56 protein-coding genes, 1 pseudogene and 1 riboswitch (2 of these 58 cut by a window edge) are annotated in these 55,019 nt (G+C 72.1%); of the genes and pseudogenes, 33 read left to right on the forward strand and 24 right to left on the reverse strand.

Annotation, left to right across the window (positions count from 1 at the left end; genetic code table 11):
• Positions 1–255, reverse strand: partial view of a peptide deformylase gene (gene def, locus ACIQAC_RS33155; protein ID WP_402197700.1) — the 5' portion only. It extends 291 nt beyond the left edge of the window; 255 of the gene's 546 nt are visible here — the first part of the coding sequence; its start codon is at positions 253–255; the stop codon falls past the left edge of the window.
• Between the two features lie 158 nt (positions 256–413).
• Here def and ACIQAC_RS33160 point away from each other — a divergent pair, with 158 nt between their 5' ends.
• The 5 genes from ACIQAC_RS33160 (at position 414) to ACIQAC_RS33180 (ending at position 5,071) form a co-directional block, all read left to right on the forward strand.
• The gene (locus ACIQAC_RS33160; protein WP_402197702.1) at positions 414–1,652 is read left to right on the forward strand and encodes a MurT ligase domain-containing protein; all 1,239 of its coding nucleotides are present in this window, start codon (positions 414–416) and stop codon (positions 1,650–1,652) included.
• 20 nt (positions 1,653–1,672) lie between these two features.
• Positions 1,673–2,401 carry a type 1 glutamine amidotransferase gene (locus ACIQAC_RS33165; protein ID WP_402197703.1) on the forward strand — a complete coding sequence of 243 codons (729 nt, stop codon included), beginning with the start codon at positions 1,673–1,675 and terminating at the stop codon, positions 2,399–2,401.
• A gap of 184 nt (positions 2,402–2,585) precedes the next feature.
• On the forward strand, positions 2,586–3,611 hold the full coding sequence (locus tag ACIQAC_RS33170; RefSeq protein ID WP_402197705.1) for a 6-phosphofructokinase: 1,026 nt from the start codon (positions 2,586–2,588) through the stop codon (positions 3,609–3,611).
• 164 nt (positions 3,612–3,775) lie between these two features.
• Entirely contained in the window at positions 3,776–4,726 is a 951-nt protein-coding gene (locus ACIQAC_RS33175) for a cytochrome c oxidase assembly protein (protein WP_402197708.1), read from the forward strand.
• Between the two features lie 174 nt (positions 4,727–4,900).
• Entirely contained in the window at positions 4,901–5,071 is a 171-nt protein-coding gene (locus tag ACIQAC_RS33180) for a hypothetical protein (protein WP_402197711.1), read from the forward strand.
• A 4-nt stretch (positions 5,072–5,075) separates the two neighbouring features.
• Here ACIQAC_RS33180 and ACIQAC_RS33185 read toward each other — a convergent pair whose 3' ends face one another.
• From ACIQAC_RS33185 to ACIQAC_RS33200, 4 genes are read right to left on the reverse strand one after another with little or no spacing between them, the layout of a single operon-like run.
• A complete protein-coding gene (locus tag ACIQAC_RS33185; RefSeq protein WP_402197712.1) occupies positions 5,076–6,281 on the reverse strand; it encodes a sensor histidine kinase in 1,206 nt (401 codons plus the stop codon).
• On the reverse strand, positions 6,278–7,993 hold the full coding sequence (locus ACIQAC_RS33190; RefSeq protein ID WP_402197714.1) for a cation acetate symporter: 1,716 nt from the start codon (positions 7,991–7,993) through the stop codon (positions 6,278–6,280). The genes ACIQAC_RS33185 and ACIQAC_RS33190 overlap by 4 nt, the downstream gene beginning before the upstream one ends.
• Before the next feature lie 16 nt (positions 7,994–8,009).
• Entirely contained in the window at positions 8,010–8,366 is a 357-nt protein-coding gene (locus ACIQAC_RS33195; protein WP_402198015.1) for a hypothetical protein, read from the reverse strand.
• A gap of 2 nt (positions 8,367–8,368) precedes the next feature.
• Entirely contained in the window at positions 8,369–9,130 is a 762-nt protein-coding gene (locus ACIQAC_RS33200; protein WP_402197715.1) for a LytR/AlgR family response regulator transcription factor, read from the reverse strand.
• Positions 9,131–9,230: 100 nt separating this feature from the next.
• Between ACIQAC_RS33200 and ACIQAC_RS33205 the strand changes: the two genes are divergently transcribed.
• The 5 genes from ACIQAC_RS33205 (at position 9,231) to ACIQAC_RS33225 (ending at position 13,929) form a co-directional block, all read left to right on the forward strand.
• Positions 9,231–9,734, forward strand: a complete 504-nt coding sequence (locus ACIQAC_RS33205; RefSeq protein ID WP_402197717.1) for an Lrp/AsnC family transcriptional regulator — start codon at positions 9,231–9,233, stop codon at positions 9,732–9,734.
• 124 nt (positions 9,735–9,858) lie between these two features.
• Entirely contained in the window at positions 9,859–10,686 is an 828-nt protein-coding gene (gene ddaH, locus ACIQAC_RS33210) for a dimethylargininase (protein ID WP_402197720.1), read from the forward strand.
• Positions 10,686–11,906 carry an ornithine--oxo-acid transaminase gene (gene rocD / locus ACIQAC_RS33215; protein ID WP_402197722.1) on the forward strand — a complete coding sequence of 407 codons (1,221 nt, stop codon included), beginning with the start codon at positions 10,686–10,688 and terminating at the stop codon, positions 11,904–11,906. Before ddaH ends, rocD begins: the two co-directional genes overlap by 1 nt.
• A 208-nt stretch (positions 11,907–12,114) precedes the next feature.
• Positions 12,115–12,840, forward strand: a complete 726-nt coding sequence (locus ACIQAC_RS33220) for a lysophospholipid acyltransferase family protein (protein ID WP_402197723.1) — start codon at positions 12,115–12,117, stop codon at positions 12,838–12,840.
• 72 nt (positions 12,841–12,912) lie between these two features.
• Positions 12,913–13,929, forward strand: a complete 1,017-nt coding sequence (locus ACIQAC_RS33225; RefSeq protein ID WP_402198016.1) for an NAD-dependent epimerase/dehydratase family protein — start codon at positions 12,913–12,915, stop codon at positions 13,927–13,929.
• Positions 13,930–14,026: 97 nt separating this feature from the next.
• Here ACIQAC_RS33225 and ACIQAC_RS33230 read toward each other — a convergent pair whose 3' ends face one another.
• From ACIQAC_RS33230 to ACIQAC_RS33265, 8 genes are all read right to left on the reverse strand, one after another.
• Positions 14,027–15,559 (reverse strand): alpha/beta hydrolase, encoded by a 1,533-nt coding sequence (locus tag ACIQAC_RS33230; protein WP_402198018.1) that lies wholly within the window; start codon positions 15,557–15,559, stop codon positions 14,027–14,029.
• Between the two features lie 223 nt (positions 15,560–15,782).
• Complete coding sequence (locus ACIQAC_RS33235) at positions 15,783–16,574, reverse strand: urease accessory protein UreD (RefSeq protein ID WP_402197725.1); 792 nt, start codon at positions 16,572–16,574, stop codon at positions 15,783–15,785.
• Positions 16,544–17,239, reverse strand: a complete 696-nt coding sequence (ureG, locus tag ACIQAC_RS33240) for an urease accessory protein UreG (protein ID WP_402197728.1) — start codon at positions 17,237–17,239, stop codon at positions 16,544–16,546. The genes ACIQAC_RS33235 and ureG overlap by 31 nt, the downstream gene beginning before the upstream one ends.
• A gap of 175 nt (positions 17,240–17,414) precedes the next feature.
• Positions 17,415–18,089 carry an urease accessory protein UreF gene (locus tag ACIQAC_RS33245; protein WP_402197730.1) on the reverse strand — a complete coding sequence of 225 codons (675 nt, stop codon included), beginning with the start codon at positions 18,087–18,089 and terminating at the stop codon, positions 17,415–17,417.
• Positions 18,090–18,169: 80 nt separating this feature from the next.
• Entirely contained in the window at positions 18,170–19,891 is a 1,722-nt protein-coding gene (locus ACIQAC_RS33250) for an urease subunit alpha (protein ID WP_402197733.1), read from the reverse strand.
• Positions 19,884–20,195, reverse strand: coding sequence for an urease subunit beta (locus tag ACIQAC_RS33255; protein WP_402197735.1), 312 nt, complete (start codon positions 20,193–20,195; stop codon positions 19,884–19,886). The genes ACIQAC_RS33250 and ACIQAC_RS33255 overlap by 8 nt, the downstream gene beginning before the upstream one ends.
• An 11-nt stretch (positions 20,196–20,206) precedes the next feature.
• Entirely contained in the window at positions 20,207–20,509 is a 303-nt protein-coding gene (locus ACIQAC_RS33260) for an urease subunit gamma (protein WP_402197736.1), read from the reverse strand.
• Between the two features lie 130 nt (positions 20,510–20,639).
• Positions 20,640–21,269, reverse strand: a complete 630-nt coding sequence (locus ACIQAC_RS33265) for a TetR/AcrR family transcriptional regulator (RefSeq protein ID WP_402197739.1) — start codon at positions 21,267–21,269, stop codon at positions 20,640–20,642.
• 128 nt (positions 21,270–21,397) lie between these two features.
• On the opposite strand from ACIQAC_RS33265, the gene ACIQAC_RS33270 reads away from it, so the two are divergent.
• A complete protein-coding gene (locus tag ACIQAC_RS33270) occupies positions 21,398–22,399 on the forward strand; it encodes an ABC transporter permease (RefSeq protein ID WP_402197741.1) in 1,002 nt (333 codons plus the stop codon).
• Between the two features lie 451 nt (positions 22,400–22,850).
• On the opposite strand, the gene ACIQAC_RS33275 is transcribed toward ACIQAC_RS33270, so the two are convergent.
• Positions 22,851–23,129 (reverse strand): type II toxin-antitoxin system Phd/YefM family antitoxin, encoded by a 279-nt coding sequence (locus ACIQAC_RS33275; RefSeq protein WP_402197743.1) that lies wholly within the window; start codon positions 23,127–23,129, stop codon positions 22,851–22,853.
• Positions 23,130–23,249: 120 nt separating this feature from the next.
• On the opposite strand from ACIQAC_RS33275, the gene ACIQAC_RS33280 reads away from it, so the two are divergent.
• The 3 genes from ACIQAC_RS33280 to ACIQAC_RS33290 all read left to right on the forward strand — a co-directional run bounded on the left by ACIQAC_RS33280 (position 23,250) and on the right by ACIQAC_RS33290 (position 25,224).
• Entirely contained in the window at positions 23,250–23,885 is a 636-nt protein-coding gene (locus ACIQAC_RS33280) for an ATP-dependent Clp protease proteolytic subunit (RefSeq protein WP_402197745.1), read from the forward strand.
• A gap of 6 nt (positions 23,886–23,891) precedes the next feature.
• Positions 23,892–24,200, forward strand: a complete 309-nt coding sequence (locus ACIQAC_RS33285) for a hypothetical protein (RefSeq protein ID WP_402197748.1) — start codon at positions 23,892–23,894, stop codon at positions 24,198–24,200.
• A 339-nt stretch (positions 24,201–24,539) separates the two neighbouring features.
• A riboswitch (cyclic di-AMP (ydaO/yuaA leader) is annotated at positions 24,540–24,747 on the forward strand.
• A 3-nt stretch (positions 24,748–24,750) separates the two neighbouring features.
• Positions 24,751–25,224, forward strand: coding sequence for a C40 family peptidase (locus ACIQAC_RS33290; protein ID WP_402197749.1), 474 nt, complete (start codon positions 24,751–24,753; stop codon positions 25,222–25,224).
• A gap of 126 nt (positions 25,225–25,350) precedes the next feature.
• On the opposite strand, the gene ACIQAC_RS33295 is transcribed toward ACIQAC_RS33290, so the two are convergent.
• Complete coding sequence (locus ACIQAC_RS33295) at positions 25,351–25,809, reverse strand: ATP-binding protein (RefSeq protein WP_402197752.1); 459 nt, start codon at positions 25,807–25,809, stop codon at positions 25,351–25,353.
• Between the two features lie 212 nt (positions 25,810–26,021).
• Here ACIQAC_RS33295 and ACIQAC_RS33300 point away from each other — a divergent pair, with 212 nt between their 5' ends.
• Complete coding sequence (locus ACIQAC_RS33300; protein WP_402197754.1) at positions 26,022–26,879, forward strand: helix-turn-helix domain-containing protein; 858 nt, start codon at positions 26,022–26,024, stop codon at positions 26,877–26,879.
• Between the two features lie 10 nt (positions 26,880–26,889).
• Positions 26,890–27,114, forward strand: a complete 225-nt coding sequence (locus ACIQAC_RS33305; RefSeq protein ID WP_402197757.1) for a DUF397 domain-containing protein — start codon at positions 26,890–26,892, stop codon at positions 27,112–27,114.
• 172 nt (positions 27,115–27,286) lie between these two features.
• Here the strand turns inward: ACIQAC_RS33305 and ACIQAC_RS33310 are convergent, their stop codons facing one another.
• Positions 27,287–28,414, reverse strand: a complete 1,128-nt coding sequence (locus ACIQAC_RS33310; RefSeq protein ID WP_402197759.1) for an 8-amino-7-oxononanoate synthase — start codon at positions 28,412–28,414, stop codon at positions 27,287–27,289.
• 147 nt (positions 28,415–28,561) lie between these two features.
• Between ACIQAC_RS33310 and bioB the strand changes: the two genes are divergently transcribed.
• The 4 genes from bioB (at position 28,562) to ACIQAC_RS33330 (ending at position 32,847) form a co-directional block, all read left to right on the forward strand.
• Entirely contained in the window at positions 28,562–29,824 is a 1,263-nt protein-coding gene (gene bioB, locus ACIQAC_RS33315) for a biotin synthase BioB (protein WP_402197761.1), read from the forward strand.
• Positions 29,817–31,097 carry an adenosylmethionine--8-amino-7-oxononanoate transaminase gene (locus tag ACIQAC_RS33320; RefSeq protein WP_402197764.1) on the forward strand — a complete coding sequence of 427 codons (1,281 nt, stop codon included), beginning with the start codon at positions 29,817–29,819 and terminating at the stop codon, positions 31,095–31,097. Before bioB ends, ACIQAC_RS33320 begins: the two co-directional genes overlap by 8 nt.
• A 1-nt stretch (position 31,098) precedes the next feature.
• Positions 31,099–31,818, forward strand: a complete 720-nt coding sequence (gene bioD / locus ACIQAC_RS33325; RefSeq protein WP_402197767.1) for a dethiobiotin synthase — start codon at positions 31,099–31,101, stop codon at positions 31,816–31,818.
• Positions 31,819–32,151: 333 nt separating this feature from the next.
• Positions 32,152–32,847 (forward strand): class I SAM-dependent methyltransferase, encoded by a 696-nt coding sequence (locus ACIQAC_RS33330; protein ID WP_402197768.1) that lies wholly within the window; start codon positions 32,152–32,154, stop codon positions 32,845–32,847.
• A 16-nt stretch (positions 32,848–32,863) separates the two neighbouring features.
• Here ACIQAC_RS33330 and ACIQAC_RS33335 read toward each other — a convergent pair whose 3' ends face one another.
• Positions 32,864–33,238, reverse strand: coding sequence for a fic family toxin-antitoxin system, toxin component (locus ACIQAC_RS33335; protein WP_402197771.1), 375 nt, complete (start codon positions 33,236–33,238; stop codon positions 32,864–32,866).
• 4 nt (positions 33,239–33,242) lie between these two features.
• Complete coding sequence (locus ACIQAC_RS33340) at positions 33,243–33,545, reverse strand: toxin-antitoxin system HicB family antitoxin (RefSeq protein ID WP_402197772.1); 303 nt, start codon at positions 33,543–33,545, stop codon at positions 33,243–33,245.
• Positions 33,546–33,772: 227 nt separating this feature from the next.
• Here ACIQAC_RS33340 and ACIQAC_RS33345 point away from each other — a divergent pair, with 227 nt between their 5' ends.
• From ACIQAC_RS33345 to ACIQAC_RS33375, 7 genes are all read left to right on the forward strand, one after another.
• Positions 33,773–34,612, forward strand: a complete 840-nt coding sequence (locus ACIQAC_RS33345; RefSeq protein WP_402197775.1) for an ABC transporter ATP-binding protein — start codon at positions 33,773–33,775, stop codon at positions 34,610–34,612.
• A 4-nt stretch (positions 34,613–34,616) separates the two neighbouring features.
• The gene (locus ACIQAC_RS33350; RefSeq protein ID WP_402197777.1) at positions 34,617–37,184 is read left to right on the forward strand and encodes an ABC transporter permease; all 2,568 of its coding nucleotides are present in this window, start codon (positions 34,617–34,619) and stop codon (positions 37,182–37,184) included.
• Positions 37,185–37,231: 47 nt separating this feature from the next.
• Complete coding sequence (locus tag ACIQAC_RS33355) at positions 37,232–38,122, forward strand: LLM class F420-dependent oxidoreductase (RefSeq protein WP_402197779.1); 891 nt, start codon at positions 37,232–37,234, stop codon at positions 38,120–38,122.
• A gap of 58 nt (positions 38,123–38,180) precedes the next feature.
• The gene (locus tag ACIQAC_RS33360) at positions 38,181–38,606 is read left to right on the forward strand and encodes a GNAT family N-acetyltransferase (RefSeq protein WP_402197781.1); all 426 of its coding nucleotides are present in this window, start codon (positions 38,181–38,183) and stop codon (positions 38,604–38,606) included.
• A gap of 152 nt (positions 38,607–38,758) precedes the next feature.
• Positions 38,759–40,102, forward strand: a complete 1,344-nt coding sequence (locus ACIQAC_RS33365) for a hemolysin family protein (protein ID WP_402197783.1) — start codon at positions 38,759–38,761, stop codon at positions 40,100–40,102.
• The gene (locus ACIQAC_RS33370; RefSeq protein ID WP_402197785.1) at positions 40,099–41,112 is read left to right on the forward strand and encodes a hemolysin family protein; all 1,014 of its coding nucleotides are present in this window, start codon (positions 40,099–40,101) and stop codon (positions 41,110–41,112) included. Before ACIQAC_RS33365 ends, ACIQAC_RS33370 begins: the two co-directional genes overlap by 4 nt.
• Positions 41,113–41,225: 113 nt before the next feature.
• Positions 41,226–42,023, forward strand: coding sequence for an SGNH/GDSL hydrolase family protein (locus tag ACIQAC_RS33375; protein ID WP_402197786.1), 798 nt, complete (start codon positions 41,226–41,228; stop codon positions 42,021–42,023).
• A 102-nt stretch (positions 42,024–42,125) separates the two neighbouring features.
• On the opposite strand, the gene ACIQAC_RS33380 is transcribed toward ACIQAC_RS33375, so the two are convergent.
• Positions 42,126–43,958, reverse strand: a complete 1,833-nt coding sequence (locus ACIQAC_RS33380) for a glycoside hydrolase family 3 protein (protein WP_402197789.1) — start codon at positions 43,956–43,958, stop codon at positions 42,126–42,128.
• A 291-nt stretch (positions 43,959–44,249) separates the two neighbouring features.
• Between ACIQAC_RS33380 and purB the strand changes: the two genes are divergently transcribed.
• A complete protein-coding gene (purB, locus tag ACIQAC_RS33385; RefSeq protein ID WP_402197790.1) occupies positions 44,250–45,692 on the forward strand; it encodes an adenylosuccinate lyase in 1,443 nt (480 codons plus the stop codon).
• Positions 45,689–46,234, forward strand: coding sequence for a G/U mismatch-specific DNA glycosylase (gene mug / locus ACIQAC_RS33390; protein ID WP_402198021.1), 546 nt, complete (start codon positions 45,689–45,691; stop codon positions 46,232–46,234). The genes purB and mug overlap by 4 nt, the downstream gene beginning before the upstream one ends.
• Before the next feature lie 198 nt (positions 46,235–46,432).
• Here the strand turns inward: mug and ACIQAC_RS33395 are convergent, their stop codons facing one another.
• Both ACIQAC_RS33395 and ACIQAC_RS33400 read right to left on the reverse strand, forming a co-directional pair.
• Entirely contained in the window at positions 46,433–47,158 is a 726-nt protein-coding gene (locus ACIQAC_RS33395; protein WP_402197793.1) for an ABC transporter permease, read from the reverse strand.
• A 2-nt stretch (positions 47,159–47,160) separates the two neighbouring features.
• The gene (locus ACIQAC_RS33400) at positions 47,161–48,081 is read right to left on the reverse strand and encodes an ABC transporter ATP-binding protein (RefSeq protein WP_402197794.1); all 921 of its coding nucleotides are present in this window, start codon (positions 48,079–48,081) and stop codon (positions 47,161–47,163) included.
• Between the two features lie 108 nt (positions 48,082–48,189).
• Here ACIQAC_RS33400 and ACIQAC_RS33405 point away from each other — a divergent pair, with 108 nt between their 5' ends.
• From ACIQAC_RS33405 to ACIQAC_RS33415, 3 genes are all read left to right on the forward strand, one after another.
• Positions 48,190–49,344: a sensor histidine kinase gene (locus tag ACIQAC_RS33405; protein ID WP_402197796.1), complete on the forward strand. Its 1,155-nt coding sequence runs from the start codon at positions 48,190–48,192 to the stop codon at positions 49,342–49,344.
• A gap of 14 nt (positions 49,345–49,358) precedes the next feature.
• Positions 49,359–50,021 (forward strand): response regulator, encoded by a 663-nt coding sequence (locus ACIQAC_RS33410; RefSeq protein ID WP_402197798.1) that lies wholly within the window; start codon positions 49,359–49,361, stop codon positions 50,019–50,021.
• 101 nt (positions 50,022–50,122) lie between these two features.
• Positions 50,123–51,304, forward strand: coding sequence for an ROK family transcriptional regulator (locus ACIQAC_RS33415; protein WP_402197799.1), 1,182 nt, complete (start codon positions 50,123–50,125; stop codon positions 51,302–51,304).
• 108 nt (positions 51,305–51,412) lie between these two features.
• On the opposite strand, the gene ACIQAC_RS33420 is transcribed toward ACIQAC_RS33415, so the two are convergent.
• Entirely contained in the window at positions 51,413–52,174 is a 762-nt protein-coding gene (locus ACIQAC_RS33420) for a GntR family transcriptional regulator (protein ID WP_402197801.1), read from the reverse strand.
• Positions 52,175–52,424: 250 nt separating this feature from the next.
• The gene (locus ACIQAC_RS33425) at positions 52,425–53,309 is read right to left on the reverse strand and encodes an RNA polymerase sigma-70 factor (RefSeq protein WP_402197804.1); all 885 of its coding nucleotides are present in this window, start codon (positions 53,307–53,309) and stop codon (positions 52,425–52,427) included.
• A 316-nt stretch (positions 53,310–53,625) separates the two neighbouring features.
• On the opposite strand from ACIQAC_RS33425, the gene ACIQAC_RS33430 reads away from it, so the two are divergent.
• Complete coding sequence (locus ACIQAC_RS33430) at positions 53,626–54,456, forward strand: alpha/beta fold hydrolase (protein ID WP_402197805.1); 831 nt, start codon at positions 53,626–53,628, stop codon at positions 54,454–54,456.
• Positions 54,457–54,585: 129 nt separating this feature from the next.
• Here the strand turns inward: ACIQAC_RS33430 and ACIQAC_RS33435 are convergent.
• Positions 54,586–55,019 (reverse strand): annotated as a pseudogene (locus ACIQAC_RS33435) (DMT family transporter); its annotated part runs 412 nt beyond the window's last position; the annotation flags it as partial.

Below are 55,019 nucleotides of genomic sequence, written 5' to 3' on the forward strand. Positions count from 1 at the left end.
CAGATGCCCGAGGTGACGAACGTCATCGTCGTCCGGGCAGTCGTACACGAACACCCGTAGGGACTCCCCCACCTGGTTGGCGGCCAGGCCCACCCCCTGGGCGGCGTACATCGTGGCGAACAAGTCCTCCACCAGGCGGGCGAGTTCGGGGCCGAACCGGGTCACTTGTGTGCAGGGTGTGTGAAGGATCGCGTCACCGAGCAGGGTGAGCGGCCGGACACGCCCGTGGGCGCCCGGGATGGAGCCTTGTCGCATGGCCGCAAGGGTACGTTCCTCGCCTGCCCGCACACGCCGCGCGGGCAACCGTGATGGTGCCGCGATTCGGGCAGGTGGTCAGGCTCGATAGGCTGAGGCCACACCACGTGGCCGTAAGGCGGTCGGCGCGGCGCGCACGCAAGGAGGATCGAGAACTGATGGCAGGCAACTCGGACCCGCTCACGCCGCGGGCCAAGCTCGCTGTGACCGCGGGCAAAGCGGTCGCGGCGGCATCACGCGCCGCGGGGCGCGGCAGCGGTTCGGTGATCGGCGGCCGGGTGGCCCTCAAACTCGACCCCGACCTTCTGGCCCGGCTCGCCCAGAACCTGGATGTGACGCTGGTCTCGGCGACCAACGGCAAGACCACCACGACCCGGCTGATCGCCGAGGCCCTGCGCGCGGCGGGGCCGGTCGTCTCCAACGCGCTCGGCGCCAACATGCCGGCCGGCATCACGTCGGCCCTCGCGGGCGGTTCCGAGTCGAAGTTCGGGGTCATCGAGGTCGACGAGAAGTACCTCGCCGGCGTCGCCCGGGACACCGACCCCAAGTGCATCGCGCTGCTGAACCTCTCGCGCGACCAGCTGGACCGCGCCGCCGAGACCCGGATGCTCGCCGAGCACTGGCGGGAGGGGCTGGCCGGCTCCAAGGCCGTGGTCGTGGCCAACGCGGACGACCCGCTGGTGGTCTGGGCGGCCTCGTCGTCGCCCAACGTCATCTGGGTCGCGGTCGGCCAGATGTGGAAGGACGACGCCTGGTCCTGCCCGTCCTGCGGCGGTGTGATGCAGCGGCCCGGCGACGACTGGTTCTGCGGTCAGTGCGGCTTCCGCCGCCCGACGCCGAGCTGGGCGCTCTCCGGCGACCACGTGCTCGACCCGCACGGTTCGGCCTGGCCGATCCACCTCCAGCTGCCGGGCCGCGCCAACAAGGCCAACGCGGCCACGTCCGCCGCGGTCGCCGCCGTCTTCGGCGTGCCGCCGCAGGTAGCCCTGGAACGCATGTACCAGGTGCAGGCGGTGGCCGGCCGCTACGACGTGGTCAACTTCGAGGGCCGTGACCTCCGGCTGCTGCTCGCGAAGAACCCGGCCGGCTGGCTGGAGACCTTCTCGCTGATCGACCCGCCGCCGACCCCGGTGATCCTGTCGGTGAACGCGCGCGGCGCCGACGGCACGGACACCTCCTGGCTGTGGGACGTCGACTACACCCGGCTGACCGGCCACCCGATCTTCGTTCTCGGCGACCGCAAGCTCGACCTCGCGGTCCGCCTGGAGGTCGCCAACCAGCACTTCCAGGTGTGCGAGAACCTCGACCAGGCCGTGCAGATGGCACCGCCCGGCCGGATCGAGGTCATCGCGAACTACACCGCCTTCCAGGACCTGCGCCGCCGCGTCGGCAACTGAGCACGAGGGACGATCACTTCATGAGCGACAACAGCCTCCGGGTCGTCTGGATCTACCCGGACCTGCTCAGCACCTACGGCGACCAGGGCAACGTCCTCGTCGTGGAGCGCCGGGCCCGCCAGCGCGGCCTGGACGTGGCCCGTCTGGACGTGCGCAGCGACCAGCCGATCCCCACCTCCGGCGACATCTACCTGATCGGCGGCGGCGAGGACCGTCCGCAGCGGCTCGCGGCCGAGCGGCTGCGCCGGGACGGCGGTCTGCACCGGGCCGTGGCGAACGGCGCGATCGTCTTCTCGGTCTGCGCCGGCTACCAGATCCTCGGCCACGAGTTCATCAACGACCTCGGCCAGCGCGAGCCCGGCCTCGGCCTGCTCGACGTGGTCTCGACGCGCGGCGAGGGCGAGCGCTGTGTCGGCGACGTCCTCGGGGACATCGACGGCCGGCTCGGCCTGCCGCCGCTGACCGGGTTCGAGAACCACCAGGGCGTGACCCACCTGGGCCCCTCGGCCCGCCCGTTCGCGCAGGTCAGGTTCGGCAACGGCAACGGCACGGGGGACGGCACGGAGGGCGCGTACAACGACACGGTCTTCGGTACGTACATGCACGGCCCGGTGCTCGCGCGCAATCCGCTCGTCGCCGATCTGCTGCTGAAGCTCGCGCTCGACGTGAACGCGCTGCCGCCGACCGACGACCGCTGGTACGAGGCGCTGCGCACCGAGCGCATCGCGGCGGCGGAGCAGCCCGCCTGAGGCGGTTCACCCGGGGGTCGCCGACCCGTAACGAGCCCGTCTGACGGGATGTCCGCACAGGTGAGCGGGCACGTCCAGCTGTCGGACGCCCGCTACGGCCCGGCCCCCCGGTGCCGCTAGGGTGGCGGGGATCGAGCCGGACAACGTGGTCCGGACCCGGCCCACGTCGAGAAGGTTTCGGGCTATGCGCATTGGTGTCCTCACGTCCGGCGGCGACTGCCCCGGTCTGAACGCCGTCATCCGGTCCGTCGTGCACCGTGCCGTCGTCGACCACGGCGACGAGGTCATCGGCTTCCGGGACGGCTGGAAGGGCCTCCTGGAGTGTGACTACCTCAAGCTCGACCTGGACGCGGTGGGCGGCATCCTCGCCCGCGGCGGCACGATCCTCGGCTCCTCCCGGGTCCGCCCCGAGCATCTGCGGGACGGCGTGGAGCGGGCCCGCGGGCATGTCGCGGAGCTGGGCCTCGACGCGATCATCCCGATCGGCGGCGAGGGCACGCTGAAGGCGGCCCGGCTGCTCTCCGACAACGGTCTGCCCATCGTGGGTGTGCCGAAGACCATCGACAACGACATCGCCGTCACCGACGTCACCTTCGGTTTCGACACCGCGGTGACCGTCGCCACCGAGGCGCTCGACCGGCTCAAGACGACCGCCGAGTCGCACCAGCGGGTGCTGATCGTCGAGGTCATGGGCCGGCACACCGGCTGGATCGCCCTGCACTCCGGGATGGCGGCCGGCGCCCACGCCGTGGTCGTGCCCGAGCGGCCCTTCGACATAGAGGAGCTGGCCACGAAGGTCGGCGAGCGGTTCGCGGCCGGGAAGCGGTTCGCGATCGTCGTCGTCGCCGAGGGCGCCAAGCCGCGGGCCGGCTCCATGGCCTTCGACGAGGGCGGCAAGGACGTCTACGGGCACGAGCGGTTCGCCGGTGTCGCCCGGCAGCTGGCCGTCGAGCTGGAGGACCGGCTCGGCAAGGAGGCCCGGCCGGTCATCCTCGGGCATGTGCAGCGCGGGGGTACGCCCACGGCGTACGACCGGGTGCTGGCCACGCGGTTCGGGTGGCACGCGGTGGAGGCCGCGCATCGCGGGGAGTTCGGGATGATGACGGCGCTGAAGGGGACGGACATCGTGATGGTGTCCCTCGCGGAGGCCGTGGAGACGTTGAAGACGGTGCCGGAGGACCGGTACGAGGAAGCGGAGTGCGTGCTCTAGGGCTCCTTCGGTTCGTTGCCGGGTGCGGGTTGGTGGGGGTTGATCGCGCAGTTCCCCGCGCCCCTTCTCGGCAGCGGGTCACCCCCGGTGCAGTGCGCACCGGACGCGGTTCTAGTCTTGGGGCGGACGATTTCGTACAACCCCCATGAATCAGGAGCCTGCGGATGGATCACGGTGGGCATGGGATGACCATGGATCTGCCGCCCTTCACCTTGGGGCGGGGGCTTCAGTGGTCGGCCGATCCGTTCTTCCTGGTGGCCTGTCTGGTGGGGCTCGGGCTGTACGCGTGGGGTGTCGTGCGGCTGACCCGGCGTGGGGACAAGTGGCCGGTCGGGCGGACCGTGGCGTTCACCGTGGGTGTGCTGACCATCATGCTGATGATGTGCACCCGGCTGAACGACTACGGGATGGTCATGTTCAGCGTGCACATGGTGCAGCACATGGTCATCAGCATGCTGTCGCCGATCCTGATCCTGCTCGGTGCCCCGATCACCCTCGCGCTGCGCGCCCTGCCGCCGGCCGCGCGGGGCAGCAAGGGGCCGCGCGAGCTGCTGATGGCGCTGCTGCACAGCCGGTACATGCGGGTCGTCACCCACCCGGTGTTCACGATCCCGCTGTTCATCGCCAGCCTCTACGGGCTGTACTTCACCCCGCTGTTCGACTTCCTCATGGGGTCGAAGCCGGGGCACGTCGCGATGATGGTGCACTTCCTGTTCGTGGGGCTGATCTTCTTCTGGCCGATCATGGGTGTGGACCCGGGGCCGCACCGGCCCGGGCATCTGATGCGGATGCTGGAGCTGTTCGCGGGCATGCCGTTCCACGCGTTCTTCGGCATCGCGCTGATGATGGCGTCGACACCGCTGATCAAGACGTACGAGAACCCGCCCGCCTCGCTCGGTATCGACGCGCTGTCGGACCAGAACGCGGCCGGGGGTATCGCCTGGGCGTTCAGCGAGATCCCCTCGGTGCTGGTGCTGATCGCGCTGCTGTTCCAGTGGTACGCCTCCGACCAGCGGCAGGCCAAGCGCCAGGACCGGGCCGCCGACCGCGACGGCGACAAGGAACTCGAGGCGTACAACGCGTACCTGGCCTCACTGAACGCGCGCAGTCGCTGAACACGCCCGGGTGGGCGGATTCACCCGGACGGCCGATGCGGGGACGGCCCGGCGCGGCGGGGTCCTGGACGGGTCGTGGGGCGTGGGCTTCGGGAACCCATTGCGCCGTGTCCACCGTTGAACAGCAGAACGGGGGCACCATGGAGGGGAACGAACCATGAGGAGGGTGTCGCGATGCCCGGTTCCACGGACGGTTCCACAAAAACCATGGGGGTGCTCACCGTCGGCGGTCTCGTCGTGGTGACCGCCTACACGGTGGCGCTCGGTTCCAACGGCTGGCTGTGGTTCGGCTGGGTCGTGCTGGGGCTGATCACCCTCGGCATGGTCGCCACGCGCAGCGCCTGACGGGTCACTCGCCCGACAGCCGGCCCGCCGAGTGCACACCCGGCTGGTACTTCGGCAGCCGGGCGGTGATCTTCATCCCCGCTCCGACCGCGGTCTCGATCACAAGGCCGTGGTCGTCGCCGTAGACCTGGCGGAGCCGGTCGTCGACGTTGGACAGGCCGATGCCGCCCGACGGGCTGGACTCGCCGGAGAGGATGCGGCGCAGGGCGTCCGGGTCCATGCCGGCGCCGTCGTCCTCGATGACGACGAGGGCCTCGGCGCCGGTGTCCTGTGCGGTGATGCTGATCCGGCACTTGTCGGTCCGGCCTTCGAGTCCGTGCTTCACGGCGTTCTCGACGAGCGGCTGGAGGCACAGGAACGGCAGGGCGACGGGCAGCACCTCCGGGGCGATCTGGAGGGTGACGGCGAGGCGGTCGCCGAAGCGTGCCCGGACCAGGGACAAGTACTGGTCGATGGCGTGCAGTTCGTCGGCGAGGGTGGTGAAGTCGCCGTGCTTGCGGAACGAGTAGCGGGTGAAGTCGGCGAACTCCAGGAGCAGTTCGCGGGCGTGCTCGGGGTCGGTGCGGACGAACGAGGCGATCACCGCGAGCGAGTTGAAGATGAAGTGCGGTGAGATCTGGGCGCGCAGGGCCTTGATCTCGGCCTCGATGAGCCGGGTCCGGGACTGGTCGAGGTCGGCGAGTTCGAGCTGGACGGAGACCCAGCGGGCGACCTCCCCGGCGGCGCGGACCAGGACGGCGGACTCGCGGGGCGCGCAGGCGACCAGGGCGCCGTGCACCCGGTCGTCGACGGTGAGAGGGGCCACGACGGCCCAGCGGACCGGGCAGTCGGGGGCCGCGCAGACCAGCGGGAAGGCCTCGCCGCGGCCGGTCTCCAGGGGGCCGGCGAGCCGTTCCATGATCTCGGTGCGGTGGTGGGCGCCGACGCCGTCCCAGACCAGGACGCGGGTGCCGTCGGTCAGACAGAGGGCGTCCGTGCCGAGCAGCGTGCGCAGGCGGCGGGCCGACTTGCGGGCGGTCTCCTCGGTGAGCCCGGCACGCAGCGGGGGCGCGGCGAGGGACGCGGTGTGCAGGGTCTCGAAGGTGGCGTGTTCGACGGGGGTGCCGAGGCCGGCGAGGCTCTCGGGGCGTGCGGTGCGCCGGCCGATCCAGATCCCGGCGGCGAGCAGGGGCAGTACGGCGACGCACAGTCCGGCGAGGAAGCCGCTCATGCCTTCACCTCCGCGCGCAGGTCCTCGGGCAGATGGAACCGGGCCAGGATCGCCGCCGTGCCGGCCGGCACCCGCCCCGGGGTGGCCAGCGAGACCAGGATCATGGTGAGGAAGCCCAGCGGCACGGACCACAGGGCGGGCCAGGCGAGCAGGGTGTGCAGCGGGCCGCCGCCGGGGAGCCCGGCCATGGTGGCGGTGACCGCGAGGAACGCGGAGCCACCGCCGACGAGCATTCCGGCGGCGGCGCCGGGCGGGGTGAGCCGGCGCCACCAGATGCCGAGGACGAGCAGCGGGCAGAAGGACGACGCCGACACGGCGAAGGCGAGGCCGACCGCGTCGGCGACGGGGAGTCCGCCGACCAGGACGCTCGCCGCGAGCGGCGGGGCCATGGCGAGGACGGTGCCGAGCCGGAAGTGCCGTACGCCGCGGGCCGGGAGGACGTCCTGGGTGAGGACGCCGGCCACGGCCATGGTGAGGCCGGACGCGGTGGACAGGAACGCCGCGAACGCTCCTCCGGCGACCAGCGCGCCGAGCAGGTCGCCGCCGGCGCCGCCGATGACCCGTTCGGGCAGCAGGAGGACGGCGGCGTCCGCGTTGCCGGTGAGGGTGAGTTCGGGGGCGTAGATGCGGCCGAGGGCGCCGTAGACGGGCGGCAGCAGGTAGAAGCCGCCGATGAGGACGAGCACGGCGACGGTGGTGCGGCGGGCGGCGACGCCGTGCGGGCTGGTGTAGAAGCGCACGACGACGTGCGGCAGTCCCATGGTGCCGAGGAACGTGGCGAGGATCAGTCCGTACGTGGCGTACAGCGGGCGTTCCTCGCGGCCGGTGACCGGTGAGGTGGACAGGGCGCCTCCGCCGCTGTCGCGGTCGGCGGTGGGGACGGGGTCGCCGGCGTCGAAGGTGAGGCGGGTACCGCGTTCGATGCGGTGGGTGCCCGCGGGCAGGGCGACCTCGGTGTCCTGGTGGTCGCGGCCGTCGACGGTGCCGGTGACCGTGACGGTGAGGGGGCGGTCGAGCCGGAGGTCGAGGGTCTCGTCGACGCTGACGGCCCGCTGCTCGCGGAAGGCGGCGGGTTCGTCGAACGCGTGCCGGGGGGCGCCGTCGCCCTGCCAGGCGAGGACCAGGAAGAGGGCCGGGACGAGCAGCGCGGTGAGCTTCAGCCAGTACTGGAAGGCCTGCACGAAGGTGATGCTGCGCATGCCGCCGGCGGCGACGGTGGCGGTGACGACGACGGCGACGATGATGCCGCCGAGGGAGTCGGGGGCGCCGGTGAGGACGGTGAGGGTCAGTCCCGCGCTCTGGAGCTGGGGCAGCAGGTAGAGCCAGCCGACGCCGACGACGAAGGCGCCCGCGAGCCTGCGGACCCCGGAGGAGGCGAGCCGGGCCTCGGCGAAGTCGGGGAGTGTGTAGGCGCCGGAGCGGCGCAGCGGGGCGGCGACGAAGAGCAGCAGGACGAGGTATCCGGCGGTGTAGCCGACCGGGTACCAGAGCATGTCCGGGCCCTGGACGAGGACGAGCCCCGCGATGCCGAGGAAGGAGGCGGCGGAGAGGTACTCGCCGCTGATGGCGGCGGCGTTCAGCCGGGGGCCGACAGTGCGGGAGGCGACGTAGAAGTCGGAGGTGGTGCGGGATATGCGCAGGCCGAAGGCGCCGACGAGGACGGTGGCGACCACGACGAGGGCGACGGCGGTGACGGTGTAGCCGGAGTTCACGGTGGTGCCCCGCTCCTCAGCGGTCCTCGACCAGCCGGACGAAGTCCCGTTCGTTGCGCTCGGCGCGCCGGACGTACCAGCGGGCGAGCAGCACCAGCGGAACGTACACGCCGAAGCCGAGGACGGCCCATTCGAGGCGGGCGTCGGGGGCCACGGCGAAGACGAGGGGCAGGGGTCCGACGAGCAGGACGAGGACGGCGAACGCGGCGAGGGCGGCGCGCAGCTGGGAGCGCATGAGGGAGCGGACGTAGGTGTGGCCGAGGGTGGTCTGTTCGTCGATCTCGGTGCGGGGGCGGTAGTAGCCGGAGGTCTGCCGGCCCCTGCGGGGCGGTCCGGTGACGACGACGCGGCGTTCGGTGGAGTCCTGGGGCACGGTCACGGCCTCCGCATGAGCAGGTCGCGCAGTTCGCGGGCGTGGCGGCGGCTGACCTGGAGTTCCTCGGCGCCGACGACGACGCTGACGGTGCCCGCGTCCAGGCGGAGTTCGCCGATGTGGCGCAGGGCTACGAGATGGCGGCGGTGGATGCGGACGAAGCCGCGGGAGCGCCAGCGCTCCTCCAGGGTGGAGACGGGGATCCGGACCAGGTGGCTGCCCTTGGCGGTGTGCAGCCGGGCGTAGTCGCCCTGTGCCTCGACGTGGGTGATGTCGTCGACGGTGACGAAGCGGGTGACGCCGCCGAGTTCGACGGGTATCTGGTCCGGGTCGGGTTCGTGGACGGGGATGCGCGGGGCGGCCACCTTCTCCGGGCCGAGCTGTTCGGCGGCGCGGCGTACGGCCTCGGCGAGGCGTTCCTTGCGGACCGGTTTGAGGACGTAGTCGACGGCCTTCAGGTCGAAGGCCTGGACGGCGAAGCCCTCGTGCGCGGTGACGAAGACGACCAGCGGCGGCTGTGCGAAGCCGGTGAGCAGGCGGGCGAGGTCGAGTCCGTCGAGGCCGGGCATGTGGATGTCGAGGAAGACGACGTCGATGGCCTCGGGGCCGTGCGGGCCGGACTGGAGCGCGCGGTTGATGCGGCGCAGTGCCTCGGTGGCGTCGCCGGCGCCCTCGGCGCTGCTGATCCGCGGGTCCGCGTTCAGCAGGTACACCAGCTCCTCCAGGGAGGGGCGTTCGTCGTCGACAGCCAGGGCGCGCAGCATGAACGTGGAGTCTAGGAGGAATCCGTACGCCTGCACACGTGTCCGACGTGGACGTTTCCGCTGGGCAGGCAGTCCCCCGCGCGCTGGGTAGGGTGCCCGCATGAACAGCAGGCCGGCGTCCTTCGACGAGCTCGACCGGAAGATCGTCACCGCTCTGATGGCCAACGCGAGAACCAGCTTCGCCGAGATCGGCGCGGCGGTGGGGCTGTCGTCCACGGCGGTCAAGCGCCGGGTGGACCGGCTGCGCGAGACCGGTGTGATCACGGGTTTCACGGCGACGGTGGAGCCGTGGGCGCTGGGGTGGCGTACGGAGGCGTATGTCGAGGTGTACTGCGAGGGTGCGGCGCCGCCGCGGCGGCTCGCGGAGGTGGTGCGGGGGTATCCGGAGATCACCGCGGCGATGACGGTGACGGGCGGCGCGGACGCGCTGCTGCATGTGCGGGCGCGGGACGTGGAGCACTTCGAGGAGGTGCTGGAGCGGATCCGTACCGAGCCGTTCATCCGCAAGACGATCAGTGTGATGGTGCTGTCCCATCTGCTGCCCGAGTCTCCGGAGGCGGGGGCCACCCACGCGGCGCCGGAGGCACGCAGCAGTGATGCGTGAAGGCTGATCAAGACGCAGCATTCCTGCGCGGACACGCAGCTTATGTTCCTTGTCGTCCGTCTGTGTCGCTTCTTACCTTGGTGTCATCCCACCCTGACACCGCAGGAAGCGGAGGAACCCCTCTGTGTCCGACAGCCGTGTGCCGCGCAAGCGGCGATTCCTTGTCTGTGAACCCAGACATTTCGCTGTGCAGTACGCGATCAATCCCTGGATGCGCCCCGACGTCACCGTCGACGTGGAGCTGGCCCAGGAGCAGTGGCGGGAGCTGCTCCGCGCCTACCGGGTCCACGGCCACACGGTCGAGACCGTGGAGCCGGTGCCGGGCCTGCCCGACATGGTGTTCGCCGCGAACTCTGCGGTCGTCGTGGGGGGCCGGGTCTTCGGCTCCCTCTTCCACGCCCCCGAGCGCCGGCCCGAGTCCCTGCACTACGACACCTGGTTCAAGGCGGCGGGCTTCGACGTCCGGCGTCCCGAGTCGGTCTGCGAGGGCGAGGGCGATCTCGTCTTCACGGGCCGGTACGTGCTGGCGGGCTCCGGCTTCCGGACCACCCGTGCGGCCCACCACGAGGTGCAGGAGTTCTTCGGTGTGCCGGTGATCGGCCTGACGCTGGTGGACCCGTACTTCTACCACCTGGACACGGCCCTGTTCGTCCTCGACGACGGCACCCACAGCCGTGAGGAGAACATCGCCTACTACCCCGACGCGTTCTCGCCGGGCAGCCGCGAGGTGCTCGCGCGGCTCTACCCGGACGCGGTGGTCGCGACCCGCGAGGACGCCATGGCGTTCGGGCTCAACTCCGTCTCCGACGGACTCCACGTCTTCGTCGCGCCCGGCGCGACCGCCCTCGCCGACCAGCTGGACCGGCGCGGTTATGTTCCCGTCCCCGTCGACCTGTCGGAGTTCCAGAAGGCCGGCGGCGGCATCAAGTGCTGCACCCAGGAGATCCGCTGATGACCGCACCAGCACACGCCCGCAGCTCCGCCGAGCTGATCAGCGCCGAGGAGCCGGTGCTCGCGCACAACTACCACCCGCTGCCCGTGGTCGTCGCCGCGGCCGAGGGCGCCTGGGTCGAGGACGTCGAGGGCCGCCGCCTCCTCGACATGCTGGCCGGCTACTCGGCGCTGAACTTCGGGCACCGCCACCCGGCCCTGGTCGAGGCCGCGCACCGCCAGCTGGACCGGCTGACCCTCACCTCGCGCGCCTTCCACAACGACCGGCTCGCCGAGTTCGCCGAGCGGCTCACCGCCCTGCTCGGCCACGACATGATGCTGCCGATGAACACCGGCGCCGAGGCGGTGGAGAGCGGCATCAAGGTGGCCCGCAAGTGGGCCTACAAGGTGAAGGGCGTCCCCGCCGACCGGGCCACGATCGTCGTCGCGGCGGACAACTTCCACGGCCGTACGACCACGATCGTCAGCTTCTCCACCGACGAGACGGCCCGCGCCGGCTTCGGCCCCTTCACACCGGGGTTCCGGATCGTGCCGTACAACGACCTGGCCGCCCTCGAGGCCGCCGTCGACGAGACCACGGCGGCGGTGCTGATCGAGCCCATCCAGGGCGAGGCCGGGGTCCTCATCCCGGACGACGGCTATCTGGCCGGGGTGCGCGAGCTGACCCGGCGCCGGGGCTGTCTGTTCGTCGCCGACGAGATCCAGTCCGGGCTCGGCCGCACCGGGCGCACCCTCGCCGTGGACCACGAGGACGTCGTCCCGGACGTGGTGCTGCTGGGCAAGGCGCTCGGCGGTGGCATCGTGCCGGTGTCGGCGGTGGTCGGCAGCCGTGACGTGCTGGGTGTGCTCAAGCCCGGCGAGCACGGGTCGACGTTCGGCGGCAACCCGCTCGCGGCGGCGGTCGGCACGGCGGTCGTGGAGCTGCTGGAGACGGGCGAGTTCCAGCGTCGGGCGGCCGAGGCGGGCGCGGTGCTGCGGGACGGTCTGACCGAGCTGGTCGGGCGGGGTGTGCTGGGCTTCCGGGCCCGCGGGCTGTGGGCGGGCGTCGACATCGACCCGGCCATCGGCACCGGCCGCGAGATCAGCGAGCGGCTGATGGCGGAGGGCATCCTGGTCAAGGACACCCACGGCTCGACGATCCGTCTGGCACCTCCGCTGACCATCACGGACGAGGAACTCCGCTCGGCCATCGGGTCCCTGGAGAAGGTGCTGACCCGGTAGCGGCCCACACGGTACGAGCGACGGCCGGCACCGGGGACGGTGCCGGCCCAGGCAACCGGAGCGGGGGCCGGAACACCCGCACGGGGCCGTCCCGGCCGCCCCGCTGCACAATCGTGCACCCATCCGTCCCGATCACCGCGAGCGCTGTTCCCGGTGCTCCCCCGCGCGCCTACACTGATCGTTCCCCGGGGGTACACGAGGAGCCGCAGTGTTCTACTACCTGCTCAAGTACGTGCTGCTGGGGCCTTTGCTGAGACTGGTCTTCCGGCCGCGCATCGAAGGCCTCGAACACGTACCGTCGACCGGCGCGGCCATCGTCGCCGGCAACCATCTGTCCTTCTCCGACCACTTCCTGATGCCGGCCGTCCTCAAGCGGCGCATCACCTTCCTGGCGAAGGCCGAGTACTTCACCGGGCCCGGCATCAGGGGCCGGCTGGTGGCGACCTTCTTCCGCAGCGCGGGACAGATCCCGGTCGACCGCTCCGGCAAGGACGCGGGCCAGGCCGCGATCCGCGAGGGCCTCGGTGTCCTGAGCAAGGACGAACTGCTCGGCATCTACCCGGAGGGCACCCGCTCGCACGACGGTCGCCTGTACAAGGGCAAGGTCGGCGTCGCCGTCATGGCCCTCAGGGCGGGCGTTCCGGTGGTGCCCTGCGCGATGATCGGCACCTTCGAGGCGCAGCCGCCCGGCCGGAAGATCCCCAGGTTCCACCCCGTGAAAATCCGCTTCGGCAAGCCGCTCGACTTCTCCCGCTACGCCGGGATGGAGGGCGAGAAGGCCATCCTGCGCGCGATCACGGACGAGATCATGTACGCGATCCTGACGCTGTCCGAGCAGGAGTACGTCGACAGGTACGCGGCCGTGGTGAAGGCTGAGGAGGCCGAACAGGCCGCCGAACGCGAGCGCCGCTTCCCGCGGATGCCGCTGAGCTGACGGTCTGCCGTGAGCAGAAGCCCATGGCCCGGCACCCGGCGGGACGCCTAGGGTCGGCGCATGAAGCGCGCTGTGGTGATCGGAGCGACAGGCCAGATCGGGCGCCCCGCGGTGGCCGCCCTGGCACGGGACGGCTGGGACGTGACGGCCGCGTCCCGGGGCGGCGGCCGGGACGAGGGGTGGCCGTCGGAGGTACGGGCCGTGCGCCTGGACCGCGACGACGACGCGGCACTGGCCGCGCTGGTCGGCGACGGCTGTGACGTCGTGGTGGACGTCGTCGCCTACGGGGCCCGGCACGCACGGCAGTTGACCGGCCTCGCCGGACGGGTGGGGTCCGCGGTGGTGATCTCCTCGATCTCCGTCTACGAGGACGACAAGGGCCGCAACTTCGACACGCAGGAGGAGCCGGACGGCTTCCCGCAGTACCCGGTGCCACTGCCGGAGACCCAGCGCACGGTACGGCCGGGCGAGGCGACGTACAGCACCGGCAAGGCCGACCTGGAGCGTGAACTCCTCGCCGCCGGCGACACTTTGCCCACGACCCTGCTGCGGGCGGGCGCGGTCCACGGCCCGCACTGCCGTACACCGCGCGAGCTGTACTTCGTCAAACGGAACCTGGACGGACGCCGGCGCCGGATCCTCGCGTACGGCGGCTCGAGCCGCTTCCACCCGGTGAGCGTGTACACCGTGGCCGAACTGGTCCGGCTCGCCGCGGCCCGGCCGGGCTCCCGGCTGCTCAACGCCTGTGACGACGAGGCGCCGACGGTGGCTGAGATCGCCGCCGCGATCGACGAGGTGATGGGGGCGACGCCCCAGACCGTCCTGGTGGAGGGGCCGCCGCCGGGACCGGTCGTGGGCGACACCCCGTGGTCCGTCCCCTCGCCGGTGGTCTGCGACATGTCGGCGGCGGCACGGGAGCTGGGCTACCGCCCGGTGGTCTCGTACGACGAGACGCTCCCGGAGACCGTCGCCTGGATCGAGGGCCGGCTCACCGGGCGGGACTGGAAGGAGGCGTACCCGAGGATGTTCGCGAACTACGGCGACCTCTTCGACTACGCGGCCGAGGACGCCTGGCTGGAAGGCCGGTAGCAGGCCCGGCTGCCGGGTCCACGCAGCCGGGTCCACGCAGCCGGAAGGGGCGGTCCGGCGTGACGCCGGACCGCCCCTTCCCTCGTACGGCTGTCCGCTACGGCACGGGCGTGGCGTGCGGGGCGCAGGTCACGTCCTTGCTGTCGACCTTGCCGGTGAGCAGGTAGGTGTCGACCCGGTCGTTGATGCAGGTGTTGACCAGGCCGGTGACGCCGTGCGAACCGGCGTCCCGCTCGGTGATGAGGCGCGAGCCCTTGAACCGCTTGTGCAGTTCGACGGCGCCCTCGTACGGCGTGGCCGCGTCCCGTGTCGACTGCACGATCAGCACCGGCGGCAGACCCTTGCCGGTCTTCACGTCCACGGGGGTGTTCTGCTTGACCGGCCAGGTGGCGCAGGGCAGGTTCATCCAGGCGTTGGACCAGGTCAGGAACGGATAGTCCTTGTGCAGCCGGGTGTTGTCCCGGTTCCACTTGTCCCAGCTGGTCGGCCACTTGGCGTCGGTGCACTCCACGGCCGTGTAGACCGCGTTGCCGTTCTCCGAGGCCGCGTTGCCCGCGGTGTCGGAGAGGTCGGGGGCCGCCGCGTCCACGAGGGCCTGGGTGTCACCGGCGACGTACTTGCTGAACACCGAGGCGACGGGCGCCCACGAGGAGTCGTAGTACGGCGCGCCCTGGAAGAAGGAGATCAGCTCGGCCGGGCCGACGACCCCGCCGATGGGGTTCTTCTTCGCGGTGGCCCGCAGTTCCAGCCACTTGGCCTGGACCTTGGCGCGGGTGTTGCCGAGGTGGTAGGTGGCGTCGTTCTTCGCGACCCAGTTCTGCCAGTCCCGCCAGCGGGTCTCGAAGGCGACGTCCTGGTCCAGGTTGGCCTGGTACCAGATCTTCTCCCGGGACGGGTTGACCACACTGTCGACGACCATGCGCCGGACGTGGCCCGGGAACAGGGTGCCGTACACCGCGCCGAGGTAGGTGCCGTAGGAGACGCCGAGGAAGTTGAGCTTCTTCTCGCCGAGTCCGGCCCGGACGACGTCCAGGTCGCGGGCGGTGTTCGCCGTGGTCATGTGCGGCAGCATCGTGCCGCTGCGCTCCTTGCAGCCCTCGGCGTACTCGCGGGCCAGCTTGCGCTGGGCGCGCTTGTCGGCCTCGGAGTCGGGCACCGGGTCGGCCTTGGGCGCCTTGACGAACTCCTGCGGGTCGATGCACGAGATGGCCGCCGACTGGCCGACGCCCCGCGGGTCGAAGCCGACGAAGTCGTAGGCCTTGGCCGTCTTGGCCCAGATCGGGTTGGCGGTGGTTACCCGGCGCGGGAAGCGCAGTCCGGAGCCGCCCGGTCCGCCCGGGTTGTAGACGAGGGCGCCCTGGCGCTCCTTCTTGGTGCCGGTGCTGCCGATGCGGTCGACGGCTATCTTGATCTGTTTGCCGAACGGCTTGGCGTAGTCGAGCGGCACCGACACATAACCGCACTTGATGGGCTTCTCGAGGCCCCAGTCGGCAGGACAGTCCTGCCAGTCGATCCCGGCCTTCGCGGCCCGGGCGGCGGCTATCGCGACGCCGACCGCCTCGCGGTCCTTGGCGCTCTGCCCGGTCTGCGCGTTCGCGGTGGCCGTCGGCGCGGTCACCGCCCCGGCCATCAGGGTGGCCGCGACCAGCACGCCGGCCGAACCGAACGCAGCGGTCCGCCGACTCTGTCTCTTCTCCCTCAAGGGGGCCTCCCCGTACATCGTTGCGAAAACGTACGGGGATCCTTTCGGCTGTGCACGGGCTGAGAACAGAGGAGGGAACTCTTCTTTGCCAATCCGATAAGCGGATAGGTGTGTTCGTTGGCCGGAGAGCGACGCGCGGGTGTGCCTTCGCTCAGGCGAAGGAGGCCAACGCCTCGTCCAGCACGGCCCGCAGCCGCAGCGCGTCCGGCGCGACGGCACTCACCAGCGCGGCGGGCCCGGCCAGCGGAAACACCGCGGCCGTGTCCCCCAGCACCCGCGCGGCCACCGGCCGCTCACCGAACTCCGGCCGTACGAGGACCAGCTGGCCCACGGCCCGCATTCCACCGAGCCCGGCGGGACCGTCCCAGCCTCCGGGCGCCCCGGGTCCGCAGTCGAGCCGCTGATCCAGCACACAGCGTCCGCCGACCCGCACAGTCAGACGACTGCTGAGCCGCCCGGGTTGCTCCCCGACCCGCCCGAGCACCAACTCCTCACGCAGCAACAACCGCCCAAGGGGACTGATATCCATACAATTGATGACATCCAGCTCACTCCCCCCGGCACTGATCAGCTGCTCGGGAAGCCACTCCAGCTCGCCCCCGTCGGCGACGGTCAGCCGCACGTCGTACCGGGCGGCCCCGCCCTTGCCCTGCCCGGGCAGCGCGATGGTCGCGGCGGCCGATCCGACCCGCAGCCGGGCACCTTCGCCCACCTCGGCCCGTACGGTGAAGTGGTCGCCGCCGAGCGGCCCGCTCATGGCACCGACGAGCATGACGTGCGCGGCACCCCCGCTCCCCCGGGTCCGCCGGGGCGCCAGCGGCCCCTCGCCGTCCAGCACGGGCAGGGCGGTACCCCCACGCCCGTCGCTCCGGGCGCCGATCCGCGCGGCGGCCCGCACACCGGTGAGCGGCCTCACGACGCCGGGGAGTTCTGTACCACCCACGCGGCGATCCGCTCCCGTACCCAGGCCGCGACGTCCCCCACTCCGGCCTCGCTCCGCAACGACTGGAACACCACGGGCAGTTCGGCCCGCTGTGCCTTGGCGTCGGCGGCCATCCGTGCCAGGTCGGAGCCGACGTGGGGCGCGAGGTCGGTCTTGTTGACGACCAGCAGATCGGCCGTGGTCACGCCGGGACCGCCCTTGCGGGGGATGTCGTCCCCGCCGGCCACGTCGATGACGAAGATCTGCGCGTCCACGAGCCCCTTGGAGAAGGTGGCGGTCAGGTTGTCCCCACCGGACTCGACCAGTACGAGGTCGAGCGGCCCGACCTCGTCCTCCAGGTCCTCGACCGCTTCGAGGTTGGCGGAGATGTCGTCGCGGATCGCGGTGTGCGGACAGGCGCCCGTCTCGACGGCCGTGATCCGCTCGGGCGGCAGCACGGCCTCCCGCAACAGGAACTCGGCGTCCTCACGGGTGTAGATGTCATTGGTGACGACGGCGATCGACACGTCGTCCCGCAACACCCGGCACAGCGCGGCAACGGTGGCCGTCTTCCCGGACCCGACGGGCCCCCCGAGCCCGATCCGCAGCGCCCGCCGAGCCCCGTCGGCCCGCCGGGCGTCGGCGCTGATCGCGGGGGCGAGGGAGTGAGAGTGGTCAAGATGCACAGCGACCTCCGGTATCTGTATGTCGGCCCGTCCGGCGTTTGAGGACGAGGCCCTTCGGGCCGAAGCGGGGGGCCGGGGGCGGCAGCCCCCGGGAACGGGACGGGAAGGGGACGGGAAGGGGACGGGAAGGGGACGGGAAGGGGCGGCGGGGGCGAACCCCCCGTACCGACCCCTCTCAGGACGCGAACAACCGCCCACCCATCCCGGCATGCACCTCCGCCCCGATCTCCAACAGCGGAGCGGACCCGGCCGGCAACACACCAACCCCCTCCTCCACCACCCCCCGCCCCACACAAACCCCCCGCTCGGCAATCCGGTCCACGTCCCCGGCCAACCGAGCCAGCACCCCGGTCGCGTCAAACGGATCAAGACTCAACAACCGCACGGTCGCCGAAGCCGCCCCACTCACACACTCGTAAGCCGCGACATGCGCCGCGTCCCCCGCCCCCAGCCCCGCGGCACGCGCCACCACCCCCCACACCACCGCCTGATGCGCCCCCTTGGGGAACACCCGCGCGAAGGCGTCGAGTTCGTCCGACGGCCAGGTCGCCCGCGCGGCCCGCAGCAACTGCCGCCCGAGCCGCCGCCCGACCCCGCGCAGGGCGGGCGACGGCGTCCGCGCGTCGGCCGCGGCGTCCAGCGCCAGGGGATCGACCCCGAGCGCGGCCGCCGCGGCGAGCGACGCGGACACCAGCCCGGTCGTATGCAACCGCCCGCGGCAGAACTCCTCCAGGCTCGCCGCGTCGGTGACCCGCCCGGCGCGGACCGCCGCCTCGGCGCCACCGGAGTGCGCGTGCCCACCGGCGGGAAACCGCCCGTCGGCGAGGAGCAGCAGCGCGGTCCTGGACATCCCGGGCCCCGCACTCTCGGGAGAACCCGGCCTCGCACCCCCGACAGAACCGGGTACCGCACCCTCGGCAGAGCCCCGCATCAGAAGAGGAAGTAGCGCTGGGCCATGGGCAGTTCCTCGGCGGGCGTGGCCTCCACCAGCTCCCCGTCGATGTGCACCGCGAAGCTGTCGGGATCCACCCGCACCTCGGGCCGCGCGTTGTTCTCCCGCATGTCCGCCTTGGTCACACCCCGCGTCGACTCGATGGCGACGAACCGCTTGCCGAGTCCGAGCCGCTCGGGCAGCCCGTCCTCGACGGCGAGCGGGGCGACGAAGTTGAACGAGTTGGACGCGGGCGCCCGGCCGATCGCCCCGAACATCGGCCGCGGCAGAATCGGCTGCGGTGTCGGGATGGACGCGTTGGCGTCGCCCATCTGCGCGTACGCGATCTGCCCGCCCTTCAGCACGAGGTGCGGCTTGACCCCGAAGAACGCGGGTTCCCACAGCACCAGGTCCGCGAGTTTCCCGGTCTCCACGGAGCCGATCTCGCGGGCTAGTCCCTGCGCGAGCGCGGGGTTGATCGTGTACTTGGCGACATATCGACGTACCCGGTGGTTGTCGGCGTGTCCGTCGCCCGGCAGCGCCCCGCGCCGCCGTTTCATCACGTGAGCGGTCTGCCAGGTCCGCATAACGACCTCGCCGACCCGGCCCATGGCCTGCGCGTCGGACGAGATGATCGAGATCGCGCCGAGGTCGTGGAGGATGTCCTCCGCGCCGATGGTGGACGGGCGGATCCGGGACTCGGCGAAGGCGAGGTCCTCCGGTACGGCCGCGTTGAGGTGATGGCAGACCATCAGCATGTCGAGGTGTTCCTCGGCGGTGTTGACGGTGAACGGCCGTGTCGGGTTCGTCGAACTGGGCAGCACGTGCGGCTCGGAGACCACGGTCATGATGTCGGGCGCGTGCCCGCCGCCCGCGCCCTCGGTGTGGTACGCGTGGATTCCGCGCCCGGCGATCGCGGCGAGGGTGTCCCCGACGAACCCGGCCTCGTTCAGGGTGTCCGTGTGGATGGCGACCTGGATGCCGGTCCGTTCGGCGACGGTCAGCGAGGCGTCGATGACGGCGGGGGTGGACCCCCAGTCCTCGTGCAGCTTCAGCCCGAGGGCGCCGCCGCGGATCTGGGACAGCATCGCCTCGTGGGAGACGGTGTTGCCCTTGCCGAGGAACCCGACGTTGAGCGGATAGGCCTCCATCGCCTCCAGCATCCGGGCCAGATGCCACGGCCCCGGCGTGACGGTGGTCGCCTTGGAGCCCTCGGCCGGTCCGGTGCCGCCGCCGACCACGGTCGTGACGCCGGAGGCGAGCGCCTCGTCGGCGATCTGCGGGCAGATGAAGTGGACGTGCGCGTCGATGGCGCCGGCGGTCAGGATCCGTCCGTTGCCGGCGATGATCTCGGTCTCGGGCCCGATGACGAGGTCCGGGTGGACCCCGTCCATGGTGTCGGGGTTGCCCGCCTTGCCGATGCCGGTGATCCGGCCGTCGCGGAGGCCGACGTCGGCCTTGACGATCCCCCAGTGGTCGACGATCACGGCACCGGTGATGACCGTGTCGGGGGTGCCGTCCGCGCGGGTGGCCCGGGACTGGCCCATCGACTCGCGGATGACCTTGCCGCCGCCGAACACGGCCTCGTCACCGGCGAGTCCGGGCCCGCCGGCCCGGTCCTCCTCGATCTCGATCAGCAGATCGGTGTCGGCGAGCCGGATGCGGTCGCCGGTGGTCGGGCCGAACAGGTCGGCGTACGCGGCCCGGGAGAGCTCAGTCATCGAGGGCGCCTCCGGTCTCGCCGCGCAGTCCGGGTACGACCCGTGCGCCGGCCAGCGGGACGAGTCCGACCTCGACCGGGATGCCGGGCTCGAACCGTACGGCCGTACCGGCGGCGACGTCGAGCCGTCTGCCGCGCGCGGCGGCACGGTCGAACTCCAGGCCGGGGTTGGCCTCGGCGAAGTGGTAGTGGGAGCCGACCTGGACGGGCCGGTCGGCGGCGTTGAGGACGGTCAGCCTGATCACGTCACGCCCCTCGTTGCACACGATCGGCGGCTCGGCGAAGAGGATCTCTCCGGGAATCATCGCGGCCCCCGTCAGACGATCGGGTCGTGGACGGTGACGAGCTTGGTGCCGTCCGGGAAGGTGGCCTCGACCTGGACGTCGTGGATCATCTCGGGGATGCCGTCCATGACGTCCTCGCGGCCGAGCAACGTACGCCCGGACGACATGAGTTCGGCGACGGTACGGCCGTCCCGCGCGCCTTCGAGGATGTGCGAGGTGATCAGCGCCACGGCCTCGGGGTGATTGAGTCTGAGCCCGCGTGCCCTGCGCTTGGCCGCCACGTCGGCCGCGACATGGATCAGCAGCCTCTCCTGCTCGTGCGGGGTCAGTTGCACGTCCCACCTCACCTCCTCGCACCGGACCGTGCCCGGTCCGGCTGCCAAGACCGCCCGGAGAAGTCCCAGGTGGCGTGGAGGGAGGCTAATTGCGAAGCGTTTCGGGCGCGTTAACCGGGCCGCGAAAGGGTTACGTCGGCGTGTCGCTCCGCTCGATGCTCATCAGCGCCCGGAGGCCGTCGCGCAGGGTCTCCTCCGACACGTCGCCGAACAGCGCGTTGTGGGCGGCGAATCCCTGGACGACGGAGAGCATCACACGCGCCATGGCGTCCGCGTCGGCGTCGGCGGGCATCAGCCCGCCCGACTTGTACCGCCCGACGATCGTCTCCCAGGCAGCGCGGATCCTGAGGATTCCGGGCTGGATCACCATGCGCAGCTCCTCGTTGCGGAGCATCTCGCTCCACACCTGGAGCATCAGCCGCGGGAACATCCACTCGCCGTTCACCATGAGGCCGACGGGCAGCTCCTTCAGCCGGGTCACGATCTGCGGAAGCAGCACGTCCGGGGTCGGCGGATGCTCCTCCTTCGCCGCGCCCTCGTACAGCCCCAGCACGTTCTCCAGGACGTCGGCGACGATCGCGCCGATCAGCTCGTCCTTGCCGCTGAAGTAGCGGTAGACCGCGCCCGCGGAGAGATCGACCTCCTTGAGGACGTCCTGCATCGAGGTGGCGTGGAAGCCGTTGCGCGCGAAGCAGATCCCGGCGCCTTCGAGGATCTGACGGCGGCGGGCGTCGAGGTGTTCCTGGGATACGCGAGCCATGGCCCCAACGTAAAACGAACATTCCTTCTTGACAAGTGGCGGCCTGTCCGAGCACCGTGGAGACAGCAAAACGAACGATCCTTCTTTTTAAACGGCTCTGCTCCGGCACCCCGTCCGAGGAGCTCCTCATGTCCACCACACGCCCGTCGCACACCCGCAACCTGATCGCGGTCCTCGTGCTCGTCCCGGTCGTCGCCGCGCTCGCGCTCTGGGCCTTCTCCTGGCCCGCCGCCCGCACCGCGCCGCGCGACCTGCCCCTGGGCGTCGCCGGACCGGCCACCGCGACCGCACCCCTGGAGAAGGAACTGGCCCGGCAGGGCGACGCGTTCGAGATCCACCGCTACGACGACGAGGCCGCCGCGCGTGACGCCGTGGAGGACCGTACGGTCTACGGCGCGATCGTGGTCACCCCGCAGGGCCCCGAGCTGCTGACCGCGTCCGCGGGCGGCCCGACCGTCGCCCAGCTGCTCCAGCAGGCCGTCACCCAGCAGGCGGCGGCCCAGGGCACCGAGGCGAAGATCGTCGACGTGGTGCCCGCACCCGCGAACGACCCGCGCGGCGCGGCCCTGACGTCCAGCGTGCTGCCGATGGCCCTGGCCGGCATGGCGGCCGGCGCGGTGGTCACCATGCTCGGCCTGCGCGGCGGGCGCGCGGTGGTCGCGCTGACCGGCTCGGCCGGGCTGGTCGGCATCGTCGCGGTGACGGTCGCGCACAGCTGGCTGGAGGTGCTGACCGGCAACTGGTGGGCCGAGGCCGGGGTGCTGGGGCTGTCCGTCCTGGCGGTGAGCAGTGCCGTCGCCGGTGTGGCCGCGCTGGTCGGGCGGGCCGGGATCGGGCTCGTCGCCGGTGTGATGATGCTGTTCGGCAACCCGTTCTCGGGCGCGGCCTCGGCGCCGCAGATGCTGCCCGAGCCGGCGGGCACGATCGGCCAGTGGCTGCCGCCGGGCGCGGGCACGTCCCTGATCCGCTCGGTCTCCTACTTCGACGGGGCGGCGGCGACGGGTCCGGCGATGACACTGGCCTGGTGGGCGGCGCTGGGGCTGGGCGCGGTGGTACTGGGCGCGGCCCTCAAGGCACGCGCGACGACCGCCGAACCGGCAACGGACCGCGAGCCGGCACTGGTGGGCTGAGCGTACGCGGGCCGACGCCGGTGGGCCGAGCACACACGGGCCGGCGCCCGGGGCTGAACACACGGGCCGGCCCCTCGTGGGCTGAGCATGCGCGCCGGCCCCTCGTGGGCTGAGCACGCGCGCCGGCGCTCATGTACTGAGCACACGAGCCGGCCGCCGTGGGCCGAGTACACGAGCCGGCCCTCGCGGCTGACGGCGACCGCGGGTACCTGGGTGCGGCGACACCCGGGCGCTCAAGACCGGCCCCGCAGACTCGCGGGCCGGTCCACGAGCGCCGGCCGGTCCACGAGCGCGGGCCGGTCCATGAGCGCGGGCCGGTCCGCGAACGCCCGACCGGTCCATGAGCGCCCGTCTGGTGCGCGCACACGGGTGGGCCCGCAGACACACAAGGGCACGTCTCCCCCGGGAGTCGTGCCCTTCTCGTGCGCCGGGCGGCGTGTCGCGGGTGTCGCTACGACGGGTTCGGGCCCCGGTGTTCGGCGACGATCCCGAAGCGCCGGGGCTCGCGCGGGGCGGCGGCGACCTCGCGCACGGTGGAGACGGAGCCGATCACCTGCTCCTCCGCGGGCTCCTGGAGCTCTTCCAGCCGTTCCAGGTCGGCGGCGGAGACGAGGGCGACGAGGGGCTTGCCGTGGCGCGTCACGACCACACGTTCACCGCCGTACACCACCCGGTTGATCAGCTCGGCGAGCTCAGCCCTGGCTTGCGTCACCGGAATCTCGTAGGCCATGCCCCTAGCTTACGGGCCGACCGGAACGTACGTCCTGTACATTTTATACAGAGGGAGCCGCCCGCGACCCCTCGCGCACCGCCCTGCCCTGCCCTGCTCCGCCGCAAGGAGGCGTTGACCATGGATCAGCCGTCCGCCCGTTACGTCCTGCCCGAGTTCACCGAGCGCACCAGCCACGGGCACCGGACGCTCGATCCGTACGGGAAGCTGCTGGAGGAGCGGATCGTCTTTCTGGGCACGCCGGTCGACGACACCGCGGCGAACGACGTCATGGCCCAGTTCATGCACCTCGAGTACCAGGACCCGGACAGCGACATCTCGCTCTACATCAACTCCCCCGGCGGCTCGTTCAGCGCGATGGCGGCGATCTACGACACCATCCAGTACGTCGGCTGCGACGTGGAGACGATCTGCCTCGGGCAGGCCGGATCCATGGCGTCGGTGCTGCTGGCGGCGGGCACACCCGGGAAGCGGCTGGCGCTGCCGGGCGCGCGGATGGTGATCCACCAGCCGTCGCTGCCGGAGCCGGTCCACGGGCAGACCAGTGATCTCACCATCCGGGCCGCGGAGTTGGCGCGCGTACGCACCCGCCTGGAGGAGATGCTCGTACGGCACACGGGGCGGGCACAGGTACAAGTGAGCGCGGACATCGAGCGTGACAAGGTGCTGACCGCGCAACAGGCTCTGGAGTACGGCCTGGTGGACCGGATCGTCTCCAGCCGCAAGACCACAGGCCCGACGCCCGACGCGAGGTGACCGCCGATGCTGCGACCGGAAGACCCCCCGCTGCCCGCACTGACCCGCGCCGAGGGCGAGTTGATCGACCGCTACCTGGACGTCGTCGATCTGCTCGGCCGGGTCAATCCGGCGCAGAACACCGACACCTACAGCGGGTTGCGGGCCGCGCAGGCACTGGTGGCCCGTGCCACCGAGCTGCGCGACGCGCTCGCGCTGATGCACCGCCGGGGCGAGACCGCGCTGCACGCGCCGACGCTCGCGCGGGCGCTGACCGTGCTGGACGGCGAGCGCCGGACGGCGCGCGTCACCCTTCCGCCGCGCTCCGAGAGTTGACGCGACGGCACCTGAATCCGCATACTCACCGGCTTTCCCGGTCCGTCCGCGGCCGGTTTCAAACGGACCAAAAGGCGTACCCCCGTTCGGCGTATTCGCAGGTCGTTGCGCGGAACCCGCACGGTTGCGCAAGGCCCATCCCGCCATGGCGGAACTGGGGACTCCGCCGCTGGTCCGAGGGGTCATCAGGACGTTGACGCGCGTTCGAACATAGAGATGTCCACCCGAACGGGTGAGTGGTGAGTAACAACACAAATCCCCGGTTCCGTTGGGATTTTCGGACACAAGTAGGTGAAGATCCCTGACTGACGACAAGACCCCGCCACCGCGGCGGGGCGGTCCGGGCGGACGCCGAGTCCTGCCGCCTCCCGGATGACCGGTCGACAGGAGTGGATCGGCAGGAGTGGAGGACCCAGGCACGACGGGCCGCCGGAGCGCGCAGTTGGCTTCGAGCAGTCCTTGGGGTGAAGCCGCCTTCGGGCGGCCGGGCTACTTCGCCAGCCCGAATCCGACAGGTCATCCTTCACAGGCGGCTGACGAAGGGTTGCGCATGACCGCGCTCAATCGTGTCCCGTCGCTCATGGCTCGGGCCGGTACGGCCTCGGCCCTCACGTTGGTGGCCGTGAGCGGCTCCGTCGTGGTTCCGGGATTCTCCTCAGAGGCCTCGGCAGCCACGCCGGCAACGAAGGCGCTCCAGGTCGCGGCTTCGAAGAAGGGGTCCCCGTACAAGTACGGGGCCACCGGACCGCGCCGTTTCGACTGCTCGGGTCTGACGCTGTACTCGTTCAAGAAGGCAGGCAAGAAGCTGCCGCGTACGGCTTCCCAGCAGTACAACAAGACGAAGCACATCTCCGCCAAGAGCCGCAAGGCCGGCGACCTGGTGTTCTTCCACTCCGGCTCCAGCGTGTACCACGTGGGGATCTACGCCGGTAAGGGGAAGATCTGGCACTCGCCGAAGACCGGAGACGTTGTCCGTCTACAGAAGATCTGGACCAAGAGTGTCTGGTACGGGCGCGTGAAGTAGCTCCGAGGAGGCGGTGACGGCGCCCTGACGCGCCGTCACCGCCCTTCGGGCGGGCTGTGCTGCCCGCACCGGCCGCGCCGGGCTCAGCCGGCGCGGCCGGCGGCCGTGCGCCACTCGGACGCGTCTCTACGGCTCCTGCTGTCCCGCGGCGGTCACCGGTCTCGCCGGCACCGTCCACGGCAGTTCGATGGCGACGGTCTTGCCGCCCTCCCGGGTGGGCCGGACGCTCAGCTTTCCGCCGCACTCCGCGGCCAGCCAGCGGATGATCACCAGACCGCGGCCGTTGTCCTGCTGGACCGCCGCCGGCAGCCGCTTCGGAAACCGGGGATGACTGTCCGTCACCCCGATGCGCAACTGTTCGTCACGCTCCAGCGACAGGTCCACCGTGAAGGTGGGTGACTGCCCGAGGGTGTGCTGTACGGCGTTGGTGGTGAGTTCGGAGACGATCAGCCGGATGGTGTCCGCCAGTTCCGTGTTCGGCGGCAACCCCCATTCCGCCAGGGTGTCGACCACGTAGCCGCGGGCCGTGGAGACCGAAGCGGGATCGCTCGGCAGAGTGACGGATGCTTCGAGATGATCTGCCATGGCGACGTCGTCCCTTTCCCACGGGACCGCAGTCCGACACGGAGCGGATGGTTCGAGTACGGTCCCGGACTGGTGCTACGCCGCCAGACTGCCATTAGCGGGCCTGTCACGGTGGCGATCCACCAAGATATGCATATATCTGTCGCTCGAAGCGGTGAACTCTGCGACGGCAGAGCGTATTTGGGCGGCTCGGAAGGAGTAAGGAGTACCCCATGCAGCACGGTCCCGCGGTGCGCCGCCGGAAACTGGGCGCCGAACTGCGTGCCCTGCGCGCCCGCGTGGGCCTCACCAGTGGCGAGGCGGCCGCTCTGGTCGGCTGGCACCAGTCCAAGGTCAGCCGGATCGAGACCGGCGCGAGCGGTGTGAAACCGGCCGATGTGCGGTTACTCCTGGACGCCTACGGCGTCGAGGAACCCGAACTGCGGGAACTGCTCCTCGCCCTCGCGGGCTCCGAGGACCTCGGCCGGCACCACTGGTGGCACGCCTACCGGGGTGTGCTGCCGCCGACCTACCGGGACTTCATCAGCCTGGAGTCGCAGGCCAGGACGATGCGCACACTGGAGACCTCGGTGGTGCCGGGGCTGCTCCAGACGCCCGACTACGCCCGCGCGGTCACCCGGGCCGCCGTCGAGGGGCTCGACGAGCAGCGGGTCGACGCGCTGGTGGAGGTGCGTCTCGCCCGGCAGGACGTGCTGCTCGCGAGGCCGCCGCTGGAGCTGAACGCCGTCCTGGACGAGGCCGTGCTGCGGCGGGAGGTGGGCGGGCCCGACGTGATGGCCCGGCAGCTGGAACGGCTCACGGAGGCGGCCAGGCTGCCCCAAGTGCGGCTGCAAGTGCTGCCGTTCGCCGCCGGGGCGCATATCGGCGTCACCGGCCCTTTCGTTATCTTCTCATTTCCGAGCACTTCTGATCTGGACGTGGTTGTTCTCGACCACTTGACGAGTAGCCTCTATCTCGAACGGAAAGAAGACCTGGAGGCCTACAGCGAGGCCTTCAACACCCTTCGGATCCACGCCCTTTCACCCGAGGACTCGTTGGATTACATCGCCGGGATAGGTGACGGCGCATGAAGGAGGCACCATGACTGCACTGCCTCGACACGTACCTTCCAGTGACCGACTGCACGGCGTGCCATGGCTGCGCAGCAGCTACAGCACGGGCGCGAACAACTGCGTCGAGACGGCGCGGCCGCGCCGCGGCCCCTGGGCCGGACTGCTCGCCGTGCGTGACTCCAAGGATCCGGCCGGACCCGCGCTGCTCTTCTCCCCCGAGAGCTGGGCGGGGTTCACGGCCGCGTTCCGCTGATCCGGGCAAGCCACCACTCGGACCCGCTCCCAGACCCCTCACTCAGACCCCGTACTCAGACCCTGACCGAGCACCATCCGACCGATCACTTTCGATCAGCTCCGGGCCGCGTGTGATCCGGCCGACCGGCCGCGTCACACGTTCGAGCGACACACTGCCGTGGTTCGCCGACTCATGGTCGCGTCTCGCAGATGACCCGGACAGCATGTTCGACCCGTTCCTCGGAGAGGTCCGCGCGGGCCGTCAGCCGCAGCCGCGAGACCCCGTCGGGCACGGACGGCGGGCGGAAACAGCCCACGGCCAGCCCGGCGGCGCGGCACTCGGCGGCCCACCGCACGGCCCCCTCCGGGGACGGCGCACGCACGGAGACGACCGCCGCGTCGGGACGTACCGCCTCCAGGCCCTCGGCCGTCAGCCGCGTGTGCAGTTCCGCCGCCACACCTCGCGCCCGCCCGGCCCGCTCCGGCTCGCGGCGCAGCAGCCGCAGGGCCGCGAGAGCCGCGCCCGCAGCCGCGGGGGCGAGCCCGGTGTCGAAGATGAAGGTCCGCGCCGCGTTGACCAGGTGGTCGACGACCTTGGCGGGCCCGAGGACCACACCGCCCTGGCTGCCCAGTGACTTCGACAGGGTGGCCGTCACGACCACGTCCGGCGCGCCCGCGAGCCCCGCCGCGTGTGCCGCGCCCCGGCCGCCCTCGCCGAGCACACCGAGCCCGTGCGCGTCGTCCACCACGAGTCCGGCCCCGTGCTCGCGGCACGCGGCGGCGAGGGCGGGCAGCGGGGCGGCGTCGCCGTCGACCGAGAACACCGTGTCGGACACCACGACCGCCGGCCCCTCGTGCGTGCGGAGCGCCTTGCGCACGGCGTCGGGGTCGGCGTGCGGGACGACCTGGGTGGTGCCGCGGGCCAGCCGGCAGCCGTCGATCAGGGAGGCGTGGTTGCCCGCGTCGGAGACGATCAGCGAGCCGTGCGGGGCCAGTGCGGTGACCGCGGCGAGGTTGGCCGCGTAGCCGGAGGAGAAGACGAGTGCCGCCTCGAAGCCGCAGAAGCCGGCCAGCTCCCGTTCGAGCTCGGCGTGCAGTTCGGTGCTGCCGGTCACCAGCCGGGAACCGGTCGCGCCGCCGCCCCACGCGCGTGCCGCCGCGGCCGCGCCCTCGACGACCTCCGGATGCCGGGCCAGACCGAGGTAGTCGTTGCCCGCGAGGTCCAGCAGCGGCGAGTCGGCGGGGCGCGGACGCAGCGTCCGTACGAGTCCGGCGCGCCGGCGCAGCAGCGCCTGCTCGTCGATCCAGCCGAACGCCATGGCTCCTCCGGGGTTTTTGTAGGCAGTGCACAGACCCTAGTCGCAGGTCCGGGCGCCCACTGTGTGGTGATACCCACACGTCCCGGGCCGCCTATTGTGCGAACTCTCCTTGGCCCGAGGGACCTCTTTAGGACAGGATCGCCTCTCATGGACCTGCTGAACACGCTGGTGGACAAGGGGCTTCGGCGCGAGCTGCCGACCCGCGAGGAGGCGCTCGCCGTCCTCGCGACTTCCGACGACGACGTCCTCGATGTGGTGGCCGCGGCCGGCAAGGTCCGCCGCCAATGGTTCGGGCGGCGGGTGAAACTGAACTATCTCGTCAACCTCAAGTCCGGCCTGTGCCCGGAGGACTGCTCCTACTGCTCCCAGCGGCTCGGTTCCACGACCGGGATCCTGAAGTACACCTGGCTCAAGCCCGACGAGGCGTCCGCGGCGGCCGCCGCGGGCCTGGCGGGCGGCGCCAAGCGGGTCTGTCTCGTGGCGAGCGGGCGCGGTCCGACGGACCGTGACGTGGACCGGGTCTCCAAGACCATCAAGGCCATCAAGGAGCAGAACGAGGGCGTCGAGGTGTGCGCCTGTCTGGGACTGCTCGCCGACGGACAGGCCGAGCGGCTGCGCGAGGCCGGCGCGGACGCCTACAACCACAACCTCAACACGTCCGAGGCGACCTACGCCGACATCACGACCACCCACACCTACGCCGACCGGGTCGACACCGTGCAGAAGGCGCACGGGGCCGGTCTGTCGGCCTGCTCGGGGCTGATCGCGGGCATGGGCGAGTCGGACGAGGAGCTCGTCGACGTCGTCTTCTCGCTGCGCGAGCTGGACCCCGACTCGGTGCCGGTCAACTTCCTGATCCCGGTGGAGGGCACTCCGCTGGGCAAGGAGTGGAACCTCACTCCGCAGCGCTGTCTGCGGATCCTCGCGATGGTGCGGTTCGTCTGCCCGGACGTCGAGGTGCGGATCGCGGGCGGCCGTGAGGTCCATCTGCGCACGATGCAGCCGCTCGCGCTGCACCTGGCCAACTCGATCTTCCTCGGCGACTATCTGACCACCGAGGGCCAGGCGGGCAAGGCGGACCTGGAGATGATCGCGGACGCCGGGTTCGAGGTGGAGGGCACCGGCCAGGTGACGCTTCCGGAGCACCGGGCGGCGGGCGGCGGGTGCGGGGCGCACGAGAGCGCGGGCGCCGGCGCCGGCGCGGGCTGCGGGTCGCACGAGGGTGCGGGCTGCGGGTCGGAGGCCGGGGGCGGAGTGTGCGGTTCCGCTCCACTCGAGGCCGTGGAGCCGGTGCAGCCGGTGCAGCCGGTGCAGCCGGTCGGGCACGTCGCGGGGCCCGGAGAGGTCCGTACGGATCTCGTGGCGGTCCGTCGCCGGGGTGCCGGAACGGACCTCGCGCCCAATGCCTGACCTGAGCGTCCCCGAGCTGCTCGACCTGGACCGGCGGCACGTCTGGCATCCGTACGGGCCCATGCCGGGGCAGGTCGAGCCGCTGGTCGTGGAGTCGGCGAGCGGGGTGCGGCTGCGGCTCGCGGACGGCTCGGGCGAACTGGTCGACGGCATGTCGTCCTGGTGGTCGGCGATCCACGGCTACCGTCACCCGGTGCTCGACGAGGCCGCGCGCGAGCAGCTGGGGCGGATGAGCCATGTGATGTTCGGCGGGCTCACCCACGAGCCCGCCGTCCGGCTCGCCAAGCTCCTTGTCGACATATCGCCGGACGGTCTGGAGCATGTGTTCCTCGCCGACTCCGGTTCGGTGTCGGTCGAGGTGGCGGTCAAGATGTGCCTCCAGTACTGGCGTTCACTCGGCCGCCCGGAGAAGCAGCGGCTGCTGACCTGGCGCGGGGGCTATCACGGCGACACCTGGCAGCCGATGTCGGTGTGCGATCCCGAGGGCGGGATGCACGAACTGTGGAGCGGGGTGCTGCCCCGCCAGGTCTTCGTCGACGCGCCGCCGGTGGAGTACCAGGAGTCGTACGCCGAGCAGTTGCGCTCCGCGATCGAGCGGCACGCGCACGAGCTGGCCGCGGTGATCGTGGAGCCGGTGGTGCAGGGCGCGGGCGGGATGCGGTTCCACTCCCCCGCCTATCTGCGGGTGCTGCGGGAGGCGTGCGACGCGCACGGTGTGCTGCTGGTGTTCGACGAGATCGCCACCGGGTTCGGGCGCACGGGCGCGCTGTTCGCCGCGGACCACGCCGCCGTGACGCCGGATGTCATGTGTGTCGGCAAGGCGCTGACCGGTGGCTACCTGACGATGGCGGCGACCCTGTGCACCGCGCGGGTGGCCGACGGGATCTCGCGCGGCGAGGTGCCGGTGCTGGCGCACGGGCCGACGTTCATGGGCAATCCGCTGGCGGCTGCCGTCGCCTGTGCCTCGGTCGAGCTGCTCCTCGGCCAGGACTGGCTCTCCGAGATCAAGCGGATCGAGAGCGGACTGCGGGACGGGCTGGCGCCCGCGCGCGAGCTTCCCGGGGTGCGGGACGTCCGGGTCCTCGGCGCCATCGGGGTCGTCCAGCTCGACCACCCGGCCGACATGGCGGCGGCCACGGCGGCGGCCGTCCGTGCGGGCGTCTGGCTGCGGCCGTTCCGGGATCTGATCTACACGATGCCGCCGTACGTCACGGGCGACGCGGACCTGGCACGGATCTGCCGCGCGGTGTGCGCGGCGGCACGGGAGGGCTGACATGGCCGTACTGGTGATCACGGGCACGGGCACGGAGATCGGCAAGACGGTGGCGACGGCCGCGATCGCCGCCACCGCGTGGGCCGCCGGCCGGTCGGTGGCCGTGCTGAAGGCGGCGCAGACGGGGGTACGGCCGGACGAGGCCGGGGACGCCGAGGAGGTCGCGCGGCTCGCCGGTGCCGTGACGACGGCCGAACTCGCCCGCTATCCCGACCCGCTGGCCCCGGCGACGGCCGCGCGGCGGGCCGGGCGGGCGCCGGTGCATCCGGCCGAGATCGCCGAGGCCGCCGCCAAGCTGGCCACCGAGCACGATCTGGTGCTGGTGGAGGGGGCGGGCGGACTGCTCGTCCGGTTCGACCCGGCGGGCGGCACGCTGGCCGACGCGGCCGAGCTGCTCGGGGCGCCGGTCGTGATCGTCGCCTCCGCCGGTCTCGGCACGCTCAACACGACCGAGCTGACGGCCCGCGAACTGCGTTCCCGGGGGCTCGACCCGCTCGGCGTCGTCATCGGCAGCTGGCCCGCCGAGCCCGACCTGGCCTCGCGCTGCAACCTCGCCGACCTGCCGGACGTGACGCGCACCCCGCTCCTCGGCGCGCTCCCGGCGGGCGCCGGCTCCTGGACGCCGGACGCCTTCCGCGCGGCGGCACGGAGCTGGCTGACGCCACGGCTGGACGGCACGTGGGACGCGGAGGCGTTCCGGGTGCGGGAGGGTCCGCGGTAGGGGTGGGGGCTCTGGGGGTGCCTGCGACTGGGGGTGCCTGCGACTGGGGGTGCTCACGGCTGGGGGTGCTTGCGGCTGGGGGCTGGCGACTGAGGGTGCTTGCGGCTGGGGGCTTGTGGCCGGCGCCACGGCCTTTGGCGGGCGCTTCCGCTGATGGGGGCTCTCCCCGTAACCACGCTCCCGCGCGGTCGTACGTCGGTGCCGGCGCCTTGGTCCACGCCCGGCCACCCGCGGCCACCCCCGGCCGCGCTCCGGAATGCTGCGGCGACGCGGGGTGCGTGGCGCGTTCCCGGGGGACAATCGCCCTAACGTCCGCCCGGCGAAGGAGGTCCCATGTCGCTACGGTCCGCCGGTGCCCGCAAGGGGGCGCGGGACGCCGTGCACCATCCGGTCTTCGCGCGCTACTACGCCCGCGTCAGTGTGACCGCCGAGACCCGGATGGGCCTGGGCGCGGTGCGCGGCCGGCTGCTCGCCGGGCTGTCCGGGCGGATCCTCGAGGTCGGCGCGGGCAACGGGCTGAACTTCGCGCACTATCCGACGACGGTCTCCGAGGTCGTCGCGATCGAACCGGAGCGGGTGCTGCGGCAGCTGGCGGTGGAGTCGGCGATGCGGGCCGGGGTGCCGGTCGACGTGGTGCCGGGCGCCGCGGAGGCGCTGCCGGTGAAGAGCGAGGCCTTCGACGCGGTCGTCCTGTCGCTGGTGCTGTGCAGTGTGCGGGACGTACGGCGGGCACTCGGGGAGATACGGCGCGTGCTCAGGCCGGGCGGCCAGGTGCGGTTCTTCGAGCACGGGGCCGGCGGCGGCCGGGCGATGCGGACCACGCAGCGGGCGCTGGACGGCACGGTGTGGCCGCTGCTGACCGGCGGCTGCCATCTGTCCCGCGACCCGGTCGCCGCTCTGCGCGGGGCCGGCTTCGAGCTGGGTCCCTACCGGCGGATGCTGCTGCCGGAGAAGGGGCCGGTGCTGCCCACCTCGTACTGCGTGCTGGGTACGGCGTGGCGGCCGGGGACGGGGGACGCGCGCCGCTGATCCGGCGGGGCGGTGCTCACAGGCTCCACTGGCGCAGTTCGCGCGCGATGTCGTGCACGGAGGCCTCGCCGCTCTTGACGAGCCGGGCCAGGTCGCGCACCTGCTCGGGCGAGGTGACGACCTTGACGCCGCTGGCGATCAGATAGGCGTAGGCGACAGCCGAGGCGAACAGGGCGTTGGAACGTTCGAGCGCGGGGACGTGCAGGAGCAGCTGGAGCAGTGCGGCGGCGCGGGCGTGCGGGGTGTCGTAGACAGGGACATCGAAGATCTCGGCCTGGTGGCGGGCCACGGCGGCGACGAGCGCTCCCCAGTCCGTGACCTGGGGATCCCCCGGTGTCTTCTGTTCGGCGAGCATGAGCAGCCAGGCAAGATCGATTCTCAAGTCGTTCAACGGCTCAGCGGCGACCTTCGTCGGTGCGGCGGGCGCGGCGGTCCGCGGCGCGTCCTTCCCGGTCCTCCGCCGGCGCCGGCTTCGTCCGCCCGGCGGGGGCGGTGTCGAACTCCTCGGAGAACACGGACTCGTACTGCTTCATGAAGTCGGCTGCGGCCTCGACGAACGTGTGGCCGACCTCCCCGGTGTCCTGCATGACCAGCTCCTCGATGTAGCGGTTCACGCTCATCCCGCGGGCCAGGGCACGTTCACGGGCGGCACGCGCGGTGCCTTCGTCCACCCGGACGTTCAACTGGGTCTTCGCCATACCTCGAAGCTAGCGCCGGGGTGCTAGCACCGGCAAGGGCGGGGAGGGGTCCGGGCCGTGCGGCCGGTTCCGGGCCCGGGTGGAGAGTGCCCCTTACATCGGAAAGCGGCTGCCCGACCTGGGGTGGAGAGCCGGTCAAGACCTCTGAGGGATACCGGGTGTGCCCAAGCTCACACTAGTCTCGGTCGGGCCAGGGAGTCCGCACGCCCACGACGGAGGAGGCCGCCTTGTCCACAAGTGCTGCGGAGCATGTCCCGGGACTGGCGTCGGCGGACGGGATCGTGGCGCGCGCCCGCGGTCTGACCAAGGCGTACGGCTCGGGCGAGACAGCGGTGCTGGCGCTCGACTCGGTGGACGTGGACATCGCGAGGGGGCGGTTCACGGCGGTGATGGGCCCGTCCGGCTCGGGCAAGTCCACGCTGATGCACTGTCTGGCGGGGCTCGACAACGTCTCGGCGGGGCAGGTGTGGATCGGTGACACCGAGATCACCGGGCTGCGCGAGCGCGAGCTGACCCGGCTGCGGCGGGACCGGATCGGCTTTATGTTCCAGTCGTTCAACCTGATCCCGACGCTGAACGCGCTGGAGAACATCACGCTCCCGATGGACATCGCCGGCAAGAAGCCGGACCAGGCGTGGCTGGACCAGGTGATCGACACGCTGGGCCTGCGCGACCGGCTGCGGCACCGGCCCTCGCAGCTGTCGGGCGGTCAGCAGCAGCGTGTCGCCTGCGCGCGGGCGCTGGCCTCGCGGCCCGAGCTGATCTTCGCGGACGAGCCGACCGGCAATCTCGACTCGCGCGCGGGACTCGAGGTGCTGGGGTTCCTGCGGGAGGCCGTCGACGACCTCGGACAGTCGGTCGTCATGGTGAGCCACGACCCGGGCGCCGCCGCCCACTCCGACCTGGTGCTGTTCCTCGGGGACGGCCGGATCGTCGACGAGATGCCCCGGCCGACGGCGGAGGCGGTGCTGGAGCGGATGCGGCTGTTCACCGGGGGCGCACGCCAGTCGGGGCCCGGTCTCGACGTGGTGCGCGACCCGGCGGACGGCACCACCGGGGAGGGCTGAGCCGGTGCTGAAGGCGACGCTGCGGAGTTTTCTGGCGCACAAGGGGCGGCTGCTGCTCTCCGCGCTGGCCGTGATCCTGTCCGTCGCGTTCGTCGCGGGCTCCCTGATCTTCTCGGACACCGTCAGTCGTACGTTCGACCGGCTCTTCGCCTCCACGGCCGCCGATGTCACGGTCAGTCCGCGGGAGGACCTGAGCGAGGCGATCCCGTCGGGCCGCACGCCCACGCTTCCCGCGTCGCTCGCGGACCGTGTGTCGCGGGTCGACGGGGTGGCCGCCGCGCGGGCGGACGTGGACGTGGAGGGCCTCACGGTCGCCGACGCGGAGAACGAGTCGGTGGGGCCGACGACCGGCGCCCCGACGATCGGCACCGCCTGGGCCCCGACCGAGCGCAGCCCCGTCGAGCTGACCTCCGGGCGGGCCCCCGAGGGCGACGGGCAGGTGCTGATCGACTCCGAGACGGCCGACCGCAAGGACGTGGCGATCGGCGATCCGCTGACGGTGATCGCGCCGCCGGGCTCGTTCCGGGTCGAGGTCGTCGGGATCGTCACGTTCACCACCACCAACCCCGGTGCGGCGCTGGTCTTCTTCGACCCGGCGGCGGCGCAGGAGCGGCTGCTCGGCGATCCCGACGCGGCCACGAGCATCACCGTGGACGCGGCGGACGGGGTGAGCGACGAGACGCTGAAGCAGCGGGTGGCGGGCGCGCTGGGCGACGGCTCCTACGAGCTGCGTACGGCAGGTGAGCAGGCCGAGTCGGACGTCGAGCAGCTCGGCGGCTTTCTCGACGTGATCAAGTACGTAATGCTCGGATTTGCCGGAATCGCCGTGCTGGTGGGTGTGTTCCTGATCGTCAACACCTTCTCGATGCTGATCGCGCAGCGCACCCGCGAACTGGGGCTGCTGCGCGCGCTGGGCGCCGACCGGCGCCAGGTGCGCCGCTCGGTGCTCCTGGAGGCGCTGCTGCTCGGCCTGGTCGGCTCCACGGCCGGCCTCGCGGCGGGCATCGGGCTGGCCGCCGGGCTGATCGAGCTGATGAACCTGCTCGGGATGAACATCAGCTCGGCCGAGATGGTCGTCGGCTGGGTGACGCCCGTGTCGGCGTACGTCGTTGGTCTTGGTGTCACCTTCGTCGCCGCGTATCTGCCGGCGCGCCGGGCGGCGACGGTGTCGCCGATGGCGGCCCTCGCGGACGCCGAGATCGCCGAGGTCGGGCGGCCGTTGACGGTCCGCGCGGTGGTGGGTTCGGTCGTCGGGGTGGCCGGCGCGGCGGCGCTCGTGGGGTGTGCGGTGTCGTCGGACACGGCCACGGCGGCCTCGCTGCTGGGCCTGGGCGTGGCGCTGACGCTGATCGCGACCGTCATCGCGGGGCCGCTGCTGGTGCGTCCGGTGATCCGGGTCCTGGGCGGCGCCTTCCCGGCGCTGTTCGGTTCGGTCGGCCGGATGAGCCAGCGCAACGCCCTGCGCAATCCCCGCCGTACGGGCGCGACCGCGGCCGCCCTGATGGTGGGGCTCGCGCTGGTCGGCGGCATGTCGGTGGCGAGCGCGTCGATGACCGCGTCCTTCGACCAGGAGATCGACCGGACGCTGGGCGCGGACTTCGTGGTGCAGAACAGCAACTTCGTGCCGTTCCCGCAGGAGGTCACCGACCGGGTGGCGGACACCGACGGCGTGGGGCTCGTGGTGCGCTCGAAGTTCGCGCCGGTCGCGGTCCGGCTGCCGGACGGCGACCGCGTCGAGACGACGGCCGCCGGATACGACACGGAACTCGACCAGGTCGCCAACATCCAGTACGCGCAGGGCGACAGTGCGGCGGCGCTCGCGGAGAACCGGATGGCGATGGACCGCGACTTCGCCGCCGACCACGGTGTGCGGGTCGGCAGCACGGTCGCCGTCCAGTTCCAGTCCGGCCGTACCGCCGAGCTGACCGTGGGGGCCCTCACCGACCAGCAGTCCGCCGACGGCTTCGGCACCACGGGCGGTCTCTTCTTCGGCCTGTCCACGCTCGACACGTACGCGCCGGGCGGCCAGGACACGGTGGTCTACGTGAACGCCGCGTCCGGTACGTCGGCCGACGACCTGCGTGCCGCCCTGGAGCGGACGCTGGACCCGTATCCGCAGGTGCAGGTGCGGGACATCGCCGACTACAAGCAACTGGTGCACGACCAGATCGCCGTGCTGCTCTATCTCGTGTACGCGCTGCTGGGGCTCGCGATCGTGATCGCGGTGCTCGGTGTGGTCAACACCCTTGCCCTGTCGGTGGTGGAGCGGACCCGGGAGATCGGGCTGCTGCGGGCGATCGGCCTCGCGCGGCGCCAGTTGCGGCGGATGATCCGGCTGGAGTCGGTGGTGATCGCCGTGTTCGGCGCGGTCCTCGGGCTGGCGCTCGGGCTGGTGTGGGGTGTGTGCATCCAGCAGGTGCTGGCCCTCCAGGGCATGACGGCGCTCGCGATCCCGTGGACGACGATCGTCGCGGTGGTTGTCGGCTCGGCCGTCGTGGGTGTGGTGGCCGCGCTGCTGCCGGCGCTGCGCGCCTCGCGCATGAACGTGCTGGCGGCCATCGCGCACGAGTGACCAAATCGCCGGCAGGTGCTCAAGTCCACGACCCGCGAGGAGAGTTCATGCCGCGCCCGTTCCGCTTCGGCGTCAACCTCATGAACCCCGCGCCCTCCGACACCTGGCGCGCGAAGTGCCGCAGGGCCGAACAGCTCGGCTACGACGTCATCCTCGTCCCCGACCACCTGGGTATGCCCGCCCCGTTCCCCGCCCTGGTCGCCGCGGCCCAGGCCACCCGGCGGCCGCGGGTCGGCACCTTTGTGCTCAACACCGGCTTCTGGAATCCGGCGCTGCTGGCCCGCGAGGTGGCCACCACGGACGTACTGACCGGCGGCCGGCTGGAGCTCGGCCTGGGCGCCGGATACGTACGGGTGGAGCACGAGGCGGCGGGGCTGCCGTTCGGTTCGCCGCGGGAGCGGGTGGACCAGCTGCGGCGCACGGTCGAGGAGTTGGAGCGGCTCCTGACGTCGGAGGAGCACTTGCCCCGGCCGCAGCAGCGCCCGCGAGTGCCACTGCTGATCGGCGGCAACGGCGACCGGGTGCTGCGGCTGACCGCCGAGCACGCGGACATCGCGGCGTTCACGGGCGCGACCTCGGTGCCGGGGAGCACCACCGGGGAGCTGACGCCGATCGCGGCGGACGACCTGGACCAGCGGGTGGCCCGGTACCGGGCGCTGACGGCGGGCCGCGAGAAACCGGCGGAGCTGAATCTGCTGATCCAGATGGTGACCGTCACCGAGGACCGCGCGGCCGCGCTCGCCCCGCTGCTGGAGCGCCGGCCCGACTTCACCCTGGAGCAGGCACTGGAACTGCCGATCCTGCTGCTCGGCACGGTGGAGCAGATCGCGGCGCAGGTGCGGGCGCAGCGGGAGCGGTACGGGTTCTCGTATCTGGCGGTGCTGGAGCCGTACATGGAGGCGTTCGCGCCGGTGATGGCCGAGCTGCGCGGGGCCTGACCGTCCGTATACCGGAATTGCGTACCGTCCGTCCGGTGGCCGTGCTGGGATCTTGGCCATGACCGAACTGCGGATACGGGCCGCGACGCCCGCCGATCTCGACCCCGTCCTCGCCTTCTGGAAGACGGCCGCCGAGGGCACCAGCATCAGCGACGACCGGGACGGGGTGGAGCGGCTGGTCGCCCGCGACCCACAGGCGCTGCTCGTCGCCGAGCGGGACGGTGAGCTGGTCGGCACGGTGATCGCCGGTTTCGACGGCTGGCGCTGCCATCTGTACCGGCTGGCCGTGCACCCCGGCCGGCGCCGCCAGGGCATAGGCTCGGCGCTGCTCACCGCCGCCGAGGAGCGCTTTGTGCGACTGGGCGGGCGGCGGGCGGACGCCATGGTGCTGACCGGCAACGAGACCGCCCAGCACACATGGCGGGCGGCGGGGTACTCGCCCCAGGAGCAGTGGCGGCGTTGGGTCAAGCCCCTCGGGTCCTGAACGCTTTGCCCGTCCTTTACTCTTGGTCGGACCGCTTCGGTCCTCCGATGACTTCATGAAAGGTGTGAGCGTCCGCCCATGGGCGAGCCTCCCAGTACGCGACATCGCGCGAACCCCCGTGCCCTGCCCGATCATGGGACGGAGGTGAACCGATGACCGAAGTGCTCCTGCTGCTGGTGGCGATCCTGCTGTCGCTCGCCTGCGGCGCCTTCGTGGCGGCGGAGTTCTCACTCACGACCGTCGAGCGCGGCGAGCTGGAACGGGCGGTGGAGCGCGGCGAGCGCGGCGCCTCCGGGGCCCTGAAGGCCGTACGGAATCTGACGTTCCAGCTGTCCGGCGCGCAGCTCGGCATCACGGTCACCAACCTGGTCGTCGGCATGCTCGCCGAACCGTCCATCGCCCGGATGATCGCCGGGCCGCTGCGCTCGGCCGGAATCCCCGGGTCCACGGCGTCCTCGGTGGCGCTGGTGATCGGTACGGCGCTGTCGACGGTGTTCCTGATGGTCGTCGGCGAGCTGGTGCCCAAGAACTGGGCGATCTCCTCGCCGCTGGCCGTGGCCCGGCGGGTGGGCAACGCCCAGCGCTGGTTCACCGCGATGTTCCGGCCCTTCATCACCCATCTCAACAACACGGCCAACCGGATCGTGCGGCTCTTCGGCATCGAGCCCGCCGAGGAGCTGGCCTCCGCCCGCGGGCCCCAGGAGCTGGCCGCCCTCGCCCGGCACTCCGCCAAGGAGGGCGCCCTGGAGGCCGACACGGCGGAGCTGTTCGTACGGACGCTGAACCTGGCCGACCTGACCGCGGAGAACGTGATGACGCCGCGCGTGCAGGTCATCGCCCTCGACGCGCAGGCGACCTGCGAGGACGTGGCGAACGCCACGCGCGCGACCGGACTGTCCCGGTTCCCGGTCTACCGCGGCAACCTCGACTCGGTCGTCGGCACCGCGCACATCAAGGACGTGCTGGCCGTGCCCGCGGAGCGCCGCCCGCGAGTCCCGGTCGCCGAGCTGATGCGCGAGCCGCTGCTCGTGCCCGAGTCCCTGACCGTGGACCGGCTGCTCGACCGGCTCTCCGGCAAGCGCACCATGGCCGTCGTCATCGACGAGTACGGCGGCACGGCGGGTGTGGCGACGCTGGAGGACATCGTCGAGGAGGTCGTCGGCGAGGTGCGTGACGAGCACGACCCGCACGAGACACCCGACCTGGCGCGGGCCGGCACCGACGAGGACGGGCACACCCTGTTCTCGGCGGACGGCGCCGCCCGTATGGACCAGCTGGCGCGCGTCGGCCTGCGGCCCCCCGAGGGCCCCTACGAGACACTCGCCGGGCTGGTCGCGACCGAGCTGGGCCGCATCCCCGAGGAGGGCGACCGGGTGGACGTCGGTGGCTGGCGGCTGGACGTGGTCGACGCCTCCGGGCGCCGGGCCGCGCGGCTGCTGCTGCGCGCGCCGCTCGTCGATCCGCCGGCCGGCCAGGACGAGGAGGAGGCGAAGTGACCGCCGTACAACTGCTGATCGGTCTCGCGACCCTGGTCGTGAACGCCTTCTTCGTCGGCGCCGAGTTCGCGCTGATCTCGGTCCGCCGCTCGCAGATCGAGCCGCACGCCGACAACGGCGACCGGCGCGCCAAGCGGGTGCTGTGGGGACTCCAGCACGTCTCGGCCCTGATGGCCGCGGCGCAGCTCGGCATCACCCTGTGCACCCTGGTCCTCGGCGTGGTGGCCGAGCCGGCCATCGAGCATCTGCTGGAGCCGGTGTTCCACGCGGTCGGCGTGCCGTCCGGGGCCGGACACGCGGTGTCGTTCGTCATCGCGCTGGTGCTGGCCACGTATCTGCACATGCTGCTAGGCGAGATGGTGCCGAAGAACATCGCGCTCGCCGAGCCGGTGCGCAGCGCGCTGGTGCTCGGCCCGCCGCTGGTGGCACTGGCGCGGGCGCTGCGGCCGGTGATCTTCACGATCAACGCGTTCGCCAACACCCTGCTGAAGCTGCTGCGCGTCGAGGTCAAGGACGAGGTCACGGCCACGTTCTCGGACGCCGAGCTGGCCCGGATCGTGCGGGACTCCGGCGAGGCCGGTCTGATCGACGAGCGGGCGCGCGAGCGGCTGAACGACGCGCTGGAGCTGGGCCGCAGGCCCGTGAACGACGTGGTGCTCCCGCTGGAACGGGTGGTCTACGCGCGCGTGGGCATCACCCCCGAGGAGCTGGAGCGGCTGTCGGCGGAGTCGGGCTTCTCCCGCTTCCCGGTGGTCGACGAGGGCCGCCGGATCGTGGGCTACCTCCATGTGAAGGACGCGCTGGACGCCTCGCCGCGCCACGAGCCGTTCCGGCTGCGCGACATGCGGTCCATCGCGAGCGTCACGGAGTCCACACCGCTGGACGACGTGCTCACCGCCATGCGGGGCAGCCGGACGCACCTGGCGGCCGTGCTCGGCGAGGACGGCCGGATGGCGGGGCTGGTGACGATGGAGGACGTGCTGCGGGAGCTGTTCGGGCAGAGCGTCTGACCGTCCCCGGGGGGGCAGGACCGACCGCCGTGAAGGGCAGGGGCCGACCGTCGCGAAGGGGAGGGAGGGGACCGACCGTCGGGTATGCGCCTCGGGATACCATTTCTGTCGCCATGCAGACGAACGCCTCTCCCCCGATGCCCCCGTACTCCAGCCTGATCGCCCTCGGCGACTCGTTCACCGAGGGCATGTCGGACCGGTTGCCCGACGGTTCGTACCGCGGCTGGGCCGACCTCCTGGCGGCACGGATGGCCGCCTCCACACCCGGCTTCCGGTACGCCAACCTGGCGGTGCGCGGCAAGCTCATCGGGCAGATCGTCGACGAGCAGGTCGATGTGGCGGCCGCCATGGGCGCCGACGTCATCACCCTCGTCGGCGGCCTCAACGACACCCTCCGCCCCAAGTGCGACATGGGCCGGGTCCGTGGGCTGCTGACCGAGGCCGTCGAGCGCCTCGCGCCCTCCTGCAAGCAGCTGGTGCTGATGCGCAGCCCCGGCCGGCACGGGCCGGTCCAGCAGCGGTTCCGCCCGCGTATGGAGGAGCTCTTCGCATGCGTCGACGAGCTGGCCGCGCTGCACGGCGCGGTGGTGGTCGACCTCTACGGAGCGCCCTCCCTCAGCGACCAGCGCATGTGGGACGTGGACCGGCTGCACCTGACCGCCGAGGGGCACCGCCGGGTCGCGGAGGCCGTCTGGCAGGCCCTCGGCCACGCGGCGGAGGACCCGGAGTGGCACACCCCGATGCCGCCGACGGCACCCCCCGGCTGGGTGCTGCGCCGGATCGAGGACGTGCGGTTCACCCGGACCCATCTGCTGCCGTGGATCGGGCGCCGGCTGACGGGACGTTCCTCGGGCGACGGACTGCTGGCGAAGCGGCCGGAGCTGCGGCCGTACGAGGAGCGGGACAGCTAGCGGGGACGGCGGCGGCTGTTGCGGGACGCCGCGGGTGGAGCCCGAGAGTGGCTCCACCCGCGGCGGACGGTGGCTGACTGTGCAGGCCCCCGGCGGAACCCGTCAGTCGTCGTACGAGAGACCGTGGCCCGCGGGGAACAGGACCCGCGTCGGGTCGTCCGCCCGCTGGATCGGCACCGGGAGCGTGCCGCGCGGGTCGACCCGGCCGGCGATCACCCGGGCCGCGGCGCTCAGCTCGACCTCGGTCCAGCAGTAGATCGCGAGGGACGCCCGTACGCCGCTGAGCTGGGCGATGTCGTACGGGTTGCGGACCGCGACGGTGACGACCGGGACACCCGTGGCGACCAGCCGGGAGACCAGGGTGCGCTGGGTGCTGGTGGCGCCGACGTTGTCGGTGAGGACCACTACGGCGTGCCGGCCGGTGGCGGCGGCCACCGCGGCGTCGATCGTGGCCGCGTCAGGGGCCCGGCCGGTCGCGATGGCGGTGGTGTCGTAGCCCAGGTCGTCCAGGGAGTCGGCGAACGTGGGCAGGGCGAAGCGGGTGCTGTCGGCGGGGTGGACCGGGTTGGCGCCGACGACGAGCAGCTTGCGCTGCCGGCGCCGGAGCGGAAGCGTGTCGCTCTTGTTGACCAGCAGGGTCGTGGTCCGCTCGGTGATACGGGCGGCGGTGGCCAGGTGCTTGCGGCTGCCGACGACCCGGTCCACCTCCCGGTGGGAGACGTAGGGACTGCCGTCGAGCAGGCCCACCTTGTCCTTGAGGCGCAGGATGCGCAGGACGGACTCCTCGATCCGGGCCTCGGTCAGCTCACCGGCGCGGACGGCGGCCACGACGGAGCGGTAGGCCAGGCCGATGTCCGGCGGGAACAGCAGCTGGTCGGCGCCGGCCTTGAGCGCGAGGACGGGCACCCGGTCGTCGCCGTACTTGGTCCGCACACCCTGCATGTTGAGGGCGTCGGTGACGATCACACCCTGGAAGCCGAGTTCGCCGCGGAGCACACCGGTCAGGATCGGGTGCGAGAGCGTGGCGGGGTCGTTGCTGGGGTCGAGCGCGGCGACCTGGAGGTGCGCGGTCATGATCGAGTCGACGCCGGCGGCGATCGCGGCCCGGAACGGCGGGGCGTCGATCCGCTCCCACTCGGGGCGGGTGTGGGTGATCACCGGGAGCTGGGTGTGGCTGTCCGCGCCGGTGTCGCCGTGGCCGGGGAAGTGCTTGGCGCAGGCGACGACGCCGGCCCGCTGGTAGCCCTGGACCTGGGCGGCCACGAACTTGCCGACCGCGGTGGCGTCGGCGCCGAAGGAACGCACGTTGATGACCGGGTTGGCCGGGTTGACGTTGACGTCGGCGACCGGGGCGAAGTTCTGGAGGATGCCGAGGGCGGCGAGTTCCGCGCCGGCGATCTGTCCGGCGGTGCGGGCGTCGGAGATGGAGCGGCCCGCGCCAAGGGCCATCGCGCCGGGCATCTGGGTGGCGGGGCTGCCGATGCGGGTGTTGGCGCCGTGCTCCTGGTCGATGGAGATCAGGGAGGGCACGGGCGTCGACAGGGCGAGGGAAGCGCGCTGGATCCCGTTGGTGAGATCGGCGATCTGGTGGGGTTCGCGGATGTTCCCGGTCCAGCCGCTGAAGAGGATGACCCCGCCGAGGTGGTACGCGGCGATGGCTTCGGCGCCGGTGCGGACGCCCAGTTCCCGGAGGTTGGCGTCCACGTGGGACTGGTCCGGGTTGTCGGCGGAGTGACCGTAGAAGTACGCCACGAAGAGCTGGCCGACCTTCGCCTCCAGGCTCATCCCGGCGATGAGCCGTCTGAGACGGGCGTCCCGGGCGGCTGGGCGCTCGGAGGCGGCTGCGGGGGCGGCGGTCGCCGCCAGGACCCCGGCACTCGCGACGGCGGTCGCTGAGGCGAGGAGGCTACGCCTGGACAGACTCCGGTCCTGCATACGGAGATGCTCCTTCCGGCCTTGCGTGTCAAGGGAGTTGGCGGAATTTTGAACTGCACCCGGACTGCCGGAAACGTAGCCGTGCACCATCCTGCCCACAAGAGGTCTAGACAAAAAGGTCTAGACAAAAATCCCTGGCCTGGGGTGTTTCGGTGATCGTTCCAGGGGGCGGGGAGCCGCGGTGCCCGTGGGCGGCGGGGGCACGGCGGGACGGTGGCCGGGGGCACGGCGGGGCGGTGGCCAGGGGCACGGCGGGACGGCCGCCTCGGGCGCCCTATAGAATCCGTCCACGTGACTTCCGCTCCCGCCAAGCCCCGCATCCCCAACGTCCTCGCCGGACGCTACGCCTCCGCCGAGCTCGCCACGCTCTGGTCGCCCGAGCAGAAGGTGAGGCTGGAGCGTCAGCTCTGGCTCGCCGTCCTGCGGGCCCAGAAGGACCTCGGCATCGACGTGCCGGACGGGGCGATCGCCGACTACGAGCGGGTGCTCGACACCGTCGACCTGGCCTCGATCGCCGAGCGCGAGAAGGTCACGCGGCACGACGTGAAGGCGCGGATCGAGGAGTTCAACGACCTCGCCGGGCACGAGCAGGTCCACAAGGGCATGACCTCCCGCGACCTGACGGAGAACGTCGAGCAGCTTCAGGTCCGGCTCTCCCTGGAGCTGATGCGCGACCGCACGGTGGCGGTCCTGGCGCGTCTCGGCAGGCTGGCCGGCGAGTACGGCGAGCTGGTCATGGCCGGCCGCTCGCACAACGTGGCGGCGCAGGCCACCACCCTCGGCAAGCGTTTCGCGACCGCCGCCGACGAACTGCTCGTGGCCCACGGCCGCCTGGAGGAGCTGCTCGGCCGCTATCCGCTGCGCGGCATCAAGGGACCGGTCGGCACCGCCCAGGACATGCTCGACCTGCTCGGCGGGGACGCGGGCAAGCTCGCCGACCTGGAGCAGCGGATCGCCGGGCACCTCGGCTTCTCGCAGGCCTTCACCTCGGTCGGCCAGGTCTACCCACGCTCGCTGGACTACGAGGTCGTCACCGCCCTGGTGCAGCTGGCGGCGGCGCCGTCCTCGCTGGCGAAGACAGTCCGGCTGATGGCCGGGCACGAGCTGGTCACCGAGGGCTTCAAGCCCGGCCAGGTCGGCTCGTCCGCGATGCCGCACAAGATGAACACCCGCTCCTGCGAGCGCGTCAACGGCCTGATGGTGATCCTGCGCGGCTACGCCTCGATGACCGGCGAGCTGGCGGGCGACCAGTGGAACGAGGGCGACGTGTCGTGCTCGGTGGTCCGCCGGGTCGCACTGCCGGACGCGTTCTTCGCGCTGGACGGGCTGCTGGAGACGTTCCTGACGGTGCTGGACGAGTTCGGCGCGTTCCCGGCGGTGGTGGCGCGTGAGCTGGACCGCTACCTGCCCTTCCTGGCCACCACGAAGGTGCTCATGGCGTCGGTGCGCGCGGGCGTCGGCCGCGAGGAGGCGCACGAGGCGATCAAGGAGAACGCCGTCGCGTCCGCCCTCGCCATGCGCGAGCAGGGCGCCGAGCGCAACGAGCTGCTGGACAAGCTCGCCGCCGACGCGCGTATCCCGCTCGACCGGGCCCAGCTGGACGCGCTGATGGCCGACAAGCTGTCCTTCACGGGCGCCGCCGCCGACCAGGTCGGTGCGGTCGTCGCCCGTATCGAGGAGATCGCGAAGCAGCACCCCGAGGCCGCGGGCTACACCCCCGGAGCGATCCTCTGACTCGCTTCACCCCCGCGGAGCTGGAGGCCGCCCGCGACCGTCTGGTGCCGGACGTGTCCGCGGCCGGCCTCGACGTCCTGTTCTGCGGCATCAACCCCGGCCTGATGACGGCGGCCACGGGCCACCACTTCGCCCGCCCGGGCAACCGCTTCTGGCCGGTGCTGCACCTGTCCGGCTTCACCCCGAGGCTCATGAAGCCGTCGGAACAGCGGGAGTTGCTGTCGTGGGGCCTCGGCATCACCAACGTCGTGGCCCGCGCGACGGCCCGCGCGGACGAGCTGACGGCGGACGAGTACCGCGAGGGCGGGCGGCTGCTGACGGAGAGGGTGACCGGGCTGCGCCCGCGCTGGCTGGCGGTCGTCGGTGTCACGGCGTACCGCGTGGCCTTCGACGACCGCAAGGCCCAAGTGGGGCCGCAGGAGCGGGTCATCGGCGACACACGGGGGTGGGTGCTGCCCAACCCGTCGGGCTTGAACGCGCATTGGACCGCGCAGTCGATGGCGGAGGAGTACGGGCGACTGCGGGAGCTTGTGCGGGCGTAGGGCCCGGTGAGGGGCGGGGCCGGTGAGGTCCGGCGATGGCCGGGGCCTGTGGAGCCTGGCCGGGACCGGGACCGGTGGGGCCGGGTAACGGGCGGAGCCAATGAGGCCGGGTGACGGTCGCGGCCGATGAGGCCGGGTGACAGGCGGAGCCGATGAGGCCCGGTGACGGCCGGGGCCGCGTGCCCGGTACGGGTCGGCTCAGGCGTCGCGGCGGTGCACACTCCACGCCCCCGCCCCCAGGGCCACCGCCGCCCAGAGGGCTGTCACGGTGAGGCCGGTCCAGGGGCCGAGGGCCCCGTCCCAGGTTTCGTGCAGGGCCACTTGGCCGGCCCGGTCCGGCAGGAAGTCCGTCGCGCCGCCGGCCGCGTCCCCGATCACGAAGGAGACGACGAGGACGAACGGGACGAGGATGCTCAGGGTGGCGACACCGCTGCGGAGCAGGGCGGCGAGGCCCGTCGCCAGGAGGGCCATCAGCATCAGGTAGATCCCGCAGCCGGCCACACCGCGCAGTTGCTCCGCCGCGGTCAGGCCGTCCGCGGCCTCCCCCAGGGCCGCGCGGCCCACCAGGAGCGACAGAGAGCCGGTGACCAGGCCCACCACCAGGGCCGGTACCGCGACGGCCGTCGCCTTGGCGGCGAACCAGCGTCCGCGCCGCGGCACCGCCGTCAGCGCCTGCCGCAGTCCCCCGCCCTGGAACTCGGACGACACCGCCATGGCCCCGAAGGCGATCGCGGCGATCTGGGCCGGGCCGACGCCCAGGAAGACCGTGAACAGCGGGTCGAAGTCCGGGTCCGCCGTGTCCGACGTCCCGGCGAGCCCGGCGAACCCCGCCGCCACGGCCACCAGCGCGACCAGGGACCCGTACAGGGACCGCAGGGTGCGGATCTTCAGCCACTCGGAGGCGAGTACGGGGGTGAACGACATGGTCAGGCCTCCTGCGGCTGGGTGGTGTACTCGGCCTCGGACGCGGTGAGGTCCAGGTAGGCCTCTTCCAACGTGCCCTCTTCCGAGGCGAGTTCGAGGATCGGAACCCCGGCCTGCGAGACCAGGCGGCCGATGTCGTCCACGCGCGCGTCCCGTACGGTCCAGGCGCCGTCCCCGGCCCGCTCGACGGCGAATCCGTGCCGGGCGAGGGTGTGCCTGAGGGCCGTGTCGTCGCCGGTGCGCACCCGGACACGCGGTTGCACGCGCGCGTCGATGAACTCGCGCATCGGCAGGTCAGCGAGAAGCCGGCCCCTGCCGAGGACGACGAGCTGGTCGGCGAAGGACGCCGTCTCGTTCATGAGATGGCTGGAGACCAGTACCGTCCGCCCCTCGTCGGCCAGTTGGCGCAGCAGCCCGCGAATCCAGATGATGCCCTGCGGGTCGAGCCCGTTGGACGGCTCGTCGAGCATGATCACGGGCGGGTCGCCGAGCAGGGCCGCGGCGATACCGAGGCGCTGCCGCATACCGAGGGAGTACGTCCGCACCCGGCGGCGCGCGGCCGTCGCGAGGCCGGTCTCCTCCAGGACCTCGTCCACCCTGCGCGTTGGTACGCGGTTGCTCGTGGCCAGGATCCGCAGATGGTCGCGGCCGGTGCGGGAACCGTGTGCCGCGTGGGCGTCGAGCAGGGCGCCGACCCGGCGCAGTGGCTCCCGCGCGGTGGCGTAGGCCTCGCCGCCGATCGTCGCGGTGCCGGAGGTCGGCCGGTCGAGGCCGAGCACCAGCCGCATGGTGGTGGACTTTCCGGCGCCGTTGGGGCCGAGGAAGCCGGTGACACGGCCGGGGCGGACGCCGAAGGTGAGGTGGTCCACCGCCCGTCTGGGGCCGAACTCCTTGGTGAGGTCGCGTACGTCGATCGTTGTCATGGCAGCAGCGTGGCCCGCGCGGTGGGGCGGGGGCCTCCCCCACCGGTGGAGATCGTCTCCCCCGCCCGGGGGAGGTCCGTTGTCGGAGGTGGCTGTCACGATGGGCGAATGGTCCGCTTGCTGCGCCCGTTGGTCCGGGGGACGACGTACACCCGCCTGCTGCATCTGCTGGTGCCGGTGCTGGTGCTGAGTGTGTGGATGTTCATCGACCCGTCCCGGCCCTGGGTGCCCGCGCTGCTGCTGATCCCGGCGGGGCTGATCCCCGCCGTGCGCCGGGGTGAGGGGCTCCAGGCGCGGTTCATGCTGATCCCGGACGAACCGGAGCCGGAGATCTCCACGCTCCGGGCCACGGCCTGGGGCGACCGGCTGCGGACCGTGGTGTGGCTGGAGGCGCGCCTGGCCATCGGCACGGCGGCCGTCTTCGCGACGGTCTGGCTGCCGGTCCTCACCGTGGACCTGGTGCGGGCCGCGCTGGGCCACTCCGTCGACGACAACCCGCTGCTCCCGATCGACGACCCCCACTGGGCCTACGCCCTTCTGGCGCCGCTGCCCCTGCTGTGCCTGGGTGTTGCGGTCGTCGGCCTCGGCGAGCTGATCACCCGCGTCGCGCGTCGGCTGCTCGGGCCCTCACCCGGCGAGCGGGTGGCCGCGCTGGAGGAGCGCACCGAGCAGTTGCTCGAACGCACCCGGATCGCGCGCGAGTTGCACGACTCGATCGGCCATGCCCTGACCGTGGCGGTGGTGCAGGCGGGCGCCGCGCGGGCGACGGGCGACCCGGTGTTCACCGACCGGGCCCTGGCCGCGATCGAGGAGACCGGCCGGACCGCGCTGGAGGATCTGGAGCGGGTGCTCGGCGTGTTGCGCGCGTCGGAGCGGCCGGGGAGCAGCCGGCCGACGCTGGTCGACGCGGACCGGCTCCTGGAGTCGGCCCGCTCCTCCGGCGCGAAGGTGGACGCCGAGGTGACCGGCCCCTTGGACACGGTCCCGGGCCCGGCCTCGCGGGAGGGCTACCGGATCCTCCAGGAGGCGCTGACCAACGTGCTGCGGCATGCGGGCGACGTCCCGGTGCGGGTCCGGATCGGGGTGGTGGGCGACACGCTGGACCTGGAGGTACGCAACCCGCTGACGGACGGGACACCCGGACCGGGCCGGGGCAGTGGGCTGCGCGGCATCCGCGAGCGCGCCGCGCTTCTGGGCGGCCGGGCGCACACCGGGCCGGACGCCGGAGAGTGGCAGGTCCGGGTGGAGCTGCCGCTGCGCTGATCTACGCTGGCCGGATGCCGGTCACCGTTCTCCTCGTCGACGACGAACCGCTCGTCCGCGCGGGCCTGCGGGCCGTGTTGGAGGCGCAGCCGGACATCGAGGTGGTCGGTGAGGCGGCCGACGGGGCGGCCGTGATCCCGCTGGTGCGGCAACTGCGGCCCGACGTGGTCGCCATGGACGTACGGATGCCGCTGATGGACGGGATCGAGGCCACACGCGCGGTGCTGCGGACGGTCGACGCACCGCCGAAGATCCTCGTGGTGACGACGTTCGAGAACGACGAGTACGTGTACGAGGCGCTGCGGGCCGGTGCCGACGGGTTTCTGCTGAAGCGGGCCCGCCCCGCGGAGATCGTGCACGCGGTGCGGCTGGTCGCGGCCGGCGAGTCGCTGCTGTTCCCCGCGTCGGTGCGGCAACTGGCCGCCGAGTACGGCGCCGGGGGCGGGAACCGGGCCGCGCGGGCGGTGTTGGACCGGGCCCGGCTCACCGAGCGCGAGTCCGACGTGCTGCGGCTGATGACACGCGGACTGTCGAACGCGGAGATCGCCGCCCAGCTGGTGGTGGGCACCGAGACCGTGAAGTCGCACGTCAGCGCGGTGCTCGCCAAACTGGGGGCGCGAGATCGGACACAGGCGGTGATCACGGCGTACGAGTCGGGGTTCGTGGCGCCGGGCTGAGTGGTGCAGTGGGGCGGAGTTCACGGTTCCGGGCACTCGCCGGGGCTGAGCCGCGCCGAGTACGATCCGCGCAACACGCGCACGAGCTGGGAGGACGGACGGTGGGGCGGCTGACCGGCGGGGATCCCTCGCTGCTGCGAAGGATCAACTCCGCGGTGGTGCTGCACGCGCTGCGTGCCATGGACTGCGCGACGCTCACCGAGATCACCCGGGTGACCGGACTGTCCCGGCCGACCGTCGAGGGTGTGGTCGAGGGGCTCATGGAGGCGGGGCTGGTCGTCGAAGCGGCGGCCGAGGAGGGCACCGCGCGGCGCCAGGGACGGCCAGCGCGACGGTTCCGGTTCCGGGCCGAGGCCGGGCATCTGCTGGGCCTGGAGATCAACGCCCACCGGGTGGCGGCGCTCCTGTCCGACCTGGACGGCCGGGTGATCGGCGCGCAGGCCAAGGAGGTCGCCGAGACGGCGACGGCCGACGAGCGCCTGGAGCGGCTGCGCGGCGCGGTGGCGGAGCTGCTGCGGCGGGCCGGAGTGCCTCGCGGGTCGCTGCGCGCGGTGGGTGTCGGCACGCCGGGGATCGTGGAGGCGGACGGCATCGTCCGGCTGGGCACGGCGCTGCCGAACTGGACGGGGCTGAACCTCGGCGAGCGGCTCGGCCGGTCCTTCAAGTGTCCGGTGCTTGTGGAGAACGACGCCAACGCGGCGGCCGTGGCCGAGCACTGGAAGGGCGGCGCCAGGGACGTCGACGACGTGGTGTTCGTCCTGGCGGGACTGAGTCCGGGGGCCGGTTCGCTGATCGGCGGGCGGCTGCACCGGGGTTTCGGCGGGGCGGCGGGCGAGATCGGCGCGCTGCATCTGCTGGGGCGCGAGGTGACGCCGGAGCGGCTGCTGTCCACGACGGACGAGCCGCTGCATCCGCTGGACGAGCAGGCGGTCACCGATGTCTTCGCGCGGGCCCGCGGCGGCGACGAGCGCGCCCGCGAGGCCACGAACCGTTTCACCAAGCGTCTGGTGCACGATGTCGCCGCCCTCGTGCTGGCCCTGGACCCGGAGCTGGTCGTGGTGGGCGGCTGGGCGTCCGGCCTGGACGACGTCCTGGAGCCGCTGCGCCAGGAGCTCGCGCGCTACTGTCTGCGGCCCCCGAAGGTCGCCCTGTCCATGCTGGGTGAGGCGGCGGTGGCGACGGGCGCGCTGCGGCTCGCGCTCGACCATGTCGAGGAGGAGCTCTTCGCGGTGGAGAGCACGGTCACGGCCGGCCGACGGGGACCGGAGCCGGCCAACCACTGAGGGGCTCCCGGGAGGCCCCAGAGCCTCGCGAACGGCATGTGACCGCGCCCCGGAAGCCCGGGGCGCGGTCACATGCCGTTCGTGTGTCTCGTCTGCGGTTCCGGCCCCTCAGGACGCCTTCCGCTCGGGTCCCTCGTGGATCTCCACACCGCCGGAGTCCCCGAACGTCAGCCGGCAGGTGTCCGCGCGGTACGTCGCGACGGAGACCGCGGCGGTACGGCCCGCGGCGAGGAAGCGGGTGGTGACGATGAGGACCGGCGCGCCGGGAAGCCGGTCCAGCTCCTTGGCGTCGTCCGCGTGGGCCGAGCCCAGCTCCACGGCGCCCTCGCTGCCCTCCAGGTCCAGGCGCTGCAACTCGCGCAGCACCGCACGCGCGCGTGCCGCCCCGGCGGGGGCGTCTATGGCGGTGAGCTCCGGGACCGAGGACTCCGGGATGTAGAGCAGCTCCGCGGCCACGGGCTGCCCATGGGTCATCCGGGTCCGGCGCACCCTGTGCACCGGCTCGTCGCGCCCGGCCTCCAGGGCCTCGGCGACGGCCGCGGGCGGCTCGGTCAGCGAGCAGTCGGCGGCCTGCCAGGCGTCGTCTCCGGCGCCCGGCCAGGCGTGCTGCTCGGTGCCGACGGCCACGCCCATGCGCGGCGGCGCGACGGTCGTACCGACACCGCGGCGGCGCTGGAGCCTGCCCTCCAGTTCAAGCTGTTCGAGTGCCTGCCGCAGTGTCGCGCGGGCGACGCCGAAGCGGGCCGCGAGGTCTCGCTCATTGGGCAGGATCTCGCCCACCGCGAACTCGGAGTCCAGTGCCTCGGTCAGCACGGTCCTTAGATGCCAGTACTTCGGTTCCGGCACCGATTCCAGCTGCGTGGTCCCCACCCTGTCCTCCGCAATCGCCGTGATCCGGCGGCTTTTTAGCGCCCTTGTTTATTAAAGGTTGTTTCACTAACAGTCGACCATAGGACGCCCCACACCCTTGGTCAATACCAATCCTCGATCCCCGGGGGCCCCGCGAGGGGTCCCGCAGCGGAGCGTTCATGACGCGTTCGCAAAGGCCCGCAATGGTGACGTAGCGGCAAAGCCTCCGACGTGGGGCGGACATACTGGGTACCTGCGGGCCGTATACGGCTCACACATCCGCGAGGAACCGCAGCTTGTCCGGGTTGCGCATGATGTAGACGGACTGGATGCGCCCGTCCGTGACGTCCACCTGGAAGACAGCGTCGGGCTTGCCACCCGAGAGGACGAGGATCGCGGGCCCCGCGTTGAGTTCCAGTACCCGGAAGGACACGTCCGCGATGCCCTTTCGGGCGGCTCCGGCGATGAACCGGCCCACGTGGTCGGCGCTCTCCATGACCCGCACCGGCGCCTTGGCCTTGCCGCCGCTGTCGCCCACCAGGCGGACGTCCGGGGCGAGCAGTTCCATCAGACCGTCCAGGTCGCCCTCCGCCGCGGCGGCGAGGAACCGCTCGGTCAGCTCCCGGCGCCGCACGGGGTCGACCTCGTAGCGCGGCCGTCTCTCGTCGACGTGCTTGCGGGCGCGGGCGGCGAGTTGGCGTACGGCGGGCTCGCCGCGGTCGAGCATCGTGGCGATCTCCGCGAACGGGAACCCGAAGGCCTCCCGGAGCACGAACACGGCCCGCTCCAGCGGCGAGAGCGACTCCAGGACGACCAGCACGGCCAGCGAGACGGAGTCGGCGAGCACCGCCCGTTCGGCCGTGTCGGGGACGGTGTCCCCGAAATCGGTGACGTACGGCTCCGGCAGCCACGGGCCGACGTAGGCCTCGTTGCGGGTGCGGATCTGGCGAAGCCGGTCGATGGCGAGCCGCGTGACCACCCGGACCAGGTAGGCGCGGGGCTCCCGGACGTCTCCCCGGTCCGCCGCCGACCAGCGGATCCAGGCGTCCTGCACCACGTCCTCCGCGTCGGCCACCCGCCCGAGCATGCGATATGCCACACCGATGAGAACGGGGCGGTGCTCCTGGAAGACGTCGGTCACGGTTTCGGTGCTCACCGGTCCATCCCATCCGACAGCCCGTGCCATGTCCAGGCGGTATCGGTGCGTTACGGACCACAACGTCCGTATGGACACGGTCGTCCGCCCCGGCGGGCAGCGCGCAACGCCCGGCACGACACGTTCGGCACGACGAGACGACACGTCCGGCACGACGAGACGGCTCATTCGGCACCCCGGGACGACACGGCCGACACCCCGGGACACGCGGCCGACACCCCGGGACCGCCCGTTCGGCACCCGGGACTACCCGTCGGTAGCAATTGCTGACAAGCTGTCCACCAAGCGTCCGCCGGCGACCCGTTGAGGAGCAGCCATGTCCGCCACCGTCTCCTTCGAAGTCCCCTCTCCGCACGGCCCGCGGACCGTGACCGTCTCCTACGCGCGCGTGGGCAGGGGCGAACCGCTCCTGCTGCTGCACGGGATCGGGCACCACCGGCAGGCCTGGGACCCGGTGGTGGACATCCTCGCGACCGAACGGGACGTCGTCGCCGTCGACATCCCCGGCTTCGGCGCGTCCCCCTCCCTGCCCGACGGGCTCGCCCACGACCTGCCGACGACGAGTCTGGTGCTGGCCGGGCTCTGCGAGGCGCTGGAACTCGACCGGCCGCACGTGGCGGGCAACTCGCTGGGCGGACTGCTCGCCCTGCAACTCGGCAGCGAGAAGCTCGTCCGGTCCGTCACCGCCCTGTCCCCCGCGGGGTTCTGGACCGAGGCGGAACGGCGTTACGCCTTCGCCGTGCTGCTCACCATGCGGCACACCGCCCGCCGGATGCCCCTGCCGATGGTGGAGCGGATGTCCCGCACGGCGGCGGGGCGCACCGCGCTGGCCGGCACGATCTACGCCCGTCCCGCGCGCCGCTCACCGGACGCCGTGGTCGCCGAGACGCTCGCCCTGGCGGGGGCCACGGGCTTCTCGGAGACCCTCAGGGCCGGTACGACCGTGCAGTTCACCGACGATGTCACCGGGGTGCCCGTCACCGTCGCCTGGGGCAGCCGGGACCGGCTGCTGCTGCGCCGCCAGGGCGTCCGCGCCAAGCGGATCATTCCGCACGCCCGGCTGGTCCGGCTGCCCGGCTGCGGGCACGTCCCGATGAACGACGACCCGGCGCTCGTCGCCCGCGTCCTCCTCGACGGCAGCCGCTGACCCACGCGCGCTGCCACGCCCCGCGGACGTCGCCGCCCGGCGCCGCCCTGCACGCAACGCCCCCGAACCCAGGGCGACTCCGGCACCGACCAGGGCGCTGCCCACGGCCTGCGCGAGTCCGTAGGAGCCCGTTCCGACGAGGGGCGCGGTGGCGGCCGCGGCGACCGGGATGAGGCCGGAGAACAGGGTGGCGCGTTCGGCGCCGATCCGCTGCATGCCCATGTACCAGCAGACGAACCCGATGACGGTGACCACCGCTGCCTGCCAGAGCAGCGCCGCCGTCTCGGTGGCGTCCGGGCGTGGCAGCCAGGCCGTGCCGTCCATCGCCAGTCCTACCGCCGCCGACTCCACGGCCGCGACACCGCACACGGTCACCGACAGCAGGCGGGGGCCCAGGGGCCGCAGCACGGGCACCGCGAGCATCGCGAAGCCGACCTCTCCGACGAGGGCGCACACCGAGAAGGCGATGCCCGTGGCGTCGGTGCGCCCCCAGCCCTGGACCGTGAAGGCGCCGAACGCCACGAGCAACGCGCCGCACAGGACGGCGCGTTGGGGTCGCCGGC

The sequence above is a fragment of the Streptomyces sp. NPDC088387 genome (assembly GCF_044753385.1).
Lineage (GTDB): Bacteria > Actinomycetota > Actinomycetes > Streptomycetales > Streptomycetaceae > Streptomyces.

Excerpts from the sequence above, each read along its gene's own strand:
- ACIQAC_RS33160 (WP_402197702.1), top strand. The coding sequence starts at position 414 with ATGGCAGGCAACTCGGACCCGCTCACGCCGCGGGCCAAGCTCGCTGTG.
- ACIQAC_RS33165 (WP_402197703.1), top strand. The coding sequence starts at position 1,673 with ATGAGCGACAACAGCCTCCGGGTCGTCTGGATCTACCCGGACCTGCTC.
- ACIQAC_RS33170 (WP_402197705.1), top strand. The coding sequence starts at position 2,586 with ATGCGCATTGGTGTCCTCACGTCCGGCGGCGACTGCCCCGGTCTGAAC.
- ACIQAC_RS33175 (WP_402197708.1), top strand. The coding sequence starts at position 3,776 with ATGGATCACGGTGGGCATGGGATGACCATGGATCTGCCGCCCTTCACC.
- ACIQAC_RS33180 (WP_402197711.1), top strand. The coding sequence starts at position 4,901 with ATGCCCGGTTCCACGGACGGTTCCACAAAAACCATGGGGGTGCTCACC.
- ACIQAC_RS33185 (WP_402197712.1), bottom strand. The coding sequence starts at position 6,281 with ATGAGCGGCTTCCTCGCCGGACTGTGCGTCGCCGTACTGCCCCTGCTC.
- ACIQAC_RS33200 (WP_402197715.1), bottom strand. The coding sequence starts at position 9,130 with ATGCTGCGCGCCCTGGCTGTCGACGACGAACGCCCCTCCCTGGAGGAG.
- ACIQAC_RS33205 (WP_402197717.1), top strand. The coding sequence starts at position 9,231 with ATGAACAGCAGGCCGGCGTCCTTCGACGAGCTCGACCGGAAGATCGTC.
- rocD (WP_402197722.1), top strand. The coding sequence starts at position 10,686 with ATGACCGCACCAGCACACGCCCGCAGCTCCGCCGAGCTGATCAGCGCC.
- ACIQAC_RS33230 (WP_402198018.1), bottom strand. The coding sequence starts at position 15,559 with ATGGCCGGGGCGGTGACCGCGCCGACGGCCACCGCGAACGCGCAGACC.
- ACIQAC_RS33245 (WP_402197730.1), bottom strand. The coding sequence starts at position 18,089 with ATGTCCAGGACCGCGCTGCTGCTCCTCGCCGACGGGCGGTTTCCCGCC.
- ACIQAC_RS33250 (WP_402197733.1), bottom strand. The coding sequence starts at position 19,891 with ATGACTGAGCTCTCCCGGGCCGCGTACGCCGACCTGTTCGGCCCGACC.
- ACIQAC_RS33255 (WP_402197735.1), bottom strand. The coding sequence starts at position 20,195 with ATGATTCCCGGAGAGATCCTCTTCGCCGAGCCGCCGATCGTGTGCAAC.
- ACIQAC_RS33265 (WP_402197739.1), bottom strand. The coding sequence starts at position 21,269 with ATGGCTCGCGTATCCCAGGAACACCTCGACGCCCGCCGCCGTCAGATC.
- ACIQAC_RS33270 (WP_402197741.1), top strand. The coding sequence starts at position 21,398 with ATGTCCACCACACGCCCGTCGCACACCCGCAACCTGATCGCGGTCCTC.
- ACIQAC_RS33275 (WP_402197743.1), bottom strand. The coding sequence starts at position 23,129 with ATGGCCTACGAGATTCCGGTGACGCAAGCCAGGGCTGAGCTCGCCGAG.
- ACIQAC_RS33280 (WP_402197745.1), top strand. The coding sequence starts at position 23,250 with ATGGATCAGCCGTCCGCCCGTTACGTCCTGCCCGAGTTCACCGAGCGC.
- ACIQAC_RS33285 (WP_402197748.1), top strand. The coding sequence starts at position 23,892 with ATGCTGCGACCGGAAGACCCCCCGCTGCCCGCACTGACCCGCGCCGAG.
- ACIQAC_RS33290 (WP_402197749.1), top strand. The coding sequence starts at position 24,751 with ATGACCGCGCTCAATCGTGTCCCGTCGCTCATGGCTCGGGCCGGTACG.
- ACIQAC_RS33295 (WP_402197752.1), bottom strand. The coding sequence starts at position 25,809 with ATGGCAGATCATCTCGAAGCATCCGTCACTCTGCCGAGCGATCCCGCT.
- ACIQAC_RS33300 (WP_402197754.1), top strand. The coding sequence starts at position 26,022 with ATGCAGCACGGTCCCGCGGTGCGCCGCCGGAAACTGGGCGCCGAACTG.
- ACIQAC_RS33305 (WP_402197757.1), top strand. The coding sequence starts at position 26,890 with ATGACTGCACTGCCTCGACACGTACCTTCCAGTGACCGACTGCACGGC.
- ACIQAC_RS33310 (WP_402197759.1), bottom strand. The coding sequence starts at position 28,414 with ATGGCGTTCGGCTGGATCGACGAGCAGGCGCTGCTGCGCCGGCGCGCC.
- bioB (WP_402197761.1), top strand. The coding sequence starts at position 28,562 with ATGGACCTGCTGAACACGCTGGTGGACAAGGGGCTTCGGCGCGAGCTG.
- ACIQAC_RS33320 (WP_402197764.1), top strand. The coding sequence starts at position 29,817 with ATGCCTGACCTGAGCGTCCCCGAGCTGCTCGACCTGGACCGGCGGCAC.
- bioD (WP_402197767.1), top strand. The coding sequence starts at position 31,099 with ATGGCCGTACTGGTGATCACGGGCACGGGCACGGAGATCGGCAAGACG.
- ACIQAC_RS33330 (WP_402197768.1), top strand. The coding sequence starts at position 32,152 with ATGTCGCTACGGTCCGCCGGTGCCCGCAAGGGGGCGCGGGACGCCGTG.
- ACIQAC_RS33340 (WP_402197772.1), bottom strand. The coding sequence starts at position 33,545 with ATGGCGAAGACCCAGTTGAACGTCCGGGTGGACGAAGGCACCGCGCGT.
- ACIQAC_RS33355 (WP_402197779.1), top strand. The coding sequence starts at position 37,232 with ATGCCGCGCCCGTTCCGCTTCGGCGTCAACCTCATGAACCCCGCGCCC.
- ACIQAC_RS33360 (WP_402197781.1), top strand. The coding sequence starts at position 38,181 with ATGACCGAACTGCGGATACGGGCCGCGACGCCCGCCGATCTCGACCCC.
- ACIQAC_RS33365 (WP_402197783.1), top strand. The coding sequence starts at position 38,759 with ATGACCGAAGTGCTCCTGCTGCTGGTGGCGATCCTGCTGTCGCTCGCC.
- ACIQAC_RS33375 (WP_402197786.1), top strand. The coding sequence starts at position 41,226 with ATGCAGACGAACGCCTCTCCCCCGATGCCCCCGTACTCCAGCCTGATC.
- ACIQAC_RS33380 (WP_402197789.1), bottom strand. The coding sequence starts at position 43,958 with ATGCAGGACCGGAGTCTGTCCAGGCGTAGCCTCCTCGCCTCAGCGACC.
- ACIQAC_RS33395 (WP_402197793.1), bottom strand. The coding sequence starts at position 47,158 with ATGTCGTTCACCCCCGTACTCGCCTCCGAGTGGCTGAAGATCCGCACC.
- ACIQAC_RS33400 (WP_402197794.1), bottom strand. The coding sequence starts at position 48,081 with ATGACAACGATCGACGTACGCGACCTCACCAAGGAGTTCGGCCCCAGA.
- ACIQAC_RS33405 (WP_402197796.1), top strand. The coding sequence starts at position 48,190 with ATGGTCCGCTTGCTGCGCCCGTTGGTCCGGGGGACGACGTACACCCGC.
- ACIQAC_RS33410 (WP_402197798.1), top strand. The coding sequence starts at position 49,359 with ATGCCGGTCACCGTTCTCCTCGTCGACGACGAACCGCTCGTCCGCGCG.
- ACIQAC_RS33430 (WP_402197805.1), top strand. The coding sequence starts at position 53,626 with ATGTCCGCCACCGTCTCCTTCGAAGTCCCCTCTCCGCACGGCCCGCGG.